The organism is Azospirillum sp. FG154 (assembly GCF_057809575.1).
In genome coordinates this window covers 283,668-339,365 of record NZ_JBMDKF010000003.1, presented here as the reverse complement: position 1 = coordinate 339,365, position 55,698 = coordinate 283,668, and the positions used below count along the sequence as shown (strand labels likewise).

At 66.3% G+C, this 55,698-nt stretch carries 58 protein-coding genes (2 of these 58 running past the window's edge); 21 read left to right on the top strand and 37 right to left on the bottom strand.

All coding sequences use genetic code 11. From position 1 onward, the window contains the following. On the bottom strand, window positions 1-2 hold a 2-nt sliver of the coding sequence (locus tag ACODS4_RS05755; protein WP_488861563.1) for an amino acid ABC transporter substrate-binding protein. 1,018 nt of this gene lie to the left of the window's left edge; only 2 of the gene's 1,020 nt are visible here; the start codon is cut by the window's left edge — 2 of its three bases fall inside, at window positions 1-2; the stop codon falls past the left edge of the window. 562 nt (window positions 3-564) lie between these two features. On the opposite strand from ACODS4_RS05755, the gene ACODS4_RS05750 reads away from it, so the two are divergent. After that, entirely contained in the window at window positions 565-1,077 is a 513-nt protein-coding gene (locus ACODS4_RS05750; protein WP_488861561.1) for a hypothetical protein, read from the top strand. Here the strand turns inward: ACODS4_RS05750 and ACODS4_RS05745 are convergent. Both ACODS4_RS05745 and ACODS4_RS05740 read right to left on the bottom strand, forming a co-directional pair. Further along, complete coding sequence (locus tag ACODS4_RS05745) at window positions 961-1,932, bottom strand: hypothetical protein (protein ID WP_488861559.1); 972 nt, start codon at window positions 1,930-1,932, stop codon at window positions 961-963. The two genes, ACODS4_RS05750 and ACODS4_RS05745, sit on opposite strands and share 117 nt — an antisense overlap. Next, on the bottom strand, window positions 1,929-3,329 hold the full coding sequence (locus ACODS4_RS05740) for a hypothetical protein (protein WP_488861557.1): 1,401 nt from the start codon (window positions 3,327-3,329) through the stop codon (window positions 1,929-1,931). The genes ACODS4_RS05745 and ACODS4_RS05740 overlap by 4 nt, the downstream gene beginning before the upstream one ends. Window positions 3,330-3,791: 462 nt before the next feature. On the opposite strand from ACODS4_RS05740, the gene metC reads away from it, so the two are divergent. Both metC and hisI read left to right on the top strand, forming a co-directional pair. Beyond that, window positions 3,792-4,970 carry a cystathionine beta-lyase gene (metC, locus tag ACODS4_RS05735; protein ID WP_488861555.1) on the top strand — a complete coding sequence of 393 codons (1,179 nt, stop codon included), beginning with the start codon at window positions 3,792-3,794 and terminating at the stop codon, window positions 4,968-4,970. Window positions 4,971-4,996: 26 nt separating this feature from the next. Continuing rightward, window positions 4,997-5,416, top strand: a complete 420-nt coding sequence (gene hisI / locus ACODS4_RS05730; protein WP_488861553.1) for a phosphoribosyl-AMP cyclohydrolase — start codon at window positions 4,997-4,999, stop codon at window positions 5,414-5,416. 369 nt (window positions 5,417-5,785) lie between these two features. On the opposite strand, the gene ACODS4_RS05725 is transcribed toward hisI, so the two are convergent. Continuing rightward, window positions 5,786-6,427, bottom strand: coding sequence for a TetR/AcrR family transcriptional regulator (locus ACODS4_RS05725; protein WP_488861551.1), 642 nt, complete (start codon window positions 6,425-6,427; stop codon window positions 5,786-5,788). A gap of 97 nt (window positions 6,428-6,524) precedes the next feature. Here ACODS4_RS05725 and ACODS4_RS05720 point away from each other — a divergent pair, with 97 nt between their 5' ends. Continuing rightward, entirely contained in the window at window positions 6,525-7,511 is a 987-nt protein-coding gene (locus ACODS4_RS05720) for an aldo/keto reductase (protein ID WP_488861549.1), read from the top strand. Between the two features lie 40 nt (window positions 7,512-7,551). Here ACODS4_RS05720 and ACODS4_RS05715 read toward each other — a convergent pair whose 3' ends face one another. The 3 genes from ACODS4_RS05715 to dapA are packed head-to-tail and all read right to left on the bottom strand — an operon-like array spanning window position 7,552 to window position 9,973. Then, window positions 7,552-8,580: a class I SAM-dependent methyltransferase gene (locus tag ACODS4_RS05715; protein ID WP_488861547.1), complete on the bottom strand. Its 1,029-nt coding sequence runs from the start codon at window positions 8,578-8,580 to the stop codon at window positions 7,552-7,554. 14 nt (window positions 8,581-8,594) lie between these two features. Further along, complete coding sequence (smpB, locus tag ACODS4_RS05710; protein ID WP_298379858.1) at window positions 8,595-9,068, bottom strand: SsrA-binding protein SmpB; 474 nt, start codon at window positions 9,066-9,068, stop codon at window positions 8,595-8,597. A gap of 29 nt (window positions 9,069-9,097) precedes the next feature. After that, on the bottom strand, window positions 9,098-9,973 hold the full coding sequence (gene dapA, locus ACODS4_RS05705) for a 4-hydroxy-tetrahydrodipicolinate synthase (protein WP_488861544.1): 876 nt from the start codon (window positions 9,971-9,973) through the stop codon (window positions 9,098-9,100). A gap of 36 nt (window positions 9,974-10,009) precedes the next feature. Here dapA and ACODS4_RS05700 point away from each other — a divergent pair, with 36 nt between their 5' ends. Next, window positions 10,010-11,995, top strand: a complete 1,986-nt coding sequence (locus ACODS4_RS05700; RefSeq protein WP_488861542.1) for a lytic transglycosylase domain-containing protein — start codon at window positions 10,010-10,012, stop codon at window positions 11,993-11,995. Between the two features lie 61 nt (window positions 11,996-12,056). Here the strand turns inward: ACODS4_RS05700 and ACODS4_RS05695 are convergent, their stop codons facing one another. The 6 genes from ACODS4_RS05695 to ndk all read right to left on the bottom strand — a co-directional run bounded on the left by ACODS4_RS05695 (window position 12,057) and on the right by ndk (window position 19,104). After that, window positions 12,057-12,614: a hypothetical protein gene (locus ACODS4_RS05695; protein ID WP_488861540.1), complete on the bottom strand. Its 558-nt coding sequence runs from the start codon at window positions 12,612-12,614 to the stop codon at window positions 12,057-12,059. Between the two features lie 511 nt (window positions 12,615-13,125). After that, window positions 13,126-13,281, bottom strand: a complete 156-nt coding sequence (locus ACODS4_RS05690; protein WP_488861538.1) for a DUF1289 domain-containing protein — start codon at window positions 13,279-13,281, stop codon at window positions 13,126-13,128. Window positions 13,282-13,328: 47 nt separating this feature from the next. After that, window positions 13,329-15,221, bottom strand: a complete 1,893-nt coding sequence (locus ACODS4_RS05685; RefSeq protein WP_488861536.1) for a response regulator — start codon at window positions 15,219-15,221, stop codon at window positions 13,329-13,331. Window positions 15,222-15,258: 37 nt separating this feature from the next. Beyond that, window positions 15,259-17,823 carry a hybrid sensor histidine kinase/response regulator gene (locus ACODS4_RS05680; RefSeq protein ID WP_488861534.1) on the bottom strand — a complete coding sequence of 855 codons (2,565 nt, stop codon included), beginning with the start codon at window positions 17,821-17,823 and terminating at the stop codon, window positions 15,259-15,261. A 185-nt stretch (window positions 17,824-18,008) separates the two neighbouring features. Beyond that, a complete protein-coding gene (locus tag ACODS4_RS05675) occupies window positions 18,009-18,515 on the bottom strand; it encodes a hypothetical protein (protein WP_488861532.1) in 507 nt (168 codons plus the stop codon). Window positions 18,516-18,681: 166 nt separating this feature from the next. Next, on the bottom strand, window positions 18,682-19,104 hold the full coding sequence (ndk, locus tag ACODS4_RS05670; protein ID WP_488861530.1) for a nucleoside-diphosphate kinase: 423 nt from the start codon (window positions 19,102-19,104) through the stop codon (window positions 18,682-18,684). 214 nt (window positions 19,105-19,318) lie between these two features. Between ndk and abc-f the strand changes: the two genes are divergently transcribed. From abc-f to ACODS4_RS05655, 3 genes are all read left to right on the top strand, one after another. Next, a complete protein-coding gene (gene abc-f, locus ACODS4_RS05665) occupies window positions 19,319-21,220 on the top strand; it encodes a ribosomal protection-like ABC-F family protein (protein ID WP_488861654.1) in 1,902 nt (633 codons plus the stop codon). After that, window positions 21,217-21,873: an exopolysaccharide biosynthesis protein gene (locus ACODS4_RS05660; protein WP_488861528.1), complete on the top strand. Its 657-nt coding sequence runs from the start codon at window positions 21,217-21,219 to the stop codon at window positions 21,871-21,873. The genes abc-f and ACODS4_RS05660 overlap by 4 nt, the downstream gene beginning before the upstream one ends. Window positions 21,874-21,953: 80 nt before the next feature. Beyond that, entirely contained in the window at window positions 21,954-22,553 is a 600-nt protein-coding gene (locus ACODS4_RS05655; RefSeq protein WP_488861526.1) for a class I SAM-dependent methyltransferase, read from the top strand. A 46-nt stretch (window positions 22,554-22,599) separates the two neighbouring features. Here ACODS4_RS05655 and ACODS4_RS05650 read toward each other — a convergent pair whose 3' ends face one another. The 4 genes from ACODS4_RS05650 to ACODS4_RS05635 form a co-directional block, all read right to left on the bottom strand. Beyond that, window positions 22,600-23,043, bottom strand: a complete 444-nt coding sequence (locus ACODS4_RS05650) for a lysozyme inhibitor LprI family protein (RefSeq protein ID WP_488861524.1) — start codon at window positions 23,041-23,043, stop codon at window positions 22,600-22,602. A 59-nt stretch (window positions 23,044-23,102) separates the two neighbouring features. Then, a complete protein-coding gene (locus tag ACODS4_RS05645) occupies window positions 23,103-23,333 on the bottom strand; it encodes an FmdB family zinc ribbon protein (protein WP_488861522.1) in 231 nt (76 codons plus the stop codon). A gap of 122 nt (window positions 23,334-23,455) precedes the next feature. After that, a complete protein-coding gene (locus ACODS4_RS05640; protein ID WP_488861520.1) occupies window positions 23,456-23,659 on the bottom strand; it encodes a heavy-metal-associated domain-containing protein in 204 nt (67 codons plus the stop codon). Between the two features lie 36 nt (window positions 23,660-23,695). After that, window positions 23,696-24,853 (bottom strand): divergent polysaccharide deacetylase family protein, encoded by a 1,158-nt coding sequence (locus ACODS4_RS05635; RefSeq protein ID WP_488861518.1) that lies wholly within the window; start codon window positions 24,851-24,853, stop codon window positions 23,696-23,698. Between the two features lie 93 nt (window positions 24,854-24,946). On the opposite strand from ACODS4_RS05635, the gene ACODS4_RS05630 reads away from it, so the two are divergent. The 8 genes from ACODS4_RS05630 (at window position 24,947) to lexA (ending at window position 31,160) form a co-directional block, all read left to right on the top strand. Next, the gene (locus ACODS4_RS05630) at window positions 24,947-25,402 is read left to right on the top strand and encodes an STY0301 family protein (RefSeq protein WP_488861516.1); all 456 of its coding nucleotides are present in this window, start codon (window positions 24,947-24,949) and stop codon (window positions 25,400-25,402) included. A gap of 269 nt (window positions 25,403-25,671) precedes the next feature. Next, window positions 25,672-26,265: an anthranilate synthase component II gene (locus ACODS4_RS05625; RefSeq protein WP_488861514.1), complete on the top strand. Its 594-nt coding sequence runs from the start codon at window positions 25,672-25,674 to the stop codon at window positions 26,263-26,265. Further along, window positions 26,262-27,314 (top strand): anthranilate phosphoribosyltransferase, encoded by a 1,053-nt coding sequence (gene trpD, locus ACODS4_RS05620; protein WP_488861511.1) that lies wholly within the window; start codon window positions 26,262-26,264, stop codon window positions 27,312-27,314. The genes ACODS4_RS05625 and trpD overlap by 4 nt, the downstream gene beginning before the upstream one ends. Beyond that, window positions 27,311-28,105: an indole-3-glycerol phosphate synthase TrpC gene (gene trpC, locus ACODS4_RS05615; RefSeq protein ID WP_298379811.1), complete on the top strand. Its 795-nt coding sequence runs from the start codon at window positions 27,311-27,313 to the stop codon at window positions 28,103-28,105. The genes trpD and trpC overlap by 4 nt, the downstream gene beginning before the upstream one ends. A 4-nt stretch (window positions 28,106-28,109) precedes the next feature. After that, the gene (locus tag ACODS4_RS05610) at window positions 28,110-28,601 is read left to right on the top strand and encodes a GNAT family N-acetyltransferase (RefSeq protein ID WP_488861509.1); all 492 of its coding nucleotides are present in this window, start codon (window positions 28,110-28,112) and stop codon (window positions 28,599-28,601) included. Then, window positions 28,598-29,107, top strand: a complete 510-nt coding sequence (gene moaC, locus ACODS4_RS05605) for a cyclic pyranopterin monophosphate synthase MoaC (protein ID WP_488861507.1) — start codon at window positions 28,598-28,600, stop codon at window positions 29,105-29,107. Before ACODS4_RS05610 ends, moaC begins: the two co-directional genes overlap by 4 nt. After that, a complete protein-coding gene (locus tag ACODS4_RS05600) occupies window positions 29,091-30,320 on the top strand; it encodes a molybdopterin molybdotransferase MoeA (RefSeq protein ID WP_488861652.1) in 1,230 nt (409 codons plus the stop codon). Before moaC ends, ACODS4_RS05600 begins: the two co-directional genes overlap by 17 nt. 132 nt (window positions 30,321-30,452) lie before the next feature. Continuing rightward, entirely contained in the window at window positions 30,453-31,160 is a 708-nt protein-coding gene (gene lexA, locus ACODS4_RS05595) for a transcriptional repressor LexA (protein ID WP_488861505.1), read from the top strand. Window positions 31,161-31,164: 4 nt separating this feature from the next. Here lexA and ACODS4_RS05590 read toward each other — a convergent pair whose 3' ends face one another. Next, window positions 31,165-33,372, bottom strand: coding sequence for a ComEC/Rec2 family competence protein (locus ACODS4_RS05590; RefSeq protein WP_488861503.1), 2,208 nt, complete (start codon window positions 33,370-33,372; stop codon window positions 31,165-31,167). A gap of 136 nt (window positions 33,373-33,508) precedes the next feature. Between ACODS4_RS05590 and gltX the strand changes: the two genes are divergently transcribed. The 3 genes from gltX to ACODS4_RS05575 all read left to right on the top strand — a co-directional run bounded on the left by gltX (window position 33,509) and on the right by ACODS4_RS05575 (window position 36,522). Then, entirely contained in the window at window positions 33,509-34,915 is a 1,407-nt protein-coding gene (gene gltX, locus ACODS4_RS05585; protein WP_488861501.1) for a glutamate--tRNA ligase, read from the top strand. 100 nt (window positions 34,916-35,015) lie between these two features. Then, window positions 35,016-36,329, top strand: coding sequence for a citrate synthase (gltA, locus tag ACODS4_RS05580; RefSeq protein WP_488861499.1), 1,314 nt, complete (start codon window positions 35,016-35,018; stop codon window positions 36,327-36,329). Further along, a complete protein-coding gene (locus ACODS4_RS05575) occupies window positions 36,322-36,522 on the top strand; it encodes a hypothetical protein (RefSeq protein ID WP_488861497.1) in 201 nt (66 codons plus the stop codon). Before gltA ends, ACODS4_RS05575 begins: the two co-directional genes overlap by 8 nt. An 18-nt stretch (window positions 36,523-36,540) precedes the next feature. On the opposite strand, the gene ACODS4_RS05570 is transcribed toward ACODS4_RS05575, so the two are convergent. Further along, entirely contained in the window at window positions 36,541-36,960 is a 420-nt protein-coding gene (locus ACODS4_RS05570; protein ID WP_488861495.1) for a rhodanese-like domain-containing protein, read from the bottom strand. A 99-nt stretch (window positions 36,961-37,059) separates the two neighbouring features. Between ACODS4_RS05570 and ftrA the strand changes: the two genes are divergently transcribed. Next, the gene (ftrA, locus tag ACODS4_RS05565; RefSeq protein ID WP_488861493.1) at window positions 37,060-38,046 is read left to right on the top strand and encodes a transcriptional regulator FtrA; all 987 of its coding nucleotides are present in this window, start codon (window positions 37,060-37,062) and stop codon (window positions 38,044-38,046) included. Window positions 38,047-38,095: 49 nt separating this feature from the next. Here the strand turns inward: ftrA and ACODS4_RS05560 are convergent, their stop codons facing one another. Together ACODS4_RS05560 and ACODS4_RS05555 are read right to left on the bottom strand one after the other, a co-directional pair. Further along, entirely contained in the window at window positions 38,096-38,641 is a 546-nt protein-coding gene (locus ACODS4_RS05560; RefSeq protein WP_488861491.1) for a hypothetical protein, read from the bottom strand. Window positions 38,642-38,736: 95 nt separating this feature from the next. Continuing rightward, window positions 38,737-39,654 carry a LysR family transcriptional regulator gene (locus ACODS4_RS05555; protein ID WP_488861489.1) on the bottom strand — a complete coding sequence of 306 codons (918 nt, stop codon included), beginning with the start codon at window positions 39,652-39,654 and terminating at the stop codon, window positions 38,737-38,739. A 95-nt stretch (window positions 39,655-39,749) separates the two neighbouring features. Between ACODS4_RS05555 and ACODS4_RS05550 the strand changes: the two genes are divergently transcribed. After that, entirely contained in the window at window positions 39,750-40,289 is a 540-nt protein-coding gene (locus ACODS4_RS05550) for a GNAT family N-acetyltransferase (RefSeq protein WP_488861487.1), read from the top strand. 6 nt (window positions 40,290-40,295) lie between these two features. On the opposite strand, the gene gloA is transcribed toward ACODS4_RS05550, so the two are convergent. The 16 genes from gloA to aspS all read right to left on the bottom strand — a co-directional run. Further along, window positions 40,296-40,691 carry a lactoylglutathione lyase gene (gene gloA, locus ACODS4_RS05545; RefSeq protein WP_488861486.1) on the bottom strand — a complete coding sequence of 132 codons (396 nt, stop codon included), beginning with the start codon at window positions 40,689-40,691 and terminating at the stop codon, window positions 40,296-40,298. Continuing rightward, window positions 40,688-41,872 (bottom strand): lipid-A-disaccharide synthase, encoded by a 1,185-nt coding sequence (gene lpxB, locus ACODS4_RS05540; protein ID WP_488861485.1) that lies wholly within the window; start codon window positions 41,870-41,872, stop codon window positions 40,688-40,690. The genes gloA and lpxB overlap by 4 nt, the downstream gene beginning before the upstream one ends. Beyond that, window positions 41,869-42,705, bottom strand: coding sequence for an LpxI family protein (locus ACODS4_RS05535; protein WP_488861484.1), 837 nt, complete (start codon window positions 42,703-42,705; stop codon window positions 41,869-41,871). The genes lpxB and ACODS4_RS05535 overlap by 4 nt, the downstream gene beginning before the upstream one ends. An 18-nt stretch (window positions 42,706-42,723) precedes the next feature. Next, complete coding sequence (lpxA, locus tag ACODS4_RS05530) at window positions 42,724-43,518, bottom strand: acyl-ACP--UDP-N-acetylglucosamine O-acyltransferase (protein WP_488861482.1); 795 nt, start codon at window positions 43,516-43,518, stop codon at window positions 42,724-42,726. Continuing rightward, a complete protein-coding gene (gene fabZ, locus ACODS4_RS05525) occupies window positions 43,515-43,997 on the bottom strand; it encodes a 3-hydroxyacyl-ACP dehydratase FabZ (RefSeq protein WP_298372955.1) in 483 nt (160 codons plus the stop codon). The genes lpxA and fabZ overlap by 4 nt, the downstream gene beginning before the upstream one ends. Before the next feature lie 207 nt (window positions 43,998-44,204). Then, entirely contained in the window at window positions 44,205-44,837 is a 633-nt protein-coding gene (locus ACODS4_RS05520) for an OmpH/Skp family outer membrane protein (protein ID WP_488861480.1), read from the bottom strand. Window position 44,838: 1 nt separating this feature from the next. Continuing rightward, on the bottom strand, window positions 44,839-47,130 hold the full coding sequence (bamA, locus tag ACODS4_RS05515; RefSeq protein ID WP_488861650.1) for an outer membrane protein assembly factor BamA: 2,292 nt from the start codon (window positions 47,128-47,130) through the stop codon (window positions 44,839-44,841). 62 nt (window positions 47,131-47,192) lie between these two features. Then, entirely contained in the window at window positions 47,193-48,326 is a 1,134-nt protein-coding gene (gene rseP / locus ACODS4_RS05510) for an RIP metalloprotease RseP (RefSeq protein WP_488861478.1), read from the bottom strand. Window positions 48,327-48,362: 36 nt separating this feature from the next. Further along, window positions 48,363-49,580, bottom strand: coding sequence for a 1-deoxy-D-xylulose-5-phosphate reductoisomerase (locus ACODS4_RS05505; protein WP_488861476.1), 1,218 nt, complete (start codon window positions 49,578-49,580; stop codon window positions 48,363-48,365). After that, window positions 49,571-50,440 (bottom strand): phosphatidate cytidylyltransferase, encoded by an 870-nt coding sequence (locus ACODS4_RS05500; protein ID WP_488861474.1) that lies wholly within the window; start codon window positions 50,438-50,440, stop codon window positions 49,571-49,573. The genes ACODS4_RS05505 and ACODS4_RS05500 overlap by 10 nt, the downstream gene beginning before the upstream one ends. After that, window positions 50,382-51,149 (bottom strand): isoprenyl transferase, encoded by a 768-nt coding sequence (locus ACODS4_RS05495; RefSeq protein WP_488861472.1) that lies wholly within the window; start codon window positions 51,147-51,149, stop codon window positions 50,382-50,384. Before ACODS4_RS05495 ends, ACODS4_RS05500 begins: the two co-directional genes overlap by 59 nt. Before the next feature lie 6 nt (window positions 51,150-51,155). Further along, on the bottom strand, window positions 51,156-51,713 hold the full coding sequence (frr, locus tag ACODS4_RS05490; protein WP_488861470.1) for a ribosome recycling factor: 558 nt from the start codon (window positions 51,711-51,713) through the stop codon (window positions 51,156-51,158). A 4-nt stretch (window positions 51,714-51,717) separates the two neighbouring features. Next, window positions 51,718-52,473, bottom strand: coding sequence for a UMP kinase (gene pyrH / locus ACODS4_RS05485; RefSeq protein ID WP_488861468.1), 756 nt, complete (start codon window positions 52,471-52,473; stop codon window positions 51,718-51,720). 210 nt (window positions 52,474-52,683) lie between these two features. Continuing rightward, entirely contained in the window at window positions 52,684-53,616 is a 933-nt protein-coding gene (tsf, locus tag ACODS4_RS05480) for a translation elongation factor Ts (protein WP_488861466.1), read from the bottom strand. A gap of 136 nt (window positions 53,617-53,752) precedes the next feature. Beyond that, window positions 53,753-54,535 (bottom strand): 30S ribosomal protein S2, encoded by a 783-nt coding sequence (rpsB, locus tag ACODS4_RS05475; RefSeq protein WP_488861464.1) that lies wholly within the window; start codon window positions 54,533-54,535, stop codon window positions 53,753-53,755. Window positions 54,536-54,811: 276 nt separating this feature from the next. Further along, window positions 54,812-55,698 carry the end of an aspartate--tRNA ligase gene (gene aspS / locus ACODS4_RS05470; RefSeq protein WP_488861462.1) on the bottom strand. It continues 931 nt past the right edge of the window, so only the last 887 of its 1,818 coding nucleotides appear in the window; the start codon falls outside the window, past its right edge — the gene reads right to left on this strand; its stop codon occupies window positions 54,812-54,814.

Here is a 55,698-nt window from a genome sequence, read left to right as displayed (position 1 = left end):
ATAATTTGTAACTCCACCCTGTTTTTGAATTTTTCAGGTACAGAACATTCTGATGCATGCGCAAAAGCGCCCCTCAGGCGTGCCGCCTCTTTGCAGGGGAGCCATGCGCACAGCACAAGAGTGCATCAATAAGAACCCCGTTGTCGAATCCTTCCGATCATCCTCCGTCAGCAATTTTCCGGCAATGAACCCATCCTGGACAGTGACTTAGTCGATCGACGCCCGTCCAGACGGCACCCCCGCGCCCACAGGCTCGCCGTTCGACGGCGGCGCCCGCGCCCGTCACAACCCTCAAAAGTTGATTTTTTCGCCGATGAAAATATAATGATTTTCCCCAAAATCAAACTATTTATTGATGAAAAATTCAGAAAATGCCAACATCATTCATGACAAAACAGCGCGAGATCCCACATCATGGAAAGCAAATCAACGGGGATTGTTCTTATTTTAATTTCAATTTTGTATGTTTTCGTCGGATTTTTCTACACCATCGACCCAACATCAGCGTACGCCCCGGGAACCAACGACTATTGGCAGGCGTTGGCGGCAGGACCAACCACGCGCATGGCGTTCCTTCTCGCCTTCGCCTGCGCTGGAGCGCTCGCCTATTGCGCGCTTCCCGCGCTTGCCTCGCTGATTGCGCCGAATGTCGGCGCCGCGCGCCATGCGGCGGCGCTGGGGCAATTGGGATTCGCGGTGACGGCGATCAGCTATTTCCGCGTGCTGAGCGGCGAGGCCACCCGCGCCGCCGCATACGCCAGCGGGGATGACGCCGTGCGAAAAGCCATCGCCTCCTTCTCCATAAGCCTTGATCCAAAAGGCTGGTTGATGTTCGGCGCGGTCGCCGTCTGCCTGTTTTGCCTGAACGCGGCGGCGCTGCGCCTCCGCACGATTCCGGCGCCCGTCGCCCTGTTGGGCTTGGCGGGCGCCGGATGCTATGGGTTGGCGTTCTGGGGACAATTAACCGGCCAACCCGATCTGACCGCGCTGGCGGCCGGCGTCGGCGCCATCGGCGTCGGCCCGCTTTGGTGGTTGTCCCTGGGGGTGATCTGCCTGCGGCGCTGCCCACGCTGGTGACGCCCCGCCCTCGACCGGCGCCCAACCGCCGGGGTGACGGCGCAGCAAATCCTCTTGCCAGAGCCGCAAGGCGCGGACATGAAGGAAGCGTGGCCGCCGGGTCAGCACCGCCCGCCAGGAGGCGAACATCGGCGTGATCCGCAACGCGTCCTGTTCAACCACCTCTCCCGCCCCGGAAACGACGCGGCGACGGCGCAGGCTGCGCCGTCCGCCCAAGACGGCAAGAACAAGATTCAGCCCAACGGCGCGCGCCCAACCGCCCGACGCCGCGCGCAGCCAGCGAACCATCGGCTGAACGCCCTTCGGCAAAGCGTCGATCAGGAAATCCGATGGCGGCATCGCCGCTTGCGCCGACACCCCGGCAAGAGCGGCGACCTGGACGACGAAGCCAACGCAATTGCGGTCAACCAGGTCAAACTCCGCGCCTTCGGCCAGGCTCCGCGCCTGCCACGCCTCGATCTGTCCGACGATGGCGTCGAAGCGCTCGACCGACAGCGCCACGCGCAGGCGCCGGGGATTCCAATCGATCCGGTCGTATTTGTCGGGAGACAAATACATGCCGGGCATGCGCAGCCCCGGATGCTCGTCCGGTTCGACGCCCAGGCTTTCGTCGGGAAAAAACCCGACGGAGCGGATTCCCCCCTGACCGTCGATCAACCGGACAAAGCAATGCCCGTGGTTGGTCAACAGCCCCGCCTGTTCCGCCTTGCAGATCGACACGATTTCCAAGGCCGGGCCGACGGGTTCGTCTTCGCCCAACGCGCGCGACACCGGCAACCGACGCCACGCCGCGCGCTCGTCGATGCGACCGACCGGCGCGCCGTCAGCGGTCCGGGAAAGACGACGCCGGGTCATTCCGCCGCCGCCCAGGCCACGGGTTCCGCCTTGATCGGCGCCGGGAGATCCCGTTGGGCGTCTTCGATCAGCGACCGATCACTGACCACCCGCAAGCCGCGCGACCGGAACAGATCGATGAAATTTTCATGCGTGTCGAAATAATGGGTGAATTGTTCGCCCGACAGAACGACGTCGCGGGTGATGTCGGCGATCTTCACGCCCTGCACCCGGTCAAAAACGCTGTCGCGGTCAATGTCCCCATCGAAATCCAAATAGGCGCCCGGAGCGATCTGCACCAGCGTCGAGGTGAAAACCGACGCCGTGGCGACCGTGCTGGCCTGGATGTCCGGCGGCACGCGGCCGTTGGCGAACACCCAGGCGCGCCGGTCTGGAAAAGCCAGCAGATAAATGGCCGCGACCAGCTCGAAATTTTCCGCAGACTGGAAGGCCACGGCGTCGATGGCCTTGTTGTCGGTTCGCTCCGTCGTGATCGGATTCCACGTCGGCATGCCGATGATGAGCGGCTCCACCCGCGCGCCATAATGCTGGATCAACCTCTGCCCATGGCGGATCACGGACAGGATGTCGGCCTCCAGAATCTCGGCCAAGCCGATCATGCAGCCAAGCCCCGCCTGCAAGCCGACGCGAATGGCCAACTCCTGCGACCGCATCCGGTGCATCCACCCAACGCTGCGGTCCGATTTCTTGTGAAGACGCAAACCCTGATCGACGCCCCACGCCTTCGGGCCGGATGGAATGTGCGCGTTGTAGAGATCCTCGTCGTAAGTCTCCTGCCAGGTCAGAACGCAATCCAACCCATCCCGTTTCAAGGCGGCGTAATGCTGTTCATGCATCGGAACCAGGCAGAGCGAGACGCGCGCCTGCGGGTTGACCGCGCTCACCTCCTCTTTCAGGCCGCGCACCAGGGACGGCAGAGCGTCGCGCAGGAACTTAAGATCGTCGCCGCCCGCGATTTCAAAGTGGGAAAAGCCCTTGGCCGCCAGACGACGCGCCTGCTGCCGGATCGCCGTTTCGGTGATGGCGAGCCGGATCATGTCCTTGTTGTCCGCCCGCCAGCCGCAAAACCGGCAGGTGGAGGCGCAAAACGACGACACTTCAATCGGCACCATCGTCGACACGGCGTCGCCGAACGCCGACCGGCGCAGCGCGCGGGCCGCGTCCACAACCGTTCGCCGCAGTTCGGGATCCGGTCGATCACGAACAAGCCGAAGCAGAGCCGACACGGCGTCCGGCCCCAGCCCCGCCGCCGATGTCCGCGACGCCAACGCCTGCTCGACCGACCGCGCCGACCCTTTGTCAAACGCATCGGCGCCAGTTTGATAGATCTCGCGCGATGACGAAAACAACGATTGATAAAAACCGTCTTCAATCATCCCATAGGCCGTTTCAGACATTGCTCTCCCCATTTTTATGATTGATCGGGGTGAAATTTTTTAATTCATTATTTTGTTTTAAATTTAATAATACTATTTTCACTCATAATGCTAAATTGATTGACGGTTTGGTGTCAATAAGAAATTATTTGTTATTTCATATCAAAGAAAGTCAAAACCTTATACGTTTTCCTGTCAACACGATATGAATGGATTTTGAACAGAATAAACCTTCATCATCCAATCTCTTTCTATAGCGATTGGATATATCTTATTTTGTTGAGCGGATAACGCTCTGCCCATTTGACATATGACTTTGCAAAATCATGATCGCCGCCGCGACGCCGGGTTTTTCCGCAAAGCGGGAATTTTTTGGTGTTTTCTCACGCCGCCATCGGCGAAAATCTTCCGTGGCGCCAGGGAATGACCGGTGACAAGATGCCCCACCCCGCTGAACCAGCCAGATCACAAGACGGACAGTCGATGAAGGACGTTGCCAAGGACACCACTCTGATCCATGCCGGACGCGATCCGCGCGCCAACCACGGCATCGTGAATCCGCCGGTCTATCATTGCTCGACCGTGCTGTTTCCGACGCTGGACGCGCTGGAGGACAGCGACCGTCGGCCGTTTGAGGTCGTCAATTACGGGCGCGTCGGCACCCCGACCACCCTCGCCTTCGAGCAGGCGGCGGCGGAGCTGGAGGGCGGGTTCCGCGCGGTCAACACCGGGTCAGGCCTGTCCGCCATCGCCACCGCGCTGTCCGCCTTCACCAAGGCGGGCGACCATGTGCTCATCACCGACACCGCCTATGGCCCCACCCGGCGATTCGCCAACGACACGCTGATTCCCTATGGGGTCGAGGTCGAGTTCTTCGATCCCTGCGTCGGGGCCGGGATTTCGGCGCTGCTGCGCCCCAACACCCGCGTCGTCTTCCTCGAATCGCCCGGCTCGCTGACCTTCGAGATTCAGGACGTTCCGGCCATCGCCAAGGCGGCGAAGAGCGTCGGCGCGGTCGTGATGATCGACAACACCTGGGCGACGCCGCTGTTCTTCCGCCCCTTCGACCATGGGGTGGACGTGTCGATCCACGCGGCGACCAAATACATGGTCGGCCACGCCGACGCGATGCTGGGCGTCATCGTCTGCCGCGACGAAGCCACCTGGACCACGGTGAAAAAGACCGCCACCCGCTTTGGCGCCTGCGCCGGGCCGGACGATCTGTTTTTGGGCCTGCGCGGCCTGCGCACGATGTCGGTCCGCCTGAAGCAGCACCAGGAAAGCGCGCTGATTCTGGCCGATTGGCTGGCCGCCCGCCCGGAGGTCAGCCGCGTTCTGCACCCGGCCCGCGCCGATTTCCCCGGCCACGCCCTGTGGAAACGGGATTTCACCGGCTCCAGCGGCCTGTTCTCCGCCCTTCTCAACCCGGTTCCGCGCGCGGCGCTGGCGGCGATGCTGGATGGTTTGGAGCTGTTCGGGCTTGGCTATTCCTGGGGCGGCTTTGAAAGCCTGATCCTGCCCGCCCGCCCGGCGGGGGTGCGCACCGCCACGCGCTGGACGGAGCCGGGTCAATTGTTGCGCCTGCACGCCGGGTTGGAGCATCCCGACGATCTGATCCGCGATCTGGACAACGCGTTCCGCCGTCTCAACGCCGCGCTTTGACCGGCTGTTTGTGAAAGGGTTTTGTCATGACGGACGCCACCGCGTTCGCGGAAGTTCTGGACGCCATCCTGTTCAACGCCGACGGGCTGGTTCCGGCCATCGCCCAGGCCGAGGGCAGCGGCGAGATTCTGATGATGGCCTGGATGAACCGGGACTCGGTCATTGAGACGCTGACCACGGGCCGGGTTTGCTACTGGTCACGCTCGCGCGGCGGGCTGTGGCGCAAGGGCGAGACCTCCGGGCAGGTCCAGCGGCTGAAGGATTTCCGGGTCGATTGCGATGGCGACACCCTGCTGTTGATCGTCGAACAGGACGGCGTCGCCTGCCACACCGGGCGGCGCAGTTGCTTCTACCGCGCCTGGCGCGACGGGAAGCTGGAGATCATCCAGGAGGTCCAGACCGATCCGAGCGAGCTGTACGGCCATCACGGCCACAGCCACGGCTGAACTGGCCCTGGTTTTGGGGGAATCCTGAGGATCGGTCAGTTTGCCGCAGCCCGGCGGCGCGACGATCCCAAACTTGCTTGATCCATGTCAAAGGATGGTTCGGTCAAAAGGGATAGAGATTGTCTTGTCTCAAAACCCTCCCTGTATTCCACTGAGCCGGGCATTCCTATGGATGCCCGGCTTATTTTTGCCCATTCCGTTTCACGCGAAAAACTTCAATACAAATTCGTCTTATTTGATGTGGATCAACGCCGCCCTTATGACCTTCGCATAGGGTCCGTTTGTCTCTAAACCTCCCTGTATTCCCTTAGGCCGGACGTCCTTTTGGATGTCCGGCTTTTTTCTGTTCTGGCCAGCGGCCAAGCCTTCCTATCGCCCATAGGCCCGCATCAACTGGCTCACCGCGTCGGCGATCACCGTTTCGTCGTCCGCCGTCACCGGCAGGCCGAGCATGGTCGGCCAGAACATCACCTCTTTGATTCCGCCCAGATACTGGCTGGCGACCATGGCCGGGTTGGGCGCGTTCAGGCGTCCGCGCGCGTGCTGGCTGGCGATGTAGGTTTCCAGCAGGGCGACGGCGCGGCTCTTGCCTTCCTTCAGATAATCCTCGGCCAGATCGGGGAAGCGCTGGTGTTCGGCGATGACCAGACGCAGCAGCCCTTTCACCTCTGGGCGGCGCATGTGGGTCAGCAATTCGCGGGTGAAGACGGGCAGCACGGCGTCCGGCGGTTGATCGGGCGGCAGGCGGTCGGATTCGGCGACATTCAACCCCTCATACAGACCGGCGACCACGGCGCGGAACAGATCGCGCTTGCCGGGGAAATGATTGTAGACGGTGCGTTTGGACACCCCGGCGTCGGCGGCGATGGCGTCCATCGAGGTCGCCTCGTACCCCTGGGTGACGAAGGCGCGGGTGGCCGCCTGGACCACGGCGCGGCGTTTGGCGTCGCCGCGCGCCCTGGTCGGACCTTCTGCTGTCGGAATCCCTGTTGCGTCGCGCCCGGTTGACATGGCTCTCCCTTTAAAAGTACACTGTACAGTGTAGTGTACTTATCTGACATCCCGCATCACTGTAATCCGCCCTGGATCGGGGCGGGAGAGGAAAACCATGGACACGCGCACCCTGGGTGGTTCTTCGCTGACCGTCTCGGCCCTTGGTCTGGGCTGCATGGGCATGTCGGAATTTTACGGCCCGACCGACGAAACCCAATCGCTCGCCACGCTGGAGCGGGCCTTTGAACTGGGCGTCACCCATTACGACACGGCGGACATGTATGGTTCGGGCCACAACGAAACGCTGCTGGGCCGCTTTTTGGCGGGCAAGCGCGACCGTGTGGTGGTGGCGACCAAATTCGGCATCGTCCGCCAGCCCGGCGTCTACGACCGCAGCATCGACAGCAGCCCGGCCTATCTGCGCCAAGCCTGCGAGGAGTCGCTGAAGCGTCTGGGCGTCGAGGTCATCGACCTTTATTACGCCCACCGCCTGAACCCGGACGTTCCGGTCGAGGACACGGTGGGCGCGCTGGCCGAACTGGTCCAGGCCGGAAAGATTCGCGCGCTGGGCCTGTGCGAGGTGTCCGCCGCCACCCTGCGCCGCGCCCACGCCATCCACCCCATCGCCGCCGTGCAAAGCGAATATTCGCTGTGGACGCGCGACATGGAGACGGAGGTGTTGCCGACATGCCGGGATCTCGGCGTGTCGCTGGTGGCCTACGCGCCGTTGGGGCGCGGCCTGCTCACCGCGACGATCAACGACCAAAAGCAGTTGGCAGACAACGACTTCCGCCGCCTGTCGCCGCGTTTTCAGGATGGCAACCTGGACGCCAACCTGCGGCTGGTCGATGCGGTGAAGGCGCTGGCCGAGGCCAAAAGCTGCAAGCCCGGACAAGTGGCCTTGGCCTGGCTGCTGGCCCAAGGGGCGGACATCCTGCCGATCCCCGGCACCAAGCGGATACCCTATCTGGAGGAGAATGTCGGCGCGGCGTCCGTCGCCCTGTCGCCCGAGGAGGTCGCGGCGCTGTCGGCGGCGATCCCGCCGGGGGCGGCCAGCGGCGACCGTTATCCGGCGGCGGGCATGCGCGGCCTGAACGCCTGACGGGCTTCCAGGTTTCCGGGCTTTCGGGCGGGGGCGCCGGTTACTTCGGCGTCCCCGACCAGACCTGAAATTGCGGGGTTTCCAGCAGCATTTCGGCGTGGCCGAAGGCGGTTTTGAACAGCTTGCCGACGCCCGCCGTGCGCTGCGTCACCGCGATCAGCGTGCCGCGCAGCTTGAGATACTGCTTGGTCCCGGCGACCAGCGCCTCCAGCATGCCGAAATCCTCGTCCTTGCCGCGATGGAGCGGCGGGTTCGACAGGATCAGACCAAAACGCTCGCGGGTTCCCAGACCGGCCAGACCGTCGCTCAACACCATCTCGGCGTCCGGCACATTCTGGCGGGCGGCGTGCAGGGCCACCGCGTCGATGTCCAGCAGGGTCAACAGCGCTTCGGGCTGGCGTTCGCGCACCGCCCGCGCGATGACGCCCGCGCCGCAACCGAAATCCAACACCCGCACGCCCGCCGCGATCTCCGGCAGGACGCGCAACAGGCATTCGGTCCCGACGTCGAGGTGGCCATGGGCGAACAGGCCGGGGTATGAGGTCAGTTCCAGGGCCGCCGCCGGTTCCGGCACGGGCAGGCTGACCGTTTGCCGCCAATCCTCCAACGCGCCATGGGCGGGTTCGGCGGTGCGGCGGGTTTCCAGAACCCGCGCGCGGCGCTTGATGATGAGGGTTTCCGCCCCCTCGACCAACCCGTCAAAATGCTTGACCGCCGAGGTCACGCCCTCGTCGTTGCTGCCGACGATCCACAGCGGCGCGCCGACCGGCAGGCGGGCGGCCAGCGCGTGCAAGGCCATCGTGAAGGAAGCCCAACCGCGCGGCAGGCGCAGAACCGCCCCGTCAAAGGCCCCGTCGGGCGGCCACGCCGTCGCCGCCTTGCCATCCTGCGCCAGACGCAGCCAGGGAACAACCTGCGCCCCGCCCTCCGTCAACGCCTGGGCGATCCCGCCGTCGGAATCGAAGGCGACGAGAATCCGGCCCTGCGGCTTGCGCTCGCTCAACGCCTCCGCCGCGACGGCGGCGATGGTGGAATCGCGATCCGTCGCGCGGTTGTCCAATCGGCTCACAAATCAACCCTTGTTCAATTCTTGTCCCGCATCAGCCGCGCCTTGTCGCGTTGCCAACTGCGTTCTTTTTCGGTTTCGCGCTTGTCGTGCTTCTTCTTGCCGGTGGCGACGCCGATCTCGACCTTGGCCATGCCACGGTCGTTGAAATAGATCGACATCGGAATCAGCGTCATGCCCTTTTGCTTGATCCCGGCGGCGAGCTTGTCCAGCTCGCGGCGGCGGATCAGCAGCTTGCGCGGGCGTTTCGGCTCGTGCTGAAGCCAGCGCCCGGCCTGAAGATATTCGGGGATGTAGGCGTTGAACAGAAACAGCTCCCCACCCTTCAGACCGGCGTAAGACTCGTTCACGCTGGCGCGGCCGCCGCGCAACGACTTCACCTCGGTGCCGGTCAGCATGATGCCGGCCTCCAAGGTGTCGTCGATGAAGAAGTCGAAGCGCGCGCGGCGGTTTTGCGCCGCGTATTTTTTTACTTCTGTGTCGCGCGACAAAGGCTTTCTCCTTGCGGCCTACCGTCCGATCAGGACAGCAGACCGGCTTTGGTCATGGCCGCGCGCACGGCGGCGCGGGCGGTGTCGGTCGCCGGAACCAGCGGCAGGCGCACCTCGTCGGTGGCGAGGCCCAGCAGGCTGGCGGCGAACTTCACCGGGGCCGGGCTGGTTTCCACGAACATGGCGTCGTGCAGCGGCGACAGCACGTCGCGCAGACGGAAGGCTTCCTTCAGGTCGCCCTTGGCCCACGCCGTTTGCATGGCCGAGCACAGCGCCGGAGCGACGTTCGCCGTGACCGAGATGCAGCCCACCCCGCCCTGGGCGTTGAAGGCCATCGCGGTGGCGTCCTCGCCCGACAGTTGGATGAAGTCGGGGCCGACCTCCGTCAACAGGCGGGACGGGCGGGACAGGTCGGCGGTGGCGTCCTTCACGCCGACGATGTTGGGCAGCTTGGCCAGCCGCGCCATCGTCGCCACCGACATATCCACGACACTGCGGCCCGGAATGTTGTAAATGAAGATCGGAAAATCCGCCGCGTCATGGATCGCCTTGAAATGCTGGTACAGACCCTCTTGAGACGGCTTGTTGTAATAGGGCGTGACCACGAGCGCCGCCTGCGCGCCCGCCTTCTTGGCGTGACGGGTCAGCGCGATGGCCTCGTCGGTGGAGTTGGAGCCGCTGCCCGCCATGACGGGAACCTTGCCGCCCGCCGCCTCGATGCACAGCTCGACGACGCGGTTGTGCTCGTCATGGCTCAGCGTCGGCGATTCGCCGGTGGTGCCGCAGGGGACGAGGCCGTGGGTGCCCTGGGCGACATGCCATTCCACGAAGGACTGGAACGCAGCCTCATCCACTTTCCCGCCCTTGAACGGAGTCAAGAGAGCGACGATGGAACCGTGGAACATGGCTGCCTCCTCAGACGGACTGCTGGAAAAAAAGAGTTGCGCACATTAGACCTCCCCGCCGCTGTGGGCAAGAGCGCCCGGATTGCTCTGGCCGCCGCCCTGCTCTGCCTTCCGCTCAGCCTTCCCGCCAACGCCGCCGCGCTCAGCGCGACCGACGCGGCGCTCTACCGGCAGGCCTTCAAGGCCGCCGACAATGAGCGGCTCGACGAGGCGCAGCGGCTCGCCGCCCAAGCCGCCGAACGGCTGCCCGCCAAGGTCATCCGCTGGCTGGCCTTGAGCGAACCGACGAGCGGGGCCGGCTTCGCCGAGATCGCCGCCTTCGTCCGCGACAACCCGTCCTGGCCCAATCTGGCGCAGTTGCGCCGTCAGGCGGAAAAGGCGCTGCCGATCAACAGCGACCCCGCGATGGTTCTGGAGTGGTTCCGGCAATACCCGCCGCTGTCCAACGACGGCTTCCTGCTCTACGCCGACACCCTGATCGGCACCGGCGACGCGGAGCGCGCCACGCCGCTCATCCGCGCGCGCTGGACCGACGCGACCTTCACCGCCGAGGAGGAGGACGCCTTCCTCGCCCGCTACCGCTCGTATTTGCGCCCGCAGGATCACAAGACGCGCATCGACCGGCTGCTGTGGGAGCGGCAGGGGGCGGCGGCCCGCCGGATGTTGCCGCTGTTCGACGACGCTTACGACACGTTGATTGAGGCGCGAGTCGCGCTGGACGGCGACGTCAGCGGGGCCGACGCGGCGGTGGCGCGGGTGGCCCCCAACCTCGCCAACGATCCCGGCCTGCTGTTCGACCGCGCCCGCTACAGCCGCCGCAAGGGCGACGACGCGACGGCGCTGGCGATCATCGCCCAAGCCCCAACCGACATGGGCCGACCGCAAGCCTGGTGGAGCGAGCGCCAATTGCTGGCCCGCCGCGCCATCGAACGCGGTGATTTCAATCTGGCCTATCAGTTGGTCAAGGCCCACGGGCAAAAAAGCGGGACGGGTCTGGCCGAGGCCGAATTCCTCGCCGGATTCGTGGCCCTGCGCTTTCTGGACCAGCCGTCGGACGCCTTTGGTCATTTCCACAAGCTCTACCGCTCCGTCACCGCGCCGATCAGCAAGGCGCGCGGGGCCTATTGGTGCGGACGGGCGGCGGAAGCGCTGGGCCAGACCACCCAGGCCAACGAGTGGTACGCCAAGGCCGCGCCCTACGGCGCCACCTTTTACGGGCAATTGTCGGCCCGCCATCTGGCCAACGGAACCGTCACCCTACCCGCCCCGCCGTCGGTGTCCAACGCCGACGCGACCGCCTTCGAGCGGCGGGAGTTGGTGCGGGTCGCCCGGATGCTGGCCGACATTCTGGGCCGCGACGACGACCGGCTGGCGTCCTTCCTGCGGCGTGTCAGCCTGGAATCCAAGACGCCCGCCGATTACGCGCTGGCCGCCCGGTTGGCGAGCGAGGTCGGGCGGCTTGATTTGGCGGTCGCCGCCGCCAAGGACGCCGCGCAGAACGAGGTGTATCTGGTCGAGGCTGGTTATCCGGTCCTCAACGAGCGGCCCAGCGCCCCGGAACCGGCGCTGATTCATGGGATCATCCGCCAGGAAAGCACCTTCAACACGCGAATCGTCTCGTCGGCGGGGGCGCGCGGTTTGATGCAGTTGATGCCCAGCACGGCGCAGTTGGTGGCGGGAAAGCTGGGGCTGAAGCACACGACGCCCCGCTTGACCGCCGATCCGGCTTACAACATGACGCTGGGGTCGGCCTATCTCAGCGAGTTGATCGACCGTTTCAACGGCTCTTACATTCTGGCCATCGCCGGGTACAACGCCGGGCCGGGCCGGGTGCGGCAATGGATCCAGGCCTATGGCGACCCGCGCAGCGGCAACATCGACCCGGTCGATTGGATCGAGCTGATTCCGATCTCTGAAACGCGCAACTATGTGCAGCGGGTGATGGAGGCGGTTCTGGTCTACCGCGCCCGCTTGCAGGGGCCGAACGCCGACATGAATCTCGACCGCGACTTGCGGCGCTGAGCGTTGACGGACGCCGAGGGGATGGCCCCCATCGGCGTCCACGGGTTCGGCGTCCGCCTCTTCAGAACGCGCATTCCGGGGGAATCGTCGTGTCGTTCCAGTCGGCCAGCGGCAGCGGCGTGGTCGGCACGGCGAAGGGCTTGCCGTTGCGTTGGCCCTTGCCCGACAGCAGATTGACGTCGCAGGTGAAGCCGTTCTTGGGGTCGAGCGTGTCGCGCGCCGTGTAGGTGTAGCCCGCGACCACCAAAGCGCCGTTGCGGACGGCGATGGTCAGTTGCTGGCGCCAGCGGTCCCGCCCGACGGAATCATTCTGGAACACCAGAATCAGCGACCCGCGCGGCGTGGCCGACATGCTGGGTTCGGTTCCCGCCATCGCGCCCTTCCAGCCGACGGCCTGTTTGTACAGCGTCGGCTTGTCCGGCAGGCGACCGCCCTCGCTCAGATAGACGGCGACATCAACCTCGTCGTCTTCGCCGGACATGACCACGCGGTCGGGGATTCCGTCGCCGTTCAGGTCCGCCGACAGTTCGGCGACCGGCGGACGGGCGCGGGTGGCGGCCTCGACCGCCGGAGCCGCGAAAAGCCCGGCCAGCGCGGCGGCGAGGCACGCGCGGTTCATCCTGTTGGTTCGCATCCGCGTTCCCACCATCAATGACTGTTTCAAAGCTTCGCAACAAGCGACGCCATCAGCGCCCAGGGCAACCGCTTGAGCCACGAAAAGCTGAATAAGCCCCTCTCCCCTCGCGGGAGCTACAGCATTCACACATCTTTTTCTTGCTGCAACCAATTAAAATAAAACGGATTTTCCGTCATCCCCGCGCAGGCGGGGATCCAGAGTTTGCCAGACGAACCCTATAGGTAAGTCTGGATTCCCGCCTTCGCGGGAATGACGGAGAAAAGTTCTTTTTCTTCCAATGAGTTGCCTAAACCGAAGATGTGTGAATGCCGTAGCCTCGCGGGAGAGGGGTTGGAGTGAGGGGGAAAAGGAACCCTCCCGGCCCCGTTGGGCCGGGCCGTACCCCTCATCCCAACCTGCGGGAACTATGAACGCCTTTGGCGTTCGGCGTTCCCGCCCCGCAAGGGGAGAAGGGCTTTCTCCCATATCCAGTCGTTCAAGCGATTGCCCTGCATCAGCGCCCGCCAGGTGTCTGGCCATCATCTTGGCCGTCCGCATCCTCGTCATCGCCGCCCAGCGCGGCGTTGATCTGGTCCAGCGTTCGTCCGCAACCCGTGCAGACGTCGCCGTCCATCGCGCACATGCCCAGGCAATCCGGATCGACGCTCATTCGCAAAGCCCAACTCGTTTGACCGCCGCCAGACGCGACGACTTCCCTTACTCCACCATGCCGCTCTGCGCCAGAACCAGGAAGATCTTTTCCTCCAACTGGTCGGGGGTGAAGGGCTTGGCGATGTAGCCGCTGACATGATGGGCCAGCGCGTGTTTCACCGCCTCCAGCGTCGCCAGCGCCGTCACCATCAGAAACGGCACGTCGGCGCGGACGGCACGGACGCGTTTCAGAACGTCCAGGCCGCTCCGTTTGGGCATCATCCAATCGCAGATGATGAGGCTGTAATCGCCGCCGCCCGGCCCGGTCAGACGGTCCAACGCCTCCTGCCCGTCGCACGCCGTGTCAATGTGGCCGACGCCGAGATCGCGCAGGACGGAGGTGACGAAGTTGCGCGGCCCCTCCTCGTCATCGACCGCCAGCACCCGCTGGCTGGCCAGATCGAGGAAGGGTACGCCGACGACCGCCAGCGATTTGCGCAGCCAGTCCGCCCGCGCCAACCGCTCCTTGGAGCTGGACGCGTTCAACAGAAAACCACGGACGAAGCGCGCCCGGTGGGTTTGCCGGTACAGGGCGCGGGCGACCGCCATCCGGCTCTTTCCCTTGCAAAAGGCCCCCTCGCCCGCCAGCCGGACGATCTCCAGAACCGCGTCGGGGGGCGGATCCTCCTTGGTCTGGATCAGCGGAGTCAGAACGCGCTGGGTGCGCAGATAGGCGTTTTGAATGTCGTCCACCTGCCCGGCGATGAACTCGCGGTCCTCGGCGGAAAAGGCGCTGGTCAGGACCATGCCCTGCACCTCGGCCAGCCCCTTCAGCTTCTCCCCCCGCTCCTTCCAGCAATCCAGGATGCGGCCGGGGAAATCGCGGCTGTCGAAGAAGCTTTTCAGATAGTCGTTCACCGCCCGCGCGGCGCTGGGCGACAGCGGCATCTTTTGCAGGATGAACAGGATGCGCAGCTTTTGCGCCAGATTGCGGCCCTTGGTGATTTCCGGGACGGTGTCCTCGTTCACCAGGATGGCGGTGCGCCGTTGCAGCGCTTTTTCCGTCTTGGCGCCGCCGTGATAAGCGCCGTTGGCGTCGCCCTCGGGCAGCCGCAGCCGAGCGGACAGGTCGCTGAGCGCCAAAATCTCGCGTTGAACGGCGTCGACGCCGTGCATGTCCCCGGCGCTGGCGATGGTGAAAAAGGACGGCTTGTTCATCTCCCGCCGGAAGGCCGCCGTCAGCGCCTCGCGCAGGCCCGGCATGGCGCTGCGCCGCGTCAGCGCGTCCAGGCGGCGGAAGATCGGCGGGGCTGTGTCCGGCATCGGGCGGTCTGCGGCCACCAGCGTGACGATGAAGTCGATCAGGACGGGAAACGCCGCGTCCTGGGCGCAGGACGCGGTTCCGGCGTCGCTGGCGAAAATCTCCCCCAGCAGCCGTTCGATGGGAGCCAGCGCCTCGCCGTCCTCCGTCGCTTCGGCCAAGGTCAGCAAGGCCTTGGCCTTGTCGGCGAAGCCGCGCTCGGCGATCACATGCTGGGCCAAGGCCGCGTCGAGCAGGAAGCGGCCAAGAAAGCCGCCCTTGGTCAGCAGCGTCGCCGCCGTCGCCGCGTAGCTGCCCGGAGACAGATCGGGCGGCGGGTTGTCCTTGGCCCGTTCGCGCGTCAGCCGCGCCAGTTCGTTGACCAGCGGGGTGAGCGCGCCTTTGCGGTCCAACGCCCGTTCGGCCTGCGCCAGAATGGCGACGAAGGTGGCGGTGTTCGACAGCGCGTTTTGATGGCGGTTGTTGTGCAGCAGCTCCGTCGCCGTCAGCGCGTTTTCATCCAAGAAACGCCGACAGAATCGCCCAACGCTGTCGCGCGCCGCCGGGGCGTAGAAATCCGCCGGTTCGCGGCATTCCACCGTTTCGGCGGAACCGTCCAGGTCAAGATCGTCCAGGGGTGCGTTGGTGTCCGACGCCATGGGCGCCCGCTCCTCACATCAAACAAAATGGCGCCGGTCAATCGGCCAGAAGATCGCTCAAGGCCTGGAGCAGCCGTTCCGGCGGCACCGGCTTCATGACGATCCGCCGCCCGGCCTGCGCGGTCAGCCCGGCGGCGGTTTCTTTCGAGGCGTAGCCGGTCAGGAAAAGAATGCGCTGGCCGGGGTTGCGCTCTTCCAGGGCGCGGGCCAGATCGGGGCCGTTCATGCGCGGCATCGACACGTCCGACACCACGGCGTCGAACAGGCCGCCCGCCTCGTCGTAGCGCTCCAAGGCCTCCACCCCGTCGGCGGCCTCCGTCACCACGCAGCCCGCCTCTTCCAGGGCCAGCCGCAGATAGGCGCGGACCGACGCCTCGTCGTCCACCAGCAGGATGGACGCGCTGTCGCCGTCGGCGATCCGGAGGGTTTCGGAACCGCTGGCGACGGCGGGCGGGGCGACGATGGGCAGATAGACGGCGAAGCAGGCGCCCTGCCCCGGCGGGCTTTCCAACTCCACCACGCCGCCCGCCTGCTGGGCCGCGCCATAGACCATCCACAGGCCAAGGCCGGTGCCTTTCCCCGGCTCCTTGGTGGTGAAGAAGGGTTCCCAAATCCGATCACGGATGGCGTCGGGCACGCCGGTTCCCTGGTCGGCGACGCGCGCCACCGCGTAACGCCCGTGCGCCAGCCCGCCATGGCGGGCGAAAAAGGCGCGGTCGGGCGTTTCCACCGTCAAGCTGATGCGCAAGACGCCGCCGTTCGGCATGGCGTCGCGCGCGTTCAGCGCCAGATTCAGCAAAGCCTGATTGAGCGTGACCGGGTTGATGAGCGTGTGGGCGGGTTCGTCCGTCAGGTCGATGACCACCTCGATCCCGGCGCTGATGAGCGGTTTCAGAAACACGCGCAGATCGCGGACCAGCGGGGCGATGGCGACGATTTCCCGCTCCTCCGACACCCGGCGGTGCGAGAAATCCAACAATTGGCTGGTCAGGGTCGCCGCCCGCTCCGACGCCTTGGCGATCTCCTGCACGCAGGTCAGCACGCGCGGCGCGTCGCCGGGGTTGCGTTCGGCCAGACGGGCGAATCCGCCGATGGCGGTCAGCATGTTGTTGAACTCGTGCGCGATGCCGCCCGCCATGCGGCCGACCGCCTCCATCTTCTGGGCGCGCTGCAACTCGCCTTCGACCCGGCGGTGGTCGGTGACGTCGTTCAGCACCAACAGCACCGCCGGTTTGCGATGGTAGACGGCGGGCGAGGCCCGGACCTCCAGAAAGCGGTTTTCGCCCGATGGCCGGACGGCTTCGCACTCCACCCGCAGACCGGCGCCCTCGGCGGCGGCGGCGAGTCGCGCCTCCAGCGCCGGGCCATTGTCCAGGAAACGGGCCAGCGGCGCGCCCTCCAACCCTTCGGCGCCGACGCCCAGGATCGAGGCGGCGGCGGTGTTGGCGAAGCGGATGGCCGTCCGATCCCAGATGACGATGCCGTAAGGGGCCAGCTCGACCAGTTGGCGGTAACGCCGCTCGCTCTCGCGCAGGGCCGACACGGTGACTTCCAGACGGTTGGTCTGCCCCGCCAACTCCTCTTCGCGCTTCTTCAGTTCGGTGATGTCCATCAACAGCTTGACCACGCCGCCGGCCCCGGTCGCGTGCTCGCTGATGCGATACCAGCGGCCATCGGACAGCAGGCCGTCCACCGGAGCGGAATGGCGCAAATGGCGCTTCAAGCGCTGCTCCACCCAGGCGCCGACGTCGCCCTCCCCCTCATAGCCGCCGCGCTCCGCCGCCGCGCGGAGAATGTCGGCGAAGCGGACGCCCGGCGTCAGCAAATCGGCGATGTTGGGGTAGGCCTGCCGGTAACGCTCGTTGCAGATCAACAATTGCCCATCGGCGTTGAACAGCACGAAGCCTTCGGAAATGCTGTCGAGCGCGTCATGGACCACCGTCTGCATGAAGCGCGCCTCGACCAGCGCCAGCGTTTCCGCCGTGCAGTCCATGCCGCAGCCGCGATAGCCGAGAAACCGCCCTTGCGGATCGCGCACCGCCGTGGCGTTGAGCCGCAGGATCAGCGCGCGCCCGTCGGCGTCGGCGACGGTAATTTCCAACTCTTGAAAGGGGCGACCGGCGACGATGTCGGCGCGGTATTCCATCCAGGTGTGGGCGTCTTCGACCAGAGGCTCAAGATCCAGCAGGGTGTCGCCAAACAGCGCGACCGGATCGGCGCCCAGAATCTCGCCCAGCCGATCCGAAACGAAGACATAGCGATGGTTGGCGTCGGTTTCCCAAAACCAATCGGTGGACGCCTCGGTGAAATCGCGGGCGCGGCGGCGGCTGTCGCGCAGATCCTGCGTCGCGCTCAGCAGAGCGTCGTTGTTGCGACGCAAAATCGCGGCGGCGACGCGGGATTGACGCAGCCCCCACCCCGCCAGCGCGGTCATCGCCGTCAGCGCGCCGATGGCAAGGCCGTTCGCCTCGCCCGACGCCGCCAGCCCGGCGATGGCCCCAACCCCCACCATCCCGGCGAGAAGCGGGGGAAGCGCCGACGACAGCCCGGACGAAGCGCCAATCCGATTGCGCGTGGAACCTGAATCGTCGGCAACGTCCACGGAACCTCCGTCGAGCAAAGAGGGGGTTTGGCGGCGTTCATCCGCCAAACGTCCTCTGTCTTAAGAGATAAGCCGTTAACGCGAAGTTTCGTGATGGTGATTAAATCTTTCAACCATCGGAAAATCCCAATCAACTTGACGCGAAAAAGATGTGCGGCGCTCGCGTCAAGTTGATAAATGTTATCTTACATGCTGATATCAATGTCGATTTCGTCGTCGTCCTCTGGTGCCCGGCCCAACAGAAGATCGGCGGCGTCCAGCGTCAGCGCCTCGACCTCCTCGTTCCGGTCCTCGTCGGGCAGGCGCAGGGCGTGCATGAGCTGGGTCGCCAGATGAATCAGCATGGCGCGGACGCAATCATCCTCGGGAAAATCCAGCGCGACCGTGTCCTTCAAAAAGGCGCCAAGCTGCTCCGGGCTGTTCCACGGGTGGGTGACGACGTTGCTGATGCCGCTGGTTCCGAAGAACACGGAATTCAGCGCCGTGGCCTGCCGGTTGATGCCGTCGATGGCGTCATCCTCCGACAATTCCTTGCGCAGCACCTCTTGGAAGGCGGCGAGGCTGAGGTCGATGAAGCCGCGCACCAGCAGACGGACGACGCTTTCGTCGGCCAAGTCATTCTGGCCCTGGGTGAGGGCGGGCAACGGCTCCAGAAGCGCCGCGATGATGGGTTTCGAGGTTTTGCTGTCCATCGCGTCGCGACTCCTGAAAACTCCACCAGGGATGGCGGATAAGGGAATTTCCGAATACGCGACTTTGCCGATCCTGTCCACCAACGCCGTCCGCCAACGCAAAAGGCCGCCCCCTGTCGGGAGCGGCCTTCCGCGAAACGCCGGGCCGAGGCCCACGTCGTTTTTATCAGCCGACGATCTCGGAACCCGCGAAGAAATAGGCGATTTCCTGAGCGGCGGTGTCCGCAGCGTCCGAACCATGGACCGAGTTCGCTTCGATGGACTCGGCGAATTCCTTGCGGATGGTGCCCTCGGCGGCGTTGGCCGGGTTGGTGGCGCCCATGATCTCGCGGTTGCGGGCGATGGCGTTCTCGCCTTCCAGAACCTGCACGACCACCGGGCCGGAGATCATGAAGGAGACCAGATCGTTGAAGAAGCCACGCTCGCGATGGACGCCGTAGAAGGTCTCGGCCTGGGCCTGCGAGAGCTGAACGCGCTTCTGGGCGACGATGCGCAGACCGCCGTCTTCAAACTTGGCATTGATCTTGCCGGTCAGGTTGCGGCGGGTGGCGTCGGGCTTGATGATCGAGAGGGTGCGTTCAACGGCCATGGCGGTGGACTCCTACGGATGCAGAGCTTGGATGAAAAAGATTTGGGCGCCGCCGTTGTCCGGGGCGCCGATTGCGCGGCTTTATAGAGGCGACGGCGCGGCGCGGCAACCCTGTTCCGCGCGGCGAATCGCCCGGCGGCGACAATGTCAAGAAACCGCCATGCGGTTGCGCCGCTTCTCTTCACCGGGGCCGCGTGCTACATCCACCGGCGTCATGCTGCACATCAATGATCTGACCTTTCGCTTCGGCGGGCGCGTGTTGTTCGATCACGCCACGGCGGTTGTCTCCAAAGGGCACCGGGTGGCGCTGGTTGGGCGCAACGGCACCGGCAAATCCACTCTGTTGAAGCTGATTTCCGGTCAGCTCCAGACCGACGACGGCGCGGTGACGCTGCCCAGCGGCATGCGGATGGGCATGGTGGCGCAGGAGGCGCCCGCCGGGCCGATCACCCTGATCGACGCCGTGCTGGCCGCCGACAAGGAGCGCACCGCCCTGTTGGCGGAGGCCGAGACGGCGACCGACCCGATGCGCATCGGCGAGGTTCACAACCGGCTGGCCGACATCGAGGCGCATTCCGCCCCGGCCCGCGCCGCGCAGGTGCTGTCCGGTCTGGGATTCGACGCCGAGGCGCAGCAACGTCCCTGTTCGGATTTCTCCGGCGGCTGGCGGATGCGCGTGGCGCTGGCGGGCGTGCTGTTCTCCCGCCCCGACCTGCTGCTGCTGGACGAGCCGACCAACCATCTGGATTTGGAAGCGACGATCTGGCTGGAAGGCTATCTGAAAAACTACCCGCACACGATCCTGCTGGTCAGCCATGACCGCGAGTTGTTGAACGCGGTGCCGACGACGACGATCCACATCGACAATGGAAAGCTCGTCACCTACAGCGGCAATTACGATTCCTTCCTGCGCCAGCGCCGGGCCAACCAGGAACGCTTGCAGTCGATGGCGACCAAGCAGGACGCCCGGCGCAAGCACATGATGGCCTATGTCGATCGGTTCCGTTTCAAGGCCAGCAAGGCCCGTCAGGCGCAAAGCCGCCTGAAGCTGCTGGAAAAGATGGAAACCATCACGCTGATGGAGGACGACGCCGAGGTCGTCTTCAACTTCCCGGCGCCCGACGAGTTGGCCCCGCCCTTGATCGCGCTGGAAGGCGTGACCATCGGCTATGGCGACAAGGCGATCCTGCGCCGGGTCGATCTGCGCATCGACATGGAGGACCGCATCGCCCTGCTCGGCGCCAACGGCAACGGCAAATCGACTCTGGTCAAGCTGCTGGCCGGGCGCTTGCAGCCGATGGCCGGGGAAATGCGCCGCCCGTCGAAGCTGCGCATCGGTTATTTCGCTCAGCATCAATCCGAAGAGCTGGATTTGTCGTTGACCCCGATCCAACAGACCCAGCGCATCATGCCGCTGGCGTTGGAGGAAAAGGTTCGCGCCCATCTCGGCCGTTTCGGCTTCCAGCAGAGCAAGGCGGAAACCAAGATCGCCGACCTGTCGGGCGGTGAAAAGGCGCGCCTGCTGCTGGCCCTGATGAGCCGCGAAGTCCCGCACATCCTGATGCTGGACGAACCGACCAACCATCTGGACATCGACAGCCGCGAGGCGTTGATCGAGGCGATCAATGATTTCCCCGGCGCGGTCATCCTCATCAGCCACGACCCCCATTTGATCGAACTGACCGCCGACCGGCTGCTGCTGGTCGCCAACGGCACGGTTCAGCCCTATGACGGCGATTTGGAGGATTACCGGCGCTTCCTGCTCGACCGCGCCAAGGCCGAACGGGCGGTGGCGAAGGCCGCCAGCCAGGGCGACCGCGACGTCGGCCCCAACAAGAAGGACCAGCGCCGCGCCGCCGCCGAATCGCGCGCCGCGCTGGCTCCGCTGAAGCGCAAGGCGACCGACGCCGAGACTCTGGTCAACAAGCTGACCGAGGAAAAGCGCAAGATCGAAGCCAAGATGGCCGATCCGGCGCTCTACACCGGCCCGGCGGACAAGCTGACCAAGCTGCAAATCGAGCTGGGAACCGTCGACAAGAAGCTCGCCAGCGCCGAGGAAACATGGCTGGACGCGCTGGAGGCTTACGAAACGGCGGCGGCGGAGGTCGGCGCGTGACCCGCCCCGCGCCCGACGCATCAACCAATCTGACGGTTCCCGAGAACGCGGAGGAGGAACGGACCTCCGACGTTCTGGCCCATTTTCGCGCCAATCTTCCACCCAACCGCGTGTCGCTGGGCGATCTGATCCAGGCCTTGGGCGACCGTTCGCTCGGCACCATCCTGTTGGCCGTGGCCCTGCCCACCATCGCCCCGGTGCCGCTGGGCGTGTCCTGCCTGTTCGACCTGCCGATCCTGCTCTACACCGCGCAGCTCGCCTTTGGGACGCGCGGCGCGCGTCTGCCCGATTGGCTGCTGCGCCGCTCGGTCAGCCGTTCGATGGCCGCCAAGACGCTCGACGTCGCCATGCCGCGCCTGATCGGCATCGAGAAGATGCTGAAACCCCGTCACCATCGGTTGGCCTCCATCGACCGGGAACGCTGGTTCGGGCTGCTGCTGTTCATCCTGACTCTCACCTGCATCGTCCCGCTTCCGTTGACCGGCTGGCTGCCCGGCTTCGCGCTGGTGTTGATCGCGCTGGGGCTGATCGAGCGCGATGGCGCGGCGATTGGCGTTGGTTTGGGCCTGACCGTGGCGGCGTTGGTGTTTTTCGCCCTGGTGGCGAGCGGGCTGTCATACGCAGGTCATCAACTTCTGGCAGCTACTGGGTAAGGGCGCGCCGCCGGTTATCCGCGATTGGGCGGGGGCGGACCGCGCCCCCGCGACCCAACCGCCGGAACGGAGCACCCGCCTTGACCGTCTCGTCTTCCTCCGCCCGCCCCGCCGGGGATTCCCCCGCCGCCGCCTGGCTGTTCTTCAAGCGCTGGCTGGCCGACCCCTGGGCGATGGGGTCGATCGCCCCGTCTTCGGCGTCGCTGCGCCGGGTCATCGGCAAAAACATCGTCCGCACCCCCGACCAACTGGTCGTCGAGTTCGGCGGCGGCACCGGCGCCGTCACCCGCGCCATTCTGGAAGCGGGCGTGCCCGCCGACAAGCTGGTCAGCTTTGAGATCGACGGCGAACTCGCCGGGTATCTGGGCGAACGCTACCCCGACATCACGGTCTATAAAGAGGATTGCCGCAAAGCGGCGGCGCTGCTGGGGGCCGAACAGACCGGCAAGGTCGGCGCCGTGGTCATCGGCATTCCGATGATAACCTTCCCGCTGGATTTCCAACGCGAGGTGATCGAGGCCACCTTCAGCATCCTGCAACCGGGCGGCCGTTTCCTGCTCTACACCTTCATGCCGCATTCGCCGCTGAACCGCGCGGCGCTGGGTCTGCAAGGCAAGCGTCTGGGCTTCACCCCGATGAACCTGCCGCCCGCCTCCGTCTGGGGCTATTGGCGCGGCTGATCCGGGAGATGGGCTGGCGAAACGCCTTCGCCAGCCCGCTCTTCCATCAGGGCTTGATCGCCTCGTCCAGCGCCTTGGCCTGATCGGTGGTGACGCGGGTCAGACAGTTCAGGATGACCAGCCCGCTCATGCTGCCGCCCCGGTAATTGCCGTCGCCTTCCCACTCGCACATCGCGTCACGGTATTTCAGCCACGCCCGTTGCGCGTCCAGAAGCAGCGCGCGCGCCTTGTCGTCCGGCGCCTCCTTGCGCGCCGCCTGATAGGCGGCGTTGAGCGCCTTGTCGGCGGCGCGAAATTCGGCGGCGGCGCAGATCTTCAGGCCGATCATGTCGGCGTTCGCGCAATCCTTCGGGCGCGGCTCCACCGGCTGGGCCAGAACCCGTTGGGCCAGCCCCGGCGGATCGGCGGCCAGCGCCGAACCGGCGAAACCGCTCGCCAACGCGACCAACACGCCGCACAGGACGCGGCGCGCGCCCTTCCCCGCCATCATGCGATGCCCCTTCCCAGACCATGTGAACCGGGAAAGGGTAGCACGCCCATCCCGCTTTTTCAGCGCTTTGGCCGTTCGGAGCGGCTGTAATTGCTGAAATGCCCCTCGCGCGCCGCCATCTGGCGGGCGCCCTGGACCAGCGACGCGGATTTGCCCGCCGCGACCGTGCCCGACATCTGCCGGGTCAAGGCGCCCGAGCCGCAGAACGGGCAAACCGGCGTGTCCGATCCCCGGACCAGAGTTTCAAACGATTGTTGGCAAGCGTCGCAACGGTAGGAATAGAGCGGCATGGCGAAGGACTCCTGAACGGGCGCGGCGTGAACCGGACCCGTCGAGGATGACCTTATATCCGTAAAAATAAAATGGTTTTGTTGCGGCGCAGCGTCGGCTTGCGGACGACCGACGCCGACGCTCAGGCCGCGCCGCCGAAATCGAAGCCCGCCGCCTCGACCGCCTGACGGACCGTGTCCGCCGGAACGTCGCCATCCACCATCACCCGGCCCGCCGCCAGATCGACGGTGACGGCGGCGTTCGGGGCCGCCTTGACGATGGCGTTCGACACCGAACGGGCGCAGCCGCCGCAGGTCATCCCATCCACCTTGTATGAATCCGCCATGCCCTGCTCTCCTGTTGAGGCTCCGAACGACCGCCGTCATCCGCCCGCGTGATGGGCGCGAACCACGGCGCTGACCGGAACCAGAATGAAGCCACGCTTTTGCACGTCCGGCAGCCAAGACGCCAGCGCCTCAAATGTCGCATCATGGGGATGACCGATGGCGATGGCGTAGCCTTGCTTTTTGGCGACCTGCTCCAGCTTGGACAATTGCGCCCGAATCGCGCCGACCGCCGGAAAATTGTCGAGGAAGACGTCGCGCCCGGCGAAGGGCATCTTCAGCTCCTCCGCAATGCCAATCCCAGCGCTGTGCGGCGTCGTCTTGCTGTCCAGCCACAGCAGGCCGCGCCGCTGCAACTCGGCCAGCACCGGGGCCAGCGCCGTCCGGTCGGCGGTGAAGCGGCTGCCCATGTGGTTGTTGACCCCGACATAACCGTCGAAGCTGTCCAGGGCGGCGCGGAAACGCCGCATGATTTCGCCCTTGTCGAGCCGGACCAGCAGCGCGTCGGGGCCGGGGTCGGCGTCCACGCTCGGCTCCATCGGCATGTGGAGCATCAGCTCATGCCCGTTGGCGCGGGCGGCGTGGGTCTGGCCGGACAGATCGCGGGCGTAGGGCAGCCAGGACAGGGTGAGCGGCCCCGGCAAGCCCGCCATTTTGGTCGAGCGTTTGCGGTCCAGCCCCATGTCGTCGATGACCACGGCGATCACCGGCTTGCCCGGCGGCGTCGCCTTGGTCGGCAGCGCGTTGCGGCGCCACAGCGCGGCGTTGCCCGCCGGGGGCTGCACCGGCGGCAGCGGCGCGACGACGCCGGGCGGCATCGGCGGCGGCAACAGGGCGACGGCGCCCTTGCCCGGTTCCTCCATCGCCTCCGTCGCCATGCCGGGTTCCGGTTCGGTGGTGGGGTATGGCCGATCCTCGGGCGGCGCGGCGGCGACCGGGGCCGGAACCGGCGGCTTGACGGATGGCGCGACCGGCGAACCCACGGCGGCGGTCGTCGGCTTGGCGGTTGGAACCGGCTTTGGCTCCGGCTGGCCCATCAGCCAGGACACGCCAAGGCCGATGGAAAACACCACCGCGACGGCGGCCAACGCCAACAGGACTGGATTGGCGGTGGACAACGACCATCCGGTCTTGGCAGTTTTTCCGGTCTTCGCAGTTTTGTGCGGCGCCTTGCGGGCCATGAGGGCGGTGTCCATCGCTGGTCGAAATGTCGCGGCAGAGTGGCGCCCGGTCGGCTTCGCCGCAATCGCCCATTCGCCGGAAACCCACGCTCACCGGAGTCCATCGGAATGCGCCTGCTTTTTGTCACCGCCGCGCTGCTCCTCGCCCTTGCCAGCCAGAGCGCGACGGCGGCCACGGAAATCCACTGCCCGCCCAGCCTGCTGGTCCAGTCGCAGCCCGACGCGCCGACGGGCTGGTCGCCCTACCCCGGCAAGGACAGCCATGTCCTGAGCGGAATCACCCTGACCGAAGGCGACCGGGCGACCCAGATGGCCGCCGCCGCGCCCGCCACCCTCGCCCCGGATCGCGAGGTGCGGCGGGGCCGCGCGCTGATTCATGTCTGGGAGTTTTCCGGGCCGCGCCGCGAGAACGTCTTCCTGCTCTGCCGCTACCGGAACACCCAGGCGACTCTGGCCGTCGATCTGCCGCGCAGCGTGCGCCGCTGCACCGTGACCCTGGAGTTGGACGCGCGCGGCGAACGGGTGGAAGAACCGAAAGCGCCGCTGCAAACCGACTGCCGCTGATTGAAGAGGCATTTTTCAACACGGATCATATCGGATTATCCGTCATCCCCGCGAAGGCGGGGATCCAGGCTTTCCCGTCAGATTCGCTCTGCGAACTCTGGATCCCCGCCTGCGCGGGGATGACGAATTTCCCAATGAAGAAATTTCGAGCCTTCAGCCGAGATTGCCCTGTCACAGCGCCCGCCAAGGCTGGAAATCCGTTTGTTCAGCCGTTAGGGTGGCGCAAGGTTGGAACGGGGCCGGAACGGCGAAGGCATAAGGCGACGCGCATGCTGCTGCTCATCGACAATTACGACAGCTTTACCTACAACCTCGTCCATTATCTGGGCGAGTTGGGCGCCGACGTGCAGGTTCGCCGCAACGACGCGCTGAGCGTGGACGAGGCGCTGGCCCTGCGCCCGTCCGGCATCGTGCTGTCGCCCGGCCCCTGCGACCCCGATCAGGCCGGCATCTGCCTGCCCTTGATCGACGCGGCGGCCAAGGCGCGCGTTCCGCTGATGGGCGTGTGTCTGGGCCATCAATCCATCGGGCAGGCCTTTGGCGGGCGGGTGATCCGCGCGCCGACGCCGATGCACGGCAAGGTGGACAACATCATCCATGAGGGGCGCGGCGTTCTGGCCGGTCTGCCCAGCCCGTTCCGCGCCACCCGGTATCACTCGTTGATCGTCGAGCGGTCGAGCCTGCCCGACTGCCTGGAGGTGACGGGGGAGACGGCGGACGGACTCATCATGGCGCTGGCCCACCGCGACTTGCCGATCCATGGCGTGCAATTCCACCCGGAAAGCATCGAGAGCGAACACGGTCACAGAATCCTCGGCAACTTCCTGGATCTGACCCGCCCCCGTCTGGAGAACGCGGCATGAGCGCGCCCGGCCACGGCGGCGACATCGCCGACATGAAATCCATTCTGGCCCGCGTCGCGTCGGGCGCGACGCTGACCGAGGAGCAGGCGGGGCTGGCCTTCGACATCATCATGTCGGGCAACGCCACGCCGTCGCAGATGGGCGGTTTTCTGATGGCGCTGCGCGTGCGCGGCGAAACGGTGGACGAGATCACCGGCGCCGCCCGCGTCATGCGCGGCAAGGCCATCGCGGTGGACGCGCCGCCCGGCGCCATCGACACCTGCGGCACCGGCGGCGACGGGGCCAGCACCTACAACATCTCCACCGCCGCCGCCATCGTGGTGTCCGCCTGCGGGATTCCAGTGGCCAAGCACGGCAACCGCGCCATCTCCTCCAAATCCGGCGCGGCGGACGTGCTGAGCGCGCTGGGCGTCAATCTGGATTGCGACCTGTCGCTGGTCCGCAAGGCGCTGTGGGAGGCGGGGATCGCCTTTCTGATGGCCCCGCGCCACCATCTGGCGATGCGCAACGTCGGGCCGACGCGGGTCGAGCTTGGCACCCGCACCATCTTCAACCTGATGGGTCCGCTGTCCAATCCGGCGACCGCCAAACGCCAGTTGCTGGGCGTCTTCGCCAAGCAATGGGTGGAGCCGCTGGCCCAGGTGCTCAAGCGTCTGGGGTCGGACGCCGCTTGGGTCGTCCATGGCTCCGACGGGTTGGACGAGATCACCACCACCGGCCCCAGCACGGTCGCCCAATTGAAGGACGGAATCGTCACCGTGTTCGAGGTCGCGCCGGAGGACGCCGGGCTTCCCCGCGCCAACCTGGACGATCTGCGCGGCGGCGACGCCCAGACCAACGCGGCGGCGATCCACGCGCTGTTCGACGGCGTGCGCAGCCCCTACCGCGACATCGTTCTGTTGAACGCCGCCGCCTCCCTGCTGGTGGCGGGCAAGGCGGCGACGCTCAAGGACGGCGTGGCGCTGGCCGCCGAGGCCATCGACAGCGGCGGCGCGCGCGACCGGCTGCGCCGCCTGATCGCCATCACCAACGAGGCTGTTTCGGCATGAGCGACGTTCTCGACCGCATCAACGCGGACAAGCGCGCCCTGGTCGCCGCCCGCAAGGCCGCCCGCCCGCTGGCGCAGGTGGAAGAGGCGGCGCGCGCCGCCGACCCGACGCGCGGCTTCATCAACGCCCTGCGGCGGACGGTGGCGAGCGGGCGTTACGGCCTGATCGCCGAAATCAAGAAGGCCAGCCCGTCCAAGGGCTTGATCCGCGCCGACTTCGATCCGCCCGCGCTGGCGCAAGCCTACCGCGACGGCGGGGCGACCTGCCTGTCGGTGCTGACCGACGAACCTTACTTCCAGGGCAAGGACGCGTATCTCGTCGCCGCCCGCGCCGCCGTCGATCTGCCGGTGCTGCGCAAGGATTTCATGGTCGATCCCTATCAGATCGTCGAGGCCCGCGCGCTGGGGGCCGACGCCATCCTCATCATCATGGCCTCCCTGTCCGACGCGCAGGCCGCCGAGATTGAAGACGCCGCCATCGGCCAAGGGCTGGATGTGCTGGTCGAGGTTCACAACCGCGCGGAGCTGGACCGGGCGCTGGCGTTGAAAACCCCGCTGTTGGGCGTCAACAACCGGAATCTGAAGACGCTGGCGGTGGACATCGCGACGACGGAGGAACTGGCCGCCCATGTTCCCGCCGACCGGATGCTGGTGGCCGAAAGCGGCCTTTACAGCCCGGCGGATCTGGCGCGGATGGCGGCGGTCGGCGCGCGCTGCTTCCTGGTCGGCGAATCGCTGATGCGGCAGGCCGACGTCGCCGCCGCGACCCGCGCCCTGCTGGCCCAGGAGTAAGCCGATGCCGGACCGCGCCGCCGCCCTCCCTGCCGCCCTCCCCGCTCTCGTCATCGAACGGGAAAGCCCCCGACAGCCGGAGGCGGCGGCCCTGGTCGCGGCGTTGGACGCCTATCTCAAGGAACGTTACGCCGACGACGCCTGTCATCTGCTCGACCTTGAGGCGCTGGCGGCGGACGACGTGCGCTTTTTCCTGGCCCGCCGGGACGGGGCGGCGGTCGGCTGCGCCGCCCTGCGCGTCGATCCGTCGGGCTATGGCGAGGTCAAGCGCATGTTCGTGTCGCCGCAGGCGCGCGGCGGGCGGATCGGCGAATCTTTGCTCGACCGGCTGACCGAACAGGCCCGCGTCGAGGGGTTGAGCGCGCTTCTTCTGGAAACCGGAATCCACCAGCCCGAAGCCGTGGCGCTCTACCGCAAGGCCGGTTTCGTCACGCGCGGCCCCTACGCCAATTACCCCGACCTCCCCGAAAGCCTGTTCATGGAGCGCCCACTGTGAGCGGTTTTACCCATTTTGACGCCGAGGGGCGGGCCGTGATGGTCGACGTCTCCGACAAGGCGGACACCGAACGGACGGCGACCGCCGCCGCTGTCGTGCGGATGCGGCCGGAGACGCTGCGGCTGATACTGGACGGCGGCGTCAAGAAGGGCGACGTCCTGTCGGTCGCCCGGCTGGCGGGCATCATGGGGGCCAAGCGCACGCCGGACCTGATCCCGCTGTGCCACCCGCTGGCGCTGACCTCCGTCAAGGTCGATCTGCGTTGCGACCCCGACCGCGACGCCGTGGACGTCACCGCGACGTGCAAGCTGAAGGGACAGACCGGCGTGGAGATGGAGGCGTTGACCGCCGTCACCATCGCCGCCCTGACCGTCTATGACATGTGCAAGGCGGTGGATCGCGGCATGACGATCACCGACGTCCGTCTGCTGCACAAGGCGGGCGGCAAGAGCGGCGTCTGGGGCGCCCACGATGATTCCCTCGGTCGCGATGCTGTCGGTCGCTGAGGCGCGCGCCCGCATCCTGTCCGCCTTTTCCGCCCTTCCGGCGGAAACCGTCGCCTTGCCCGACGCGCTGGGCCGCGTGCTGGCCGAACCCGTGCTCGCCCGGCTGACCCAACCGCCCTTCGACGCCGCCGCGATGGATGGCTGGGCGGTGCGCGCCGCCGACGTCGCCAAGGCCGATCCCAACCGCCCCGTGCCCTTGCGCCGCATCGGCGAATCCGCCGCCGGTCACGCCTTTTCCGGCATTGTCCGCGCGGGCGAGGCGGTGCGCATCTTCACCGGCGCGCCGCTGCCCGGCGGGGCTGACGCCGTGGTGATGCAGGAGGATTGCGAGGCCGACGAAACCACCGTCCGGGTTGGCCGCGCCGTCGCCATTGGGCGCCACATCCGCCCGGCTGGATTCGATTTCGCCGAAGCACAGGAGTTGCTGCCCGCCGGGCGGCGGTTGACCGCGCGCGACGTCGCGCTCGCCGCCGGGGCGAACGCGCCCTGGCTCAGCGTGCGGCGGCGTCCGCGCGTCGCCGTGCTGGCGACCGGCGACGAAATCGCCCTGCCCGGCGATCCGCTGGGGCCAAGCCAGATCGTCAGCACCAACGCGCTGGGCCTCTGCGCCCTGGTCGCCACGCAGGGCGGAATCGCCCACAATCTGGGCATCGCCCGCGACACCGCCGACAGCGTCGCCGCCATGGCCGCCGGGGCGGCCGGCTGCGATCTGCTGGTGACGACCGGCGGCGCGGCGCAGGGCGATTACGACCTTGTGCGCGACGTGCTGACCGACAAGGGCGTGGCGCTGGACGTCCACGCCATCGCCATGCGGCCCGGCAAGGCGCTGATGTTCGGGCGGGCCGGATCCGTGCCGCTGCTGGGCCTGCCCGGCAACCCGGTCTCCACCGGCGTGACCGCCGTGCTGTTCCTGCGGCCCATTCTGCGGGTTCTGCAAGGGCTGCCGCCCGACGAGACGCCGGGGCCGCAGCGCGCCCGCCTCGCCACGCCGTTGAAGGCCAACGACCGGCGCGAGGATTATCTGCGCGCCGCCCTGTCCACCGACGCCGACGGCGCGCTGGTCGCCACGCCCTTTTCCCGGCAGGACAGCGCCATCACCTCGCTCTACGCCCAGGCCGATTGCCTGATCGTCCGCCCGGCCCACGCTCCGGCGGCGGCGGCGGGCGACATGGTGGGGATCGTTCCGCTGTCGGGCGGCGCGCTCAACCTCTAGCCGGTGAAACACCCCCAACGTTCGGTTATGCGGCGTTCAGACCTCTTGACGTTCTGCGGGAACCAAACTAGAACAGAAGCTAACGTTTTGCTTTTGTTCTATCAATGGTTTGGCGACCGCCGGGAGGCACCAATGCTCACGCGCAAGCAGCATGAATTGCTGCTGTTCATCCACGAGCGTCTCGGCCAGGGCGGGGTGTCTCCCTCGTTCGATGAAATGAAGGACGCGCTTGGGTTGAAGTCGAAATCAGGCATCCACCGCCTGATTACCGGGCTGGAGGAGCGCGGCTTCATCCGCCGCCTGCCCCACCGCGCCCGCGCGCTGGAAGTTCTGCGGATGCCCGAGGGGGCGGAGGCCGCGCGCGCCAAACAGGCGGCCCGCGCCAAGTTCCAGCCCAACGTCATCAAGGCCGATTTCGCCTTCACCGGGCGCGAGATCGCGTCAGCCCCGGCGGCGGAAACCGTTCAGTTGCCGCTCTATGGCCGGATCGCCGCCGGAACGCCGATCGAGGCGTTGCGCGACCAGTCCGCCTTCGTCGACATCCCGGCGACCATGCTCAGCCCCGGCGATCACTACGCGCTGGAAGTCTCCGGCGATTCGATGGTCGAGGCGGGCATTCTCGACCATGACACCGTGGTCATCCAACGCTGCGACACGGCGGAAAACGGCTCCATCATCGTCGCGCTCGTCGATGACGAGGAGGTGACGTTGAAGCGCCTGCGCCGCAAGGGCAACACCATCGCCCTGGAACCCGCCAACGCCGCCTACGAAACCCGCATCTTCGGCGCGGATCGCGTGCGGGTGCAGGGCAAGCTGGTCGGTCTGGTCCGCAAATACTGAACGGTCAGTCGCGCGGCGCCCCTGACGGCAAAGCTGGACGGGGAGGAACGCTTCCCGTCCAGGGACGATCCCCGCGCCGGTCGCGCACGCTGTCCACCCGAACGCCGTCCGCCTCCAGATAGAGCGCGTGCGCCCCCTCCTGCCGCAGGCGCCAACGGTCGATGACCAAGGGCGCCCGGCAACCGCGCGCCGACACCGGGCCAATCAGCGCGTCAACCGTTCCGCAATCCTCGTCCAGCGCGTCGGGCAGGCGGATGAAGGAGACGCTGCGGCCATGCGCGCGGTAGAGGCAGCCCAGCGCGTCGCAGCTCAGCCGGTCGTCCACCCCGCGCCCGCTGAGCGGCCAGGGCGGCGCCGCTTGCGGCTCGCCATCGCGCTGCAACCAGCTTTCGCCCGTGCGCCCCTCCGCCTTCGCCGACAGGCTGAGACGGCCCGACGCCGCGCGCACGCCCATCAGCTTGCCGTCGCCCGACACCAGAATGTCGGGGCGTTGGACCAAGGCCGGTGTCGCCAAGCCGCCGATCACGGCGACCACCCCCAGCCAGCGCCAGGGCCGCGTCCAGGCGCACAGCCAAATCCCCCCCAACACCACCGCCACGAAGCCGCCCGCCGACATCGCCGGAACGGTGATGGACGACCAGGGCAAGCCCGCGAAAAACACGGCGGTCGCGATCACCGCGCGGTCGCCCCAATTCATCGCGATCAAGGCCGGGGCCTCCAATCCAAAAGGAAGCAGGGCGTAGGCGACGAGGCTCCACGGCATCACCCAGAAGGAGGTGATGGGAATGGCGATCATGTTGGACAACACGCCGTAAAAGGCGATCTGCTGAAAATGGAACAGCGAAAAGGGCAAGGTCGCCAGCGTGGCGATGACGCTGGTCAGCACGATGCCCCCGACATAGAGGACCGACTTGCCGAACCAGCCGAAACCGCGCCGCCACGCCGCCAGCGGCGCGCTGATTCGCTCGAACGCCGCGATCAGCCCGACGACCGCCGCGAAGGACATCTGAAAGCTGGGGCCGAGCATCCCTTCGGGATCCATCGCCGTGGTGGCGATCCCGGCGAAGGCGACCAGACGCATGCTCAGCGGGTCGCGGTCCAGCATCACCGCGCCCATAATCATGCCGGTCATCAGAACCGACCGCACCGTCGGCAGCGGCGCGCCGACCAACAGGGTGTAGGCCAAGGCCGACAGGATGCCGAACAGCGCGGCGATCTTCTTGATCGGCCAGCGCAGCGCGATCCAGGGCGACAGCGCCAGCAGGGCGCGCACCACGTAAAAAAGAATCCCCGCCGCGATGCCGACATGCAGGCCGGAAATCGACAGCAGATGCGCCAGACCGCTGAAGCGGAAGGCGTCCATCGTCGCGTCGGGAATGGCGAACTCCTCGCCGTTCAGCAGGGCGGCGGTGACGCTGGCCTCGACCGGATCGGCGATGGTCGCCGCCACCCGCGCCGCGATGTGGCCGCGCGCCCGCTCGAACCAGATCGCCACCCGCGACCAGCCGGTGACGGGCGGCGCGTCGAGGATCTCCGGCGCGCCCACCGAAAAGCCGGTGGCCCCCAGCCCCATGAAATAGGCCCGGCGCTGGAAATCGAAGGCTCCCGGCTCGGCGGGCGGCGGCGGCGGCGACAGGGTGGCGCGCAGCCGGACCAGCGCGCCGGGCGCGGGCGGTGGGTGCTTGTCGGAAATGCGGATGCGGACGGCCTTCGGCGTCTCCTCCGGCCTCAACTTGCTGACCACCGGATCGCGCAAGGTCAGGCGCAAGGCGCCGGGGCGCCGCTCCACCGCCATCACCCGGCCCGTGACCACCGCCGATCCCAACTCCCGCGTCAGGATCGGCGCGGCGACCAGCGCCGCCTCGCCCTGCGCCACCAGGAAACCGGCGGCGACGACCAACAGCCCCAGCCCGACCACCAACCCCGCCAACCAGCGGCGCAAGCCCAGCATCGCAAACGCCGCCGCGCCGACCGCCGCCAGCCCCACCCACCAAGGCGGCTCAAACCGCAGCGCGAAATACAGCGCCGCGCCGCCGCCAAAGCCGACGGGGATCCACAAGACCCAGCGTTCCCGCTCCGCCGCCAATTCGCCGACCAGCCACGCCCAGCCCCACAGGACGGGCGACAGCCAGCGCCGCCAGCCCGACGGCCCCAGGGCCGCCGCCGAAGCCTCCTCCCACGCCTCATCCAACGCGCCGTGGCGCTCCGTCATCGCCGCCGCAATCCTTTTGACGCCCATGCGCGCATGGCATTGCCCCGGAACCGGGTGGCTGTGTTACACAACGCGGACGCGCCCCGCGCGCTTCCCGTTGCATTGTAGCAGCGCCGAACCCGGAATTGAGACACCGATGACCGTCGTCACCCGCTTCGCCCCCTCGCCCACCGGCTTTCTCCACATCGGCGGTGGCCGCACCGCTCTGTTCAACTGGCTGTACGCTCGTCGGATGGGTGGCAAATTCCTGCTGCGGATCGAGGACACCGACCGGCAACGCTCGACCGACGCGGCGGTGGACGCCATCCTCGACGGGCTGACATGGCTTGGCCTGGATTGGGACGGCGAGGCGGTCAGCCAGTTCGCCCGCAAGGACCGGCACGCCGAGGTGGCGCACCAGATGCTGGCCGCCGGCAAGGCCTACCGCTGCTATTGCAGCCCGGAGGAGTTGACGGCGATGCGCGACGCGCAGAAGGCCAGCGGGCAGCCGATGCGCTATGACGGCCGCTGGCGCGACCGCCCCGACTCCGACGCCCCGAACGGCGTGGCCCCCGTCATCCGCCTGAAGGCCCCGCAGGAGGGCGAAACCGTTCTGAAGGATCTCGTCCAGGGCGAGGTGACGGTGCAGAACGCCCAGCTCGACGATCTGATCCTGCTGCGCGCCGACGGCACGCCGACCTATCTGCTGGCCGTGGTGGTGGACGATCACGACATGGGCGTGACCCATGTGGTGCGCGGCGACGACCATCTGACCAACACTTTCCGCCAGATCCAGATCTTCAACGCCATGGGCTGGGATCTGCCGCAGTTCGGCCACATCCCGCTGATTCACGGGGCCGACGGGGCGAAACTGTCCAAACGGCACGGCGCGCTGGGCGTCGACGCCTACCGCGATTTGGGCTATCTGCCCGAAGCGGTGCGCAATTACCTGCTGCGTCTGGGCTGGTCGCACGGCGACGACGAGATCATTTCGACCGAGCAAGCGGTCGAGTGGTTCAATCTGGAGGGCATTGGCCGCTCCGCCTCGCGATTCGATTTCGCCAAGCTCGACAGCCTGAACGCCCACTACATGCGGCAGGCCGACGATTCCCGTCTGGTCGGGCTGATCGCCCCGCGTCTGGAAGCCGATCTGGGCCGCAGCCTGTCCGACGCCGACCGCGACCTTCTGACGCGGGCGATGAACGGGCTGAAGCAGCGCGCCCGCACGGTGGTCGAATTGGCGCAGAGCGCGCGCTTTTATCTGGCCGCCCGACCTTTGGCCTATGACGACAAAGCCGCCGCGCTGCTGGACGACAAGGGCCGCGCCACGCTGGCGGAATTGGCCGTTCGCTTCGCCAACGAGGCGGATTTCACCGCGTCGGCCCTGGAGGCGCAGGTGCGCGCCTTCGCCGAAGAGCGGGGGGAAAAGCTGGGCAAGGTGGCGCAGCCGTTGCGCGCGGCGCTGACCGGATCGACCGTGTCGCCGCCCATTTTTGAAGTGGCCGAATTGCTGGGCCGCGAGGAGACCCTTGCTCGCATCCGCGATACAGCAGTTGCAGCATAAAGGTCATTTCCGTGCGTTGCCATCGGTGCGGCATGGAACTATGCTGCGCCGACGAAAAAAGGGTGCCAAGCCCGAAGCTCAACGATAAGGACGTGCCGAGATGACCCAGACTAAGGATGGTACGAACACGGTAACACTCACGGACAATCGCACTGGCAAGCAAGTGACCATGCCGATCCTCGACGGCAAGGTTGGGCCGAGCGTGATCGACATCCGCAAGCTCTACGCCGAAACCGGCTGTTTTACCTATGACCCGGGCTTCACCTCGACGGGAAGCTGCGAGTCGCAGATCACCTACATCGACGGCGACGAAGGCGTGCTGCTGCATCGCGGCTATTCCATCGACGAATTGGCCGCCCACTCGACCTTCCCGGAAGTCTGCTTCCTGCTGCTGAACGGCCATCTGCCGACCGCCGCCGAAAGCGCCGAATTCGACAGCATCCTGCGCCGCCATTCGATGGTGCACGAGCAGTTGACGAAGTTCTACAGCGGCTTCCGCCGTGACGCCCACCCGATGGCGATCATGTGCGGCGTCGTCGGCGCCCTGTCGGCCTTCTACCACGACTCGACCGACATCAACGATCCGGTGGAGCGCAAGATCGCGGCTCACCGCCTGATCGCCAAGATGCCGACGATCGCGGCGATGGCCTACAAATACTCGGTCGGCCAGCCTTTCATGTACCCGCGCAACGATTTGTCGTATGCGGAAAACTTCCTGTACATGACCTTCGGCACGCCGTGCGAGCCGTACAAGGTGAACCCGATCCTGGCCAAGGCCATGGACAAGATCTTCATCCTGCACGCCGATCACGAGCAGAACGCCTCGACCTCGACCGTCCGTCTGGCCGGTTCGTCGGGCGCCAACCCGTTCGCCTGCATCGCCGCCGGCATCGCCTCGCTGTGGGGTCCGGCCCATGGCGGCGCGAACGAGGCCGTGCTGAAGATGCTGGAGGAGATCGGCACCGTTGACCGCATTCCCGAATGCGTCCGCCGGGCCAAGGACAAGAACGACAACTTCCGTCTGATGGGCTTCGGCCACCGGGTCTACAAGAACTACGACCCGCGCGCCCAGGTGATGCGTCAGGCCTGCCACGAAGTGTTGGGCGAGCTGGGCATCAAGGACGAGCCGCTGCTCGACATCGCGATGGAGCTGGAGCGCATCGCGCTCACCGATGAGTATTTCATCGAGAAGAAGCTGTACCCGAACGTCGATTTCTACTCGGGCATCATCCTGAAGGCGATGGGCTTCCCGACCAGCATGTTCACCGTGCTGTTCGCGCTGGCCCGCACCGTCGGCTGGATCAGCCAGTGGAAGGAAATGATCGAGGATCCGGTCCAGAAGATCGGTCGTCCGCGTCAGCTCTACACCGGCGAAACCAAGCGGACTTTCGTTCCGCTGGCCGAGCGTGGCTAAGCCGACAGCCAGCAAGGGAATGGGCGGCTCCAACGGAGCCGCCCAAGACCCTATGGACTACATCGTTCCGGCGCGGCGCGTGCGTCTGCACGCGCCCGCCAACGACAACAAGGCGCCGTTGGGTTGGCGCGTTCGCCGCCTGCTCGTCTATGTCGTCATCCTGGCCTTGATCGCCGGGATTGTTTTGGTCTGAGCGCGCGACGCTCCGGCGTCACGGCGTGGTCGCGCCCGGTTCCGCGCCGCTGGCGAACGCGAATCCTTCGTCCGCCCACCCGGTCATGCCGCCGATCATAAGTTTGACCGGCCGCCCAAGGCGGGCCAAACGCAACGCCGCCCGGTCGGCCCCGTTGCAATGCGGCCCAGCGCAATAGACGACAAACAGCGTGTCATCCGGCCATTCCGCCATTCGCCGCTCCGTCATTTTGCCATGCGGCAGGTTCAACGCGCCCGGAACATGGCGTTCGCCGTACATCGCCGGGCTGCGAACGTCCAACAGCACAAAATCCTGAACGCCCGTGGCCAGGGCGTTGCGCACGTCCCAGCAATCCGTCTCAAAGGACAGCAACCGGGCAAAATGCGCGGCGGCCTGATCGGACGGGGCGGCGGGAATTTCGCTGACGAGGCTGGGCATGGGACTGTCTCCACTCTGAGGGGGCGTGTTTGTCCGCCCAGAATGCCGCCAACGCGGTGAAACTGGAAAGTGGCGCTACAGCCATGTAGCGTAAGCATCATGCCAAACGAACCATCCCCTGCGGCGCCAGCCGCCCCCTTGGTCGTCGCGCTGGCCTATGACGGTCTGTGCATCTTTGAATTCGGCGTCGCCGTCGAGGTGTTCGGCCTGCCGCGCCCGGAGTTGGGGCCGGGCTGGTATCGGTTCGCCGTCGCCGCCCTGGATCCGGGACCGTTGCGCGCCATGGACGGCGTGCGCCTGATGGTCGATGGCGGGTTGGAGCTGTTGGACGAAGCGCAGACCATCGTCATTCCCGGCTGGCGCGGCGCCCGCGCCCCGGTTCCCGCCGTCTTGACCGACGCCCTGAAACGGGCCGACGCGCGCGGCGCCCGCATCCTGTCGATCTGTTCGGGCGTTTTCGTTCTGGCCGCCGCCGGGCTGCTGAACGGTCGGCGCGCCACCACCCATTGGCGCCACGCCGGGGCGTTGAGCGACCTCCACCCCAACATCCAGGTGATCCCCGACGTGCTCTATGTGGACGAAGGCAACATCCTGACCTCGGCGGGCAGCGCCGCCGGGATTGATCTGTGCCTGCATCTGGTCCGCCGCGACTTCGGCCATGAGGCCGCCAACAGCGTCGCCCGCCGTCTGGTCGTCCAACCCCACCGCGAAGGCGGCCAAGCCCAATTCATCGAAAGCCCGGTGCCGACGGCGCGCGAAGGGGCGCGGCTTGGCCCGCTGCTCGACCATCTCCGCGCGCGGTTGGAGGAGGAGCACAGCCTCGCCGCCATGGCCGACCGGGCGGGGATGAGCCTGCGCACCTTCCTGCGCCGCTTTTCCGCGCTGACCGGCAAGACGCCCGGCGAATGGCTGCTGACCGAACGGTTGGCCCGCGCCCGCGCCCTGCTGGAGGACGGCGACCAGCCGATGGAGGATGTGGCGACGCGCGCCGGTTTCGGCTCCGCCGCCACCCTGCGCCACCATTTCCGCCAACGGATCGGCCTCAGCCCGGCGACCTACCGGGCGCGGTTCCGGCGTTCTTCTTAGCCCAATCGGTCGGCAACCTTTGCCCGGCAAGATTGTCCAATCGGCACAGTCACGCCATTTGCTGGGCCAGGAACAAAAGGCGGGCTTTTTTGGTTTCCTGAAGGCTCTGATACATCGGATCCCGCTGTATCGCGTCATAGTCCACCGTTGGCCGCAGCGGCGGCAAGGCGTCGTAGTCCGCTTGCGTCATCGCGGTTTTCGCCATCGCCACGGAACCGCCAAGCGCGCGGGCGATGGTTTCGGCGCGCATCTTCGCCAAACCAGGGCCGGAGCCGCCATTTGGCCCCGTGTTGGGAAGAAGCCCGTCCAGCTTGAGCGCAAGATTGTTGGACATCATCGCAAAACCGTTGTTGTCCAGCCGGGCGACCTCTTTGCCGTTAACCATCACCCGCGCGTAATCCTGATAAGCCGGATGGCTGGACGTATCCGGCATGTCCATGTGGTTGATCTTCAGAATTTCCTCGGTTGATTTTACGAAGTCCTGAAACATCGCCTCCGGCGCTTCGGAAAGCTTGATCGCTTTGACCTTCGACATGTCGATTGGTCGCAGATTGCCGATGGCGTAGCGCGTGGACAGATTTTGATCGGACATCATGCTCCCCCCAATGAACGCGGACGGCCCCCGCCGTCACAGCGTTTCATTGCAAAGAGCGCGCCACAAAATTGCGCCTCGTGAGGAAAAACACGCGTTCAACGCCGCGCGCCGCCGTCGGATGGCGTGGCGCCCGGACGGCGGCGGTCCGCCTCCGCCTCGGCCAACAGCCAAGAGCGAAAGGCCAAGGGCAGACGCCGCGCCTGCCCCGCCCCCGGCGCGGACAGCACATAGCGATCGCCGCAGGGGGCCGCCGGGCCAAAGGGACACGCCAGCCGCCCAGCGTCCAACGCGCTGAACGCCAGGGATGGCCGCGCCAAGGCCACCCCCAACCCGGCTTCGGCGGCCTGCATCGCCATCACCGAATCGGAAAAGCTGACGCCGCCGGACACGTCCAGCGCGTCCAGCCCCGCCGCCGCCCTCCACACGCGCCAATCCGGCCATTCATGGACGTGCAGCAGGGTGGCGCCGTCCAACAGATCGGTCGGCTGGCGCAAACGCTTGGCCATGTCGGGGGCGCACACGGGCAGAAGCGCTTCTTCCGACAGGGTGATTCCATCGGGGACGTGGTCGCCGCCCCGGACGTAGCGGACGACCACCCATCCGGCCTCCGCCTCCGCCGGGCGGTCATGGTTGCCGCCATCCAGATCGACGCGCAGCCCCGGCCAATCCGCCAGAAAGCGCGGCAGACGCGGGACCAACCACAAGGCGGCCCAGGCGCGCGGCGCGGCGACGCGCAGGCGCTGCGGCCCGCCGCTGGCCACCCGGTCCCAGGCTTCGGTCATCCGGCCCAAACCGCTGGTGCAGGCCCGCGCCAATTCCCGCCCGGCGTCGGTCAACAGCAAGCCGCGCGGCGTCCGCTCGAACAACCGCACCCCCAGACGTTTTTCCAGATCGCCGACCTGTCGGCTGACCGCGCCATGGGTCAAGCCCAGATCGTCGGCGGCGCGAGTCATGCCGCCATGGCGGGCGGCGGCTTCAAAGGCGGCGAGCGCGGTCAACGGCAGGCGGGGCATGGCGGGGCTTGTCCAGGTCGCTGTGAGAAAAGCTCACACCCCCGCCCTGCGAAGTCAATGGACCAAAGGATCCGACGCAAGGCAGGATTCCGGGCATGGACACACACGCCCCCCTCTCCGTTTCCATCACCCGCGTGGACCGACTGGACGATCCGCCGCTGCGCGCGGGTTTGGAACATCTGTTGACGGACGCCGTCGCCAGCGGCGCGTCGGTCGGCTTTCACGCCCCGCTCGACCCGGCCCGCAACACAGCCTTTTGGGATGACGTCGCCTCGGCCATCGCCAGGGGCGGGTTGCGCCTGCTGGTCGCCCGCGACGGCGCGGGCCGCGTGATCGGCGCGGTGCAACTGGCGCTCAGCCCGAAACAAAACAGCCCGCACCGGGCCGAGGTGCAAAAGCTGCTGGTCTTGACCGACCAGCGCGGGCGCGGCGTCGCCACCGCCCTGATGAACGCCCTTTATGATCTCGCCCGGTCGCTGGGCCGCAGCCTGCTGGAGCTGGACACCCGCGCCGGCGACTTCGGCGAACCTTTTTACAGCCGCAGCGGCTGGGAACGCGCCGGGGTGCTGCCCGGCCACACGCTGGAGGCCGACGGCGCTTTTCACGACGCCGTGATGTTCCGCCGTCGGCTGTGACCGCGCTTACTTCTTTTCGATCAACTCGACCTTGTAGCCGTCCGGATCCTCGATGAAGGCGATCACGGTGGTCCCGTGCTTCATCGGGCCGGGCGGGCGGGGAATTGAGACGCCTTCCGCCGCCAAGCCTTCGCAGGTCGCGTAAATGTCCGGCACGCCCAGCGCGATGTGGCCAAAGGCGTTGCCGAGGTCGTACGGCTCGGTCTGGTCCCAATTGTGGGTCAGCTCGATCACCGCCGTGTCGGCTTCCTCGCCATAGCCGACGAAGGCCAGGGTGAAGCGCCCGCTTTCGTAATCGGTGCGGCGCAACAGCTTCATGCCCAGAAGGCGGGTGTAGAAATCGATGGATTTGTCCAGATCGAGGACCCGCAGCATCGTGTGCAGCAGACGAAACTTGCTCATGCTTTGACCTTTCCCGTTGTCGGGTGTTGGCTGACGATGTCGAGAACGACGCGGGCGGCCCGTTCGCTGGGCGGAACATCCCCCTGCCCCAACCAGCGCGCCACCTCGGCCACCCCGTCGATCTGCGCCTGACGCGCCTGCGGATCGTCCAGCAGCCGCCCAAGCTCGCGCGCCAGATGGTCCGGTCGGCAATCCTCTTGCAGCAATTCCGGCACCAGCATGCGATCCAGCATCAGATTGACGAGGTTGACGTATTTCACCCGGATCAGACGCCGGTACAGCGCCACCGTGATCGGGTTCAGGCGGTAGGCGATGACCGACGGCAGCCGGGCCAACGCCAACTCCAGCGCCACAGTGCCGGAGGCGGCAAGCGCCGCCTCCGCCGCCGCGAAGGCGTCGTGTTTGGCCGCGTCGCCCTCCACCAAGATGGCGCGCAGCGGCCAATCGGCAAGCGCCGCCGCCACCCGGTCGCGCACGGTGGCGACCGTCGGGACCACCGCCACCAGCGTCGGGTGAGTCGGCAACAGCCGTTCCAGGGTCGCGCGGAAATCGGGCAACAGGCGCGACACCTCGCCCTTGCGGCTGCCCGGCAGAACCGCCACCAGCCGGTCGGTCGCGTTCAGGCCATGCTGCGCCCGGAAGCGGGCGGCGTCGCCCTGCCCGGCCCCGCTTTCCACCACCGAATGGCCGACGAAGCTGCACGGCAGCCCTTCCCGCTCGAAATAAGGCGGCTCGAAGGGCAGGATCGCCAGCAGGTGATCGTACAGCGCCGCGTATTTGGCGGCGCGTTTGGGCTTCCACGCCCACACCGTCGGGGCGACGTAATGGATCAGCGGGATGCCCGGCGCCGCCGCTCGCACCTTCTTGGCGACCCGCAGGGTGAAGCCCGGCGAATCAACGCCGATCACCGCGTCCGGGCGCTGGCGGACGATCTCCGCCGCCGTCTGGTCGATGCGGCGGATCAGGTTCGGCAGATGCGGCAGCAGCTCGAACACGCCGAACAGCGTCAGTTCGCCCATGGGGAACAGGCTGACCAAGCCCTCGGCGATCATTTTTTCGCCGCCGACGCCGATGAAGCGGACCTGACCGCCAGTCAAACGCTTGGCCGCCGCCATCAGTCGAGCGCCCAGCGCGTCGCCCGACGGCTCGCCCGCCATCAGGAACAGCGTCGGACCGCTCACGCCCCAGCCTCTATGGGCAACTCAATGCCGATGACGAACAGGCCCAGCCGATCCGCCGCGTCGGCCACCGCCTCGCGGTCGATCAGCAGGCTGCCGCCCGCTTCCAACGCCACGCCGCGCAGGCCCGCCGCCGCCGCCTTTTCAACCGTGGCGACGCCCATGGTCGGCAGATCGATCCGGCGGTCCTGGTTGGGCTTCTTGACTTTGACCAGCACGCCGCCCGGCCCCGGTCGAGCCAAATCGGCGCAGCGCGCCAACATGGCGTCGGTGCCCTCAATGGCCTCGACCGCCAGAACCAGCCCCTGCTGCACCACGGCCCCCTGCCCAACGTCCAGCGCGCCCAGAGCGCGGGCGACCTGGGCGGCGCGGGCGATGTCGCGTTCGGCCTCGGCGTCGGGAACCAGCGATCCCACCGGCCCGGCGACGGTCAACAAATCCTTCAGCACCTCGTGCAGGCCGACAACGCGAAAGCCCTCCTCCTCCAGCTCGCGCACCACGGCGCGCAACAGCCCATCGTCGCCCAGCGCCCGCGTGCCGACCCGCGCCAGAAAGCGCGTGGTCCACCAATCGGGAAGCAGTTCGGTGAAGGACGGGCGTTTGACCGGCCCGGCGAAGACCACCTCGCTGACGCCTTCGTCGTGCAGGCGGCGGATGATGGTTCCGGCGGCGCCGAAGCGGCTCCACAGATGAGGCAGCCCGGCGACCGTCGCCGGATCGGTGTGGCCGTCAAAGGCGACGACGAACACGTCGCGCCGCTGGCCGCGCACCGCCGCCGCGATGCGGGCCGGCAGCGTGCCGCCGCCGGCCAGGATGGCGAGTTTGCGCGCGGTCATGGACGGCGCCCGCCGCCGTCAGGATTCGCGCGGCTGGCAGAGCGAGCGCGATTCCTTGGCGCGGATGAACGCCAACACGTCGGCGATCAAGGCGCGCTCGCCGAAATCACGCTCCACCTCGTCCACCCGTTCGGCGAAGGTGCCTTCCGGGCCGAACAGCATGCGATAGGCGGCGCGCAACGCGTGGATGTCGTCCTTCTTGAAGCCGCGACGCTCCAGACCGACGAGGTTCAAACCGGCCAGCCGGGCGCGGTCGCCCATCACGGTTCCGAAGGGAATGACGTCGTTCTCCACGCCCGACATGCCGCCGATCATCGCGTGCGCGCCGATCCGCACGAACTGCCGTACCGCCGACAGGCCGCCGATGATGACGTAATCGCCCAAGGTGACGTGGCCGCCCAAGGTGGCGTTGTTCGCCATGATGACATGGTGGCCGACCATGCAGTCATGGGCGACGTGCGACCCCATCATGAACAGCCCGTCGTCGCCGACCTGGGTCAGCATGCCGCCACCCTCGGTGCCGGGATTCATCGTCACATGCTCGCGGATCTGGTTGCGGGCGCCGATGACGAGTTCCGACGGCTCGCCATGGAACTTCAGATCCTGCGGGCGATGGCCGATGGAGGCGAAGGGATAGATCACCGTGTCGGCGCCGACGCGGGTGCGCCCGTCCACCGCGACATGGGACACCAGCCGCACGCCATCGCCCAACTCGACGTTGGGGCCGACCACGCAGAAGGGGCCGATCGAAACGCCCTCGCCCAGCGAGGCCGCCGGATCGATGATGGCGGACGGATGGATGGTGGTGGTCATTTCTCGTCCAGGATCATGGCGGAATAGACGGCTTCAGCGACGAGGACGCCGTTGACCTTGGCCTCGCCCTTGAACTTCCACACGTTGGCGCGCTTGCGCTGTTTGCTGACATGAATGTGGATGGTGTCGCCGGGCGTCACCGGACGGCGGAAGCGCGCCTCGTCCACGGTCATGAAATAAACCAGCTTGCCTTCGGCCTCTTTCCCCAAGGTGCCAACCACCAGAACGGCGGAGGTCTGCGCCATCGCCTCGATGATGAGGACGCCGGGCATGACCGGGCGCGAGGGGAAATGCCCCTGAAAATACGGCTCGTTGATCGAGACGTTCTTGATGCCGACCGCGCTTTCGCCCAGCACGATGTCGACGACCCGCTCGATCATCAAAATCGGATAGCGGTGCGGAATCATTTCCATGATCCGCATGACGTCGATGTCGGCCATCCGGTTGTCTTGCGTGTTGCTCTCTGCCGTTACGTCCATAGTCCGGCCGCCCGCCTTTCCAAACACCGCCAATAGTTTTCACATGCCCCGACTGCCAACGGGAAGGTCGCGACGCCGCCGCGTCGGCCCCTGTCCCCGTCTTCTTGCCGCATTTTCGCGGCCCTCGCAATCGCCGCCATCCCCTATGGAAAAAGCCGCCACCATCCCCAGCGGACGGCGGCGGCTTTCACCCGACCCGAAAACCGCTTACGGCTTGGGAATGTTCAGCGCGACCTGCGGCAGCTTCTTGTTCACCCGATCCATGACGGCGTCGGTGACGTCGAGCTGGGTGTCCACCAGAACGAATTGCTGACGGGCCAGCACCAGATTCGCGCCGCGTTCGCGCGAAATGTCGGCGACCACCTCAACCATGGTCTTGTGAACCACGGCCATCGCTTCGTTCAACGTGGTTTCCAAGACGCGCTTGCGCGTCTGCACCGTCTTCTGAACTTCGGAAACCTGCTTTTCAAAGTCGCGGCGCTTGTTGGCCAAAGCCTCGGCGGACAGAACGGTCTGTTGCTTGCGCAACTCGTCCTCACCCTTGCGCAGCTTGTCCTCCAGCGACGAGATTTCTTTTTGGTAGGTGTCGCGCAGGGTCTCGAACGCCTTGGAGATGCTCTTCGAGGCGTTGGATTCCTGCATGACCTTCTGGACGTCGATCACCGCGATGACCGGAGTCTTCAGCTCCGGCCCCTTCGCGGCGTCCGCCGCCTTGGCCGCGTCCGCCTTGGGGGCCGCGTCCTGGGCGAAGACCGCCGGGGCGGCGAAGGAAAGACCGGCGGTCACGGCGACCGACAGGGCGGCGGCGCGGAGCGCCGTCTGGAGCGTGCTGGATTGCATGTTAGAACCTGGTTCCGAAGCTGAAGCGGATGAGTTCTTTTTTGTCGTAGCTTTCCTTGCGGAGCGGCAGCGCCAGATCAAGCCGGATCGGCCCGAACGGCGACTTCCACGACACGCCGGTGCCGACCGACACGCGAATCGACTCGTTTTCCTGAACGACGGGATCGGTGATCCCCGACTTGCCCAGAGTGCCGACGTCGGTGAAGGCGTGGCCCAGCAGCCCAAACTCTTCGGGCAGGCCGAAGGGGAAGCTCATCTCGACCGAAGCGCGGGCGTAGCGCGTGCCGCCCAGCGCGTCGCCCGTGGTCTTGTCACGGGCGCCGATGCCGGCGGTGTTGAAGCCGCGCAACGTGTCGCCGCCGATGAAGAAACGGTCGGCCAACGCCACCTTTTGCCCCATGCCCAGGATGTAGCCAATTTCGCCGGTCGTGCTGAGCACCCAATTTTCGGCGCCCAACGGCACGTAGTAACCGCCGCTCAGACGATTCCGCAGGAAGCGGACCGACCCGCCCAGACCAGCGATGTCGTTGGTCATGCGGATGTAATAGCCGTCGGTTGGCGTCAGCTTGCTGTTGCGCATGTCGTAGGTCAGTTCCTGACCGATCAACGACGTCAAACGCTCGCCCTTCTGCTCCCGCACCCATTTCGAGGCGGTGGAGGGCACCTCTTCGATCAGGGTGTCTTGCAGTTGGTAATAAACGCGCTGGCGCAAATGCTCGCTCAACGGAAAGCCCAGACGCAGCGCGAAGCCGGTGTTCTTTTCGTTGAAGGAACTTTCGTTCTGATAGTCGCGGCGAACCCGGAAGATGTCGACGCCCGCCGACATGTCGCGGTCCATGAAATACGGCTCGGTGAACGAGATGTCGTATTCCTGGCGCTTGCCCGAGATCGTCGCGCCCAGCCGCAGATCCTGACCCCGCCCCAACAGATTGCGCTCGCGAATCGAGAAATCGCCGAGGGGACCGTCCGAGGTCGAGAAACCGGCGCCGATCGAGATTTCGCCGGTGGATTGTTCGGCCACCTCGACGTTGATCGTCGAACGATCCGGCACGCTGGTTTCGGCCGTGGTGATGTTCACCCGTTCAAAATAGCCCAAATCCTTGATGCGCTGTTCGGAGCGCTTCAGCTTGGAGCTGTTGAACGGGTCGCCTTCCGACAGCAGCATCTCGCGCCGGATGACCTTGTCGAGCGTGCGGACGTTGCCGTTGATGTCGATGCGGTCCACGAAGACGCGCGGTCCCTCGGCCACCTCATAGGTGATGTCGACCGTCTGGGTCTCGCGGTTGCGGGTGATGCGCGGGCGGATGTCGACGAAGGCGTATTGCAGGTCGCCGACCGCGTTGGTCAGCTTGGTGATGCTATTCTCCACCTCCTGCGCGTTGTACCAGTCGCCTTCCTTGGTCGAGAGGCTTTCGGCCAACAGCGCCGGATCGACCTGTTTCAACTGCGTCTTGACGTCAACCTTGCCGAATTTGTAGCGCTCGCCTTCCTCGATCGTGAAGGTGATGAAGAACGCCTCGCGATCCGGGGTCAATTCGGCGACCGCCGAGATCACGCGGAAATCGGCGAAGCCTTCCTTCAGATAGAAGCGGCGCAGCAGATCGCGGTCATAGGCCAGACGGTCGGGGTCGTAATTGTCGTCGGAGGTCAGGAAACGCCACCAGGTGGTTTCCTTGGTCTGGATCGACTCGCGCAGCGACCCGTCGGAGAATTTTTCGTTGCCGACGAAGGTGATGCCGCGCACGCCGGTGCGCGCGCCCTCGTTGATCTCGAACACCAGATCGACGCGGTTCTGGTCGAGCTGGATGATCTTCGGCTCCACCGTCGCCGCGAATCGCCCCTGGCGCCGGTAGATGTCCTGAAGCCGCTGGACATCGTTCTGGACGCGGGTGCGCGTGTAGACGACGCGCGGGCGAAGCTGGATTTCCTTTTCCAGATTCTCCTTTTCGATCCGCTTGTTGCCCTCGAACGCGATGCGGTTGATGATCGGGTTCTCGGACACCTCCACGACCAGCACGTCGCCCTGGCGCTTCAGATTCACATCGGCGAACAGGCCGGTGTTGAACAGCGCCTTCAAGGATCGGTCGATGCGGTCGGGGTCGAACGGGTCGCCCGGCTGGATCGTCAGATAGGAGCGGACCGTGGAGGCCTCGATTCGCTGGATTCCCTCGACACGGATGTCCCGCACCGTGCCGCCGGAGAACACTTGCGCGACCAGCGTGCCGGGCGCCGTGAGCGGCGCGCCGCTCTGGGCTAGGGCGACAGACACCGTCGTCATGGCGCAGCCGGCCATCAGGCCCGCCACCAGAACTTTGCTCGACACCGGCAAATCACGCTCCCTGGCATAAGGGCTGGTTAAGACACCAGTCCCCGAAAGAAATCGACCACGCGCAGTTGGACCAGATCGTTCCACGTGGCGAAGACCATGAGGGTTAATACCAAAGCCAATCCAATGCGGAAACCGTATTCTTGCGCCCGCGCCCCAAGAGGCCGGCCAAGAGCGCCTTCAATCGCATAAAAAAGCAGATGGCCGCCGTCGAGCATCGGCACCGGGAACAGATTGATGAGGCCAAGATTGACCGACAGGAAGGCCATGAACCACACCAGCGGGTACCAGCCCGATTGCGCCACCTCGCCCGACATCTGGGCGATGCGCAGCGGCCCGCCCAGCTCCTCCGTGCCGCGCGAGCCTTCAATCATCTGGCCCAACGCGGTGAAGGTGCCGGAAATCATTCCGTAAATCTCGCGGGCGGCCTGCCAGACGGCGGTCGCCGGGTCGTGACGCTTCATGTCGGAGCCGCCGCGCGTGATGCCCAACTGGCCGACGCGGTGGCTGTTGCCCATCCGATCCACGATCTCCCGCGCGTCCGGCGTGGCGTCGAGCGCGATCATTTTTCCATCGCGCTCAACATCCATCCGCAGCGTTTCGCCCGGTTTGATCGAGACGATGGAGCGGATTTCCTCGAATCGCTGGATCTCCGCGCCGTCGATGGCGCGAATCAGATCGCCCGGCTTCAGCCCGGCGCGCTCCGCCGCGCTGCCCGGCTGCACCCCGCCGACGTCGGCGGGGGTGAAGGACTGCCCGGCGGTGGCGAACAGAACCGACAAGACGGTGATCGAAAAGATGAAATTGGCGATGGGGCCGGCGGCGACCACCGCCGCGCGCTGGCCCAACGGCTTGTGATGGAAGGAAACCGCGCGCTCTTCCTCCGTCATGGCGGTCAGATGCGCGCCCGGCGTGCTCGCCGGGTCGGCGTCGCCGAACATCTTGACGTAGCCGCCCAAGGGCAAAGCGCTGATTTTCCAACGCGTTCCCACCCGGTCGGTGAAACCGAACAGCTCCGGTCCAAAGCCGATGGAAAACACCTCGATCCGCACGCCGTTGCGCCGGGCGACAAGATAGTGACCCAGCTCATGCACGAACACGAGCACGGTGAGAACCAGCAGAAACGCCAGCACCGAGGTCCAGAAACCGCCGAGAACGTCCATGCTACCCTTTGCGCCCCCTCGGGGCTTGATCGCGGATCACCGGCTGCCAACCGCCGTCGCACCGCAGGCCGGAACGCGGGCGGCGGCGTCGCGGCGCGCCTCCGCGTCGGCCTCGCGCACTGCGTCAAGATCACGCAGCGGGCGGTGGGGCAACGCCGTCAATGCGCCCTCGACGATCCGTTCGATGTCGAGGAAGCCGATCTTGCGGTCAAGAAACGCCTGAACGGCCACTTCATTGGCGGCACTGAGAATAGTAGGCGCCCCACCCCCGCTTTGCAAGGCGGCGCGGGTCAGACGCAAAGCGGGAAAGCGTTCGGGATCGGGCGGCTCGAAGGTCAAGGTCGCCGTCTTGGTCAGATCGAGTCGCTCCGCCGGGGTCGCGAGTCGCGCGGGCCAGCCCAACGCGTAGGCGATGGGCGTGCGCATGTCGGGCGTGCCCAACTGCGCCAAAACCGAACCATCGACATACTCGACCAGCGAGTGGATGACCGATTGGGGATGGACCAGAACGTCGATCCGCTCCTCCGGCACGTCGAACAGGAAATGCGCCTCGATCAGCTCCAGGCCCTTGTTCATCAGGGTGGCGCTGTCCACCGAAATTTTCGCGCCCATGTCCCAGGTCGGGTGCGCCACCGCCTGCTCGCGCGTCGCCGTCGCCATGAAGGCGCGGTCCTTGTTGCGGAACGGCCCGCCCGACGCGGTGAGGATCAGCTTGGCGACGCTTTCGGGGCGCGCGAAATCGAACACCTGATAGATCGCCGAATGCTCGCTGTCCACCGGCAGCAGGGTCGCGCCGTGGGCGCGCACCTCCTCCATCATGAAGGCGCCGGCGCAGACCAGAACCTCCTTGTTGGCGAAGGCGACGATGGCCCCCCGGCGGATGGCGGCGAGCGTCGGCTCCAACCCGGCGAAGCCGACGATGGCGGCCATCACCCAATCGGCGGGGCGCGCCGCCGCGTCAACCACGGCCTGCGGCCCAGCGGCGGTTTCAATGCCGGTTCCGGCCAGACGGTCCTTCAATTCGGCGTAACCGGCGGGATCGGCGACCACCGCGAGACGGGCGTTCAGGCGCTTGGCCTGGTCGGCCAACAGGGCGACGTTGCGGTTGGCGGTCAGCGCCTCCACCGGAAAACGTTCCGGGTCGCGGGCGACCAGATCGACGGTCTGGGCGCCGACCGAGCCGGTGGACCCCAAAATCGTCACGCGCCGCCGTCCGACGCCGGACGCGGGCGCGCTGTTCGTCGTCACCACCATGAGAGAGCCGTTCCGAGGGTCGCGTGGAACACAGCCAGCACCGGGGCGGCGACCAGAAGCCCGTCGATGCGGTCGAGAATGCCGCCATGCCCAGGAATGAGCTGGCCGCTGTCCTTGACGTTGTAACGGCGCTTGATCGCCGACTCGAAGAGATCGCCGATCTGCCCGACCACCGCCGACAGGGCGCCGACCAGCAGCGCCAGCCCCGGCATCGCCGCGCCAGCGACCAGGGCGACCAGCCAGCCGACCAGCGCCGCCGAAACCATGCCGCCGATCAAACCGGCCCAGGTCTTTTTCGGGCTGACGCGCGGGGCCAGCTTCGGCCCGCCAATCGTCCGGCCCGCCGCGTAGGCGCCGATGTCGGTCGCCCACACCGCCAGCATGGCGAACAGGAACAGGGCGAGGCCGTCGCCCGGCAGATCGCGCAGCCACATCAGCCCGGCGATCCCCGCCGCGACATAGACGACGCCAAAGCCAAGCAGTTTGCGGTCCGCGCCGCCGCCGCCAAGCGCGGTCAATCCGGCGAACAGAACCGCCACCCCAAGCCCGGCCAGCGGCCCGACGAGAAGCTGCGCCGACAGCGCGCCCAGCACGCCGCACAGGGACATGACCCGCGCGGGCAAACGCCGCGCGCTGGGCACCAGATTGATCCATTCGGAAATGGCGATCACCGCGCCCAGCACGATGAGGGCGTGGAACACCCAGCCGCCCAGCCAGACCGCGCCGAGAACCACCGGCGCCATGACCAGGGCGGAGAGAACCCGCGCCTTCAGGTCACTGGGTTTGGTGGGCGCTGGGGGTTTAGCGGGTGCTGGCGGTGGTGGCGCCGAAGCGGCGTTCCCGTCGGTGGAACTCGTCAATCGCCGCCTCCAGATCGCGCTTGGTGAAATCAGGCCACAGCGTGTCAACGAAGACCAGCTCGGCGTAGGCCGCCTGCCACAGCAGGAAATTGCTGATCCGCTTTTCGCCGCTGGTGCGGATGATGAGATCGGGATCGGGAAGATCGGCGGTGAACAGCCGATCCGACAGGGCCTTTTCGTCGATGGCGTCGGCGCTCAAGCGCCCCGCCGCGACGTCTTCGGCCAGCCGTTTGGCCGCCGCGACGATCTCCTGGCGCGAGCCATAGCTGAGCGCCACCACCAGAGTCATCGTCCGGTTGGCGCCCGTCAACGTCTCGGCGTCGTCGATCAGCCGGTTGATGTCGTCGGACAGCCGGGCGCGTTCGCCGATCACCCGCAGGCGGATGCCCGCCTTGTGCAGTTCGGCGACCTCGCTGCGCAGATAGAAGCGCAGCAACCCCATCAGATCCGACACCTCTTCTTCCGGGCGGCGCCAGTTTTCCGAGGAAAAGCTGAAAATGGTCAGGGTGCCGACGCCCAATTCGCGCGCCGCCTCCACGGTGCGGCGGACGGCGTCCACGCCCTTCTTGTGACCGGCGGTGCGCGGCAAGCCGCGCGCCTTCGCCCACCGCCCGTTGCCATCCATGATGATGGCGACATGGGCGGGAACCGGGCCGGACGCCGCCAAGGACGGCGTCCGGCTGGTCTGGCTGTCGTCTGCGTCGCGCATTCCGAATCAGACCTGCATGATGTCCTTTTCTTTGGACGCTAGCGCTTCGTCCACCAGCTTGATTTGCTGGTCGGTCAGCGTCTGCACCTTTTCGGCTTGAGTCTTGTGCTCATCCTGGGTGATTTCGCTGGCCTTCTCGGCCTTCTTCAAGCCGTCCATGCCGTCGCGGCGGATGTTGCGGATCGCGATGCGCGCCTGTTCGGCGTATTTGTGCGCGACCTTCGCCAACTCGGCGCGGCGCTCCTGCGTCAGATCGGGCAGCGGCACGCGGATGACCTGCCCTTCCGTCTGCGGGTTCAAGCCCAGACCGGAATCGCGGATGGCCTTTTCCACGGCCTTGGTCATGCTGCGGTCCCACACCTGCACCGTGATGAGGCGCGGCTCGGGAACCGAGACGGTCGCGACCTCTTTCAGATGCATGCGGTTGCCGTAGGCTTCGACCGAAACCGGCTCCAGCAGGCTGGACGAGGCGCGGCCCGTGCGCAGGCCGGTCAATTCTTTGCGAAACGACTCAAGCGCGCCTTCCATGCGGCGCTTCAGATCCGATATGTCGGGCGCAGCCACGGGCCTACTCCCTTTCTTCCGTTATGATGGTGTGCTTGCCACGGCCCTGCATGACTTCGGCGAAGGCGCCGGGCGTGTGGATCGAGAAGACCAAGATGGGGATGTGGTTCTCGCGCGCCAAGGCGATCGCCGACGCGTCCATCACCTGGAGATCCTGGGTCAGGACGTCCATGTAGCTGAGACGGTCGTACCGCGTGGCGTTCGGGTCTTTTTTCGGGTCGGCGGTGTAGACGCCATCGACCTGCGTCCCCTTCAACAACCCGTCACAGCCCATTTCGGACGCGCGCAGCGCGGCGGCGGTGTCGGTGGTGAAGAAGGGGTTGCCGGTGCCGGCGGCGAAAATCACCACCCGGCCCTTTTCCATGTGACGGATCGCGCGGCGCCGGATGTACGGCTCGCAGACCGAGGACATGGGAATGGCCGACTGCACGCGGGTGGGCACGCCCATCCGTTCAAGCGCGCTCTGCATCGAAAGCGCGTTCATCACGGTGGCGAGCATCCCGATGTAGTCGGCCGACGCGCGCTCCATGCCGCCCGCCGCGCCCTTGACGCCACGGAAGATGTTTCCCCCGCCGATGACCAGAGAGACCTGGACGCCCAGCGCGATCACCGCCTTCACCTCGTTGGCGATGCGGTTGACCATGTCGGGATCGAGGCCGTAGTCGCGTTGACCCATCAACGCCTCGCCCGACACCTTCAGAAGCACCCGCTTGTAACGGATGCCGTCGTCCGGCGCGGTGGTCCCAGTGGTCTCGGCCATGGGGGAAACGCTCCCTTGCTGTTGCGGACTGCGGCTGATGGTTAGCAGGGTGCGGAAAAACCATTTTGCTGCTGCGGTCGGGTTCTTTCCGGCAATCTCGCGTCAAGACCTTGCAAGATACCACCAGTATCTTGCTACGGCCTTTCCTAATCTTGCCGAAAAGCCCCCTCCCTCGCGACGCAAAAGCCTTTTTCCGCACCCTGTTAGGCGTTAGGCCTGACCGGCGGCGGTCGCGGCGACTTCGGCGGCGAAGTCGGTCTGGGCCTTTTCGATGCCTTCGCCCAGCGCGAAACGGGCGAAGGAGGTCACGGCGACCGGAGCGCCAATGTCCTTGGCGGCGTTCTCAACCACCTTGCGGACCTTGGTCTCGCCGTCGATCACGTAGATCTGCTCCAGCAAGCAGACTTCTTCGTAATACTTGCGGATGCGACCTTCGACCATCTTCTCGATGATGGCTTCCGGCTTGCCCGAGGCGCGGGCCTGGTCGGCCAGCACGCTGCGCTCGCGATCCAGCGCCGAGGTGTCGACGTCGGCGATGTCCAGGGCTTCCGGGCGGGCGGCGGCGATGTGCATCGCGACCTGCTTGCCCAGATCGGCCAGCTTGGCGGCGTCGCCCGTCGATTCCAGCGCGACCAGCACGCCGATCTTGCCGAGGCCGGGCGCGATGGCCGAGTGGACGTAGCTGACGACGACGCCCGAATTCACCGACAGGGTGGTCGAACGGCGCAGGTTCATGTTCTCGCCGACCGTCGCGATCAGCGTGGTCAGCTCGTCCTGGGCGGTGTGCGCGGAGCCGGGATAGGCGGCGGCCTTCAGGGCCTCCACGTCGCCGTCGCTGCTCAGCGCCAGGGTGGCGCAATTGGCGGCGAAGCCCTGGAACTTGTCGTTGCGGGCGACGAAATCGGTCTCGGCGTTCACCTCGACGACGGCGCCCTTGGTCCCGGCGGTGGCGACGGCGACCAGACCTTCGGCGGCGATGCGACCGGACTTCTTGGCGGCGGCGGCGAGGCCCTTCTTGCGCAGCCAATCCACGGCGCCCTCAAGGTCGCCCTGCGTCTCGTTCAGCGCCTTTTTGCAGTCCATCATGCCCGCGCCGGTCTTCTCGCGCAGTTCCTTGACGAGCGAGGCGGTAATCTCGGCCATGTTGCGCCCTCTTCCTTGCTGGCGATCCCTGGTGGACCGCGTGTCAGTCATGAATACAAAACGGGTGGCAAGCCACACAAAAAAGGCAGCCAGGCCATGATTGTCTCCGGCCCGGCTGCCCCTTCGACACTCAAGCTCAGGCCTGGGCGGTCTCGGCGGGGGCGTCTTCCTCGGGAAGCTGCTCAGCCGGGGCGTCCTCACGGGCGCCGACGTCGATGCCGGCGGCGCTCATCTCGGCCTGGAGGCCGTCGAGAACCGAGCCGACCACCAGGTCGCAATACAGGTCGATGGCGCGCAGCGCGTCGTCGTTGCCCGGAATCGGGAACGCCACGCCGTCGGGATCGGAGTTGCTGTCGAGCACCGCGATGACCGGAATGCCCAGCTTGTTGGCTTCCTTGACCGCGATCGACTCCTTGTTGGTGTCGATGATGAAGATGACGTCCGGCAGGCCGCCCATCTCCTTGATGCCGCCCAGCGCGCGTTCCAGCTTGTCGCGCTCGCGGGTCAGCTCCAGCACTTCGCGCTTGGTCAAGCCCGAGGTGTCGACGCCCAGACGCTCTTCCATCTCGCGCAGGCGCTTGATCGACAGCGAAATCGTCTTCCAGTTGGTCAGCATGCCGCCGAGCCAACGATGGTTCACGTAATATTGGCCGCACTTGGAGGCGGCTTCGGCGACGCGCTCCTGCGCCTGACGCTTCGTGCCGACGAACAGAACGCGGCCGCCACCGGCGACGACGTCACGAACGGCCTGAAGGGCGCGGTGCAGCATCGGAACGGTCTGTTCCAGATCGATGATGTGAACGCCGTTGCGCACACCAAAGATGTACTGGTTCATCTTCGGGTTCCAACGGCGGGTGTGGTGGCCGAAGTGAACACCGGCTTCGAGGAGCTGGCGCATGGTGAACGTGGGCATAGGCATGGAAAAATCCCTTTTTCCGGTTGATCCGCCGCGAGCGTCTGTCCACGAGTGTGGACACCGGATCGGGCCATCGGCGTAAAGCCAAGGGTCCGCCAGCTCGCGTGAGGTTTTGACGACGGCGCTTACATAGCCCGCCGCTCCGGCTTTGGCAACAACGATGGCGCGGAAACACGCGGTTTTGTTGGGGTTGTTGGCGAAACACGCGGCGGCGCCCGCAAACAAAAAGGCCGCGTCGGTCTCCCGGCGCGGCCTTTTTCCTGAAAAACAACGCAGCCCTTACGCCTGCGGCGCGGCGACCTTCGGCTTGGGCAGATCCAGTTTCAGATGCAGTTCCTTCAGGCGGGACTGATCGACCTGGGCCGGAGCCTGCATCAACAGATCCTCCGCCCGCTGGTTCAGCGGGAAGGCGATGACCTCGCGGATGTTCGGCTCGTCGGCCAGCAGCATGACGATGCGGTCGATGCCGGGGGCCGAACCGCCGTGCGGCGGGGCGCCCAGCTTGAACGCGCTCAGCATGCCGCCGAATCGGGCTTCCAGCTCTTCGGGCGGATAACCGGCGATGTCGAACGCCTTGTACATCACCTCGGGCAGATGGTTGCGGATCGCGCCCGAGGACAGTTCGACGCCGTTGCACACGATGTCATACTGATAGGCGTTGATTTCCAACGGGTTCTTTTCCTGCAACGCCTTCAGCCCGCCCTGCGGCATGGAGAAGGGGTTGTGGCTGAAGATGATCTTGTTGGTCTCTTCGTCCAGCTCGTACATCGGGAAATCGACGATCCAGCAGAAGCGGAAGGCGTTCTTCTCGATGAGGTCCAGTTCTTCGCCGATGCGGGTGCGGGCGAAACCGGCCAGCTTGGCGGCAGGCCCCGCCTGATCGCAGACGAAGAACACGGCGTCGCCGTCTTCCAGGCCCACCAATTCGCGCAACGCCGCTTGCGCGGCCTCCGGCACGAACTTGGCGATCGGCCCCTTGCCGCCCGCCGCCTCCATGACGATGTAGCCGAGGCCGGGAGCGCCCAGGCCGCGCGCCCAATCATTGAGCTTGTCAAAGAAGCTGCGCGGCTTGTCCGACACCTTCGGGGCGCGGATGGCGCGGACGACGCCGCCCTTTTCGATGGTCTGCTTGAAGGCGCGGAATTCCACGTCGTCGCGCTTGAACA

Coding starts and splice junctions, on each gene's coding strand:
- ACODS4_RS05750 (WP_488861561.1), top strand. CDS start 565: ATGGCGTTCCTTCTCGCCTTCGCCTGCGCTGGAGCGCTCGCCTATTGC.
- ACODS4_RS05745 (WP_488861559.1), bottom strand. CDS start 1,932: ATGACCCGGCGTCGTCTTTCCCGGACCGCTGACGGCGCGCCGGTCGGT.
- ACODS4_RS05740 (WP_488861557.1), bottom strand. CDS start 3,329: ATGTCTGAAACGGCCTATGGGATGATTGAAGACGGTTTTTATCAATCG.
- metC (WP_488861555.1), top strand. CDS start 3,792: ATGAAGGACGTTGCCAAGGACACCACTCTGATCCATGCCGGACGCGAT.
- hisI (WP_488861553.1), top strand. CDS start 4,997: ATGACGGACGCCACCGCGTTCGCGGAAGTTCTGGACGCCATCCTGTTC.
- ACODS4_RS05725 (WP_488861551.1), bottom strand. CDS start 6,427: ATGTCAACCGGGCGCGACGCAACAGGGATTCCGACAGCAGAAGGTCCG.
- ACODS4_RS05720 (WP_488861549.1), top strand. CDS start 6,525: ATGGACACGCGCACCCTGGGTGGTTCTTCGCTGACCGTCTCGGCCCTT.
- dapA (WP_488861544.1), bottom strand. CDS start 9,973: ATGTTCCACGGTTCCATCGTCGCTCTCTTGACTCCGTTCAAGGGCGGG.
- ACODS4_RS05695 (WP_488861540.1), bottom strand. CDS start 12,614: ATGAACCGCGCGTGCCTCGCCGCCGCGCTGGCCGGGCTTTTCGCGGCT.
- ACODS4_RS05690 (WP_488861538.1), bottom strand. CDS start 13,281: ATGAGCGTCGATCCGGATTGCCTGGGCATGTGCGCGATGGACGGCGAC.
- ACODS4_RS05685 (WP_488861536.1), bottom strand. CDS start 15,221: ATGGCGTCGGACACCAACGCACCCCTGGACGATCTTGACCTGGACGGT.
- ACODS4_RS05675 (WP_488861532.1), bottom strand. CDS start 18,515: ATGGACAGCAAAACCTCGAAACCCATCATCGCGGCGCTTCTGGAGCCG.
- ndk (WP_488861530.1), bottom strand. CDS start 19,104: ATGGCCGTTGAACGCACCCTCTCGATCATCAAGCCCGACGCCACCCGC.
- abc-f (WP_488861654.1), top strand. CDS start 19,319: ATGCTGCACATCAATGATCTGACCTTTCGCTTCGGCGGGCGCGTGTTG.
- ACODS4_RS05650 (WP_488861524.1), bottom strand. CDS start 23,043: ATGATGGCGGGGAAGGGCGCGCGCCGCGTCCTGTGCGGCGTGTTGGTC.
- ACODS4_RS05645 (WP_488861522.1), bottom strand. CDS start 23,333: ATGCCGCTCTATTCCTACCGTTGCGACGCTTGCCAACAATCGTTTGAA.
- ACODS4_RS05640 (WP_488861520.1), bottom strand. CDS start 23,659: ATGGCGGATTCATACAAGGTGGATGGGATGACCTGCGGCGGCTGCGCC.
- ACODS4_RS05635 (WP_488861518.1), bottom strand. CDS start 24,853: ATGGACACCGCCCTCATGGCCCGCAAGGCGCCGCACAAAACTGCGAAG.
- ACODS4_RS05630 (WP_488861516.1), top strand. CDS start 24,947: ATGCGCCTGCTTTTTGTCACCGCCGCGCTGCTCCTCGCCCTTGCCAGC.
- ACODS4_RS05625 (WP_488861514.1), top strand. CDS start 25,672: ATGCTGCTGCTCATCGACAATTACGACAGCTTTACCTACAACCTCGTC.
- trpD (WP_488861511.1), top strand. CDS start 26,262: ATGAGCGCGCCCGGCCACGGCGGCGACATCGCCGACATGAAATCCATT.
- trpC (WP_298379811.1), top strand. CDS start 27,311: ATGAGCGACGTTCTCGACCGCATCAACGCGGACAAGCGCGCCCTGGTC.
- ACODS4_RS05610 (WP_488861509.1), top strand. CDS start 28,110: ATGCCGGACCGCGCCGCCGCCCTCCCTGCCGCCCTCCCCGCTCTCGTC.
- ACODS4_RS05600 (WP_488861652.1), top strand. CDS start 29,091: ATGCTGTCGGTCGCTGAGGCGCGCGCCCGCATCCTGTCCGCCTTTTCC.
- lexA (WP_488861505.1), top strand. CDS start 30,453: ATGCTCACGCGCAAGCAGCATGAATTGCTGCTGTTCATCCACGAGCGT.
- ACODS4_RS05590 (WP_488861503.1), bottom strand. CDS start 33,372: ATGACGGAGCGCCACGGCGCGTTGGATGAGGCGTGGGAGGAGGCTTCG.
- gltX (WP_488861501.1), top strand. CDS start 33,509: ATGACCGTCGTCACCCGCTTCGCCCCCTCGCCCACCGGCTTTCTCCAC.
- gltA (WP_488861499.1), top strand. CDS start 35,016: ATGACCCAGACTAAGGATGGTACGAACACGGTAACACTCACGGACAAT.
- ACODS4_RS05570 (WP_488861495.1), bottom strand. CDS start 36,960: ATGCCCAGCCTCGTCAGCGAAATTCCCGCCGCCCCGTCCGATCAGGCC.
- ftrA (WP_488861493.1), top strand. CDS start 37,060: ATGCCAAACGAACCATCCCCTGCGGCGCCAGCCGCCCCCTTGGTCGTC.
- ACODS4_RS05560 (WP_488861491.1), bottom strand. CDS start 38,641: ATGATGTCCGATCAAAATCTGTCCACGCGCTACGCCATCGGCAATCTG.
- ACODS4_RS05555 (WP_488861489.1), bottom strand. CDS start 39,654: ATGCCCCGCCTGCCGTTGACCGCGCTCGCCGCCTTTGAAGCCGCCGCC.
- ACODS4_RS05550 (WP_488861487.1), top strand. CDS start 39,750: ATGGACACACACGCCCCCCTCTCCGTTTCCATCACCCGCGTGGACCGA.
- gloA (WP_488861486.1), bottom strand. CDS start 40,691: ATGAGCAAGTTTCGTCTGCTGCACACGATGCTGCGGGTCCTCGATCTG.
- ACODS4_RS05535 (WP_488861484.1), bottom strand. CDS start 42,705: ATGACCGCGCGCAAACTCGCCATCCTGGCCGGCGGCGGCACGCTGCCG.
- lpxA (WP_488861482.1), bottom strand. CDS start 43,518: ATGACCACCACCATCCATCCGTCCGCCATCATCGATCCGGCGGCCTCG.
- fabZ (WP_298372955.1), bottom strand. CDS start 43,997: ATGGACGTAACGGCAGAGAGCAACACGCAAGACAACCGGATGGCCGAC.
- ACODS4_RS05520 (WP_488861480.1), bottom strand. CDS start 44,837: ATGCAATCCAGCACGCTCCAGACGGCGCTCCGCGCCGCCGCCCTGTCG.
- bamA (WP_488861650.1), bottom strand. CDS start 47,130: ATGGCCGGCTGCGCCATGACGACGGTGTCTGTCGCCCTAGCCCAGAGC.
- rseP (WP_488861478.1), bottom strand. CDS start 48,326: ATGGACGTTCTCGGCGGTTTCTGGACCTCGGTGCTGGCGTTTCTGCTG.
- ACODS4_RS05505 (WP_488861476.1), bottom strand. CDS start 49,580: ATGGTGGTGACGACGAACAGCGCGCCCGCGTCCGGCGTCGGACGGCGG.
- ACODS4_RS05495 (WP_488861472.1), bottom strand. CDS start 51,149: ATGCGCGACGCAGACGACAGCCAGACCAGCCGGACGCCGTCCTTGGCG.
- pyrH (WP_488861468.1), bottom strand. CDS start 52,473: ATGGCCGAGACCACTGGGACCACCGCGCCGGACGACGGCATCCGTTAC.
- tsf (WP_488861466.1), bottom strand. CDS start 53,616: ATGGCCGAGATTACCGCCTCGCTCGTCAAGGAACTGCGCGAGAAGACC.
- rpsB (WP_488861464.1), bottom strand. CDS start 54,535: ATGCCTATGCCCACGTTCACCATGCGCCAGCTCCTCGAAGCCGGTGTT.